We start from the raw sequence: 57515 nt of genomic DNA on the forward strand, positions 1-57515 counted from the left end.
AACTCTCACCCCTAATGAGTTCCGTTATCTAATGGCGTGGCTGAAGAATGTCATAAAACCTAAAATGCCTGCCGACATGCAGGCTAAAGTGGATAGCTACCTAGATGCGACTAATCCCTGGGAGGTGGAAAAGATGATAAGCAACCTGGAATTAGTGCTAGAAGAAATGCAGCAGGAGGCTTGGTTAAAGGGACTGGAGAAGGGTAAACTAGAAGGCAAACTAGAAGGTAAACTTGAAGGCGAACTTGAAGGCGAACTTAAAGCCAAACTGCAAGTAGCCAAAAACTTACTGCTTCTCAATGTTGACGTTGACACCATTGTCAAAGCTACGGGGCTTAGCTTAGAAGAAATAGAGAAGCTAAAGAAACAGCTAGAACACTGAAGCGCTGCTATTGGCTCTTTCGCGACAGCCTTATCTTCGAGCCGTCCTTTGGCCGGGACGGATAGGCTACCAATTGTTGCTCTTCAGTAAACCCTATGAAACGTTTTCCAGTTTCGGCGTGCTACCTTAAAGCTTCTGTTGTTACTTTCTAACAGTAAGCTACAACCCGCCCTCAATATACATCTAGCAGCAACTTGATAATTAAGCAGCCAGTATTATAAGAGTAAATTGACTAGCCCTAAAACATCCGTGTCAGCGGTAGTGGTATACTTCTTGATAAGATAATCTTTCTAAAAGTAAGGAGGAACTGTTCCATGTCCACGTTTTTAGTACGTTTAACCAGTAAAGGGCAAATGACTATTCCCCAAAGTGTCAGAGAAGCTTTGGGGTTAAAGGCAGGCGACTATTTAACCATTTTAGTAGAACAAGACGAGATACGTTTAAAAAAGGTTCAACCGGTAAAACCCTTAAGTAAAGAAGACCCTATATGGAAATTAGTTGGTGCCGGGAACAGTGGACTTAGAGATGTTGCTCTCAAACATGATCATTACCTAGCTAAAGGTAAAGTGGAAAAATGGAAAGAATAATGGTAGATACCAGTGCTATCTATGCCCTTATTGATCGTTCAGACACCGATGCTACTACTTTTGCAGTTATGGAGCGGCTAAAGCTGAAATGGTTGGCAGTGCTTTGAGGGTTGAGGTGGTTTATTCTGCTTTAGCCAAACATCATCCGGCAAATGGCCACGGCGGCCAACAGACTGGAGACATCGGCTATCAATCCTAAGGCCAAGGCATAGCGATAGCGCCGGATACCAACGGAACCGAAATACACCGTCAAGACATAAAAGGTAGTATCGGTACTACCCTGCATGACAGAGGCCAGGCGACCGATGAAGGAGTCTGGCCCGTACTCGCTTATTAGTTCGGCGGCCACACCCAAGGCACCACCACCGGATAAGGGTCTTAAGATGGCCAAGGGGAGGACCTCCCCCGGTATACCCACCAGTCGTAATACGGGATCTAAAGCGCGGGCTAGGAGATCCATGGCCCCCGAGGCCCGGAATACACCTATAGCCACCAGCATGCCCACCAAAAAGGGGATTATCTTTACGGCTACTTTGAACCCGTCTTCAGCCCCCGCTACAAAGGCCTCATAAACCCGCACGCCACGGAGGTAACCATAAGCGGGGATAAAGAAAAGGAGCAAGGGGATAGCCCAACGAGAAAGCTCAAGTATCAAGCTAGTCATAAGGAGAAGGCCTCCTTTATTGGAGGGCTAAGCGGGCTTTTTTTAGACTAAAGACCGCTATTTTAAGGCGGTCCTCCGAAAAAGCCGGTCAGCCAAGATAGCCGCAAGCATACTGATACTGGTGGACAGAATCGTGGGCCCTACGATAACAGTAGGATCCGTAGAATTGGCCGCCGCCCGGATACCTATAATGGTGGCCGGAAGCAGAGTAATACAGCCGGTATTTAAGCCTAGGAAGGTGCACATAGCAGGGGTGGCTTCTTCGGGGGAAGGGTTGAGCTTTTGGAGTTCCTGCATAGCTTTAAGGCCAAAGGGGGTAGCGGCATTTCCTAAGCCTAAGATATTAGCACTTAAGTTCATAAGGATAGCTCCTAAGGCAGGGTGATCAGGCGGGAGTTCCGGAAACAAACGGCGTGTCAAAGGTTTAAGGCCACAAGCTAAAAGCCTTACCAGGCCTGCCTCCTCGGCTATCTTTAAAAGCCCCAGCCAAAGGGCCATAAGCCCGACCAGCTCTAAGGCGAGATCCACTGCTGTACGAGCCGCCTCCAAAGAAGCTCCCGTGACTACTTCTATCTTCCCCTGGCTTCCAGCTACTATTATGCCAGCTAAGAGCATAGCTAACCATATAAAGTTTACCATCCCCGCCATCCTCCTTGGGTTACCTGTAGTAACCTTATGAAGGGCTGGGAAAATATAGAACTATGAACTTCAGCTCGGGAGCCTTGGTTGGGATGGAACACAATGACGGTACAGGTGAATGTACTAGAACTATGAACTTTAGTTTAAGCGGATCCAGGGGAAGTTAAAGACGCCCAAGAAACCCTGGAGGAAAGCGACCCACCAGGGTCTACGCGGTACATCCCGGGCCGCAATGAGATCTACTGTAATCTTCTGGTCGCTAACTTCTGCCTCTTTTAAGATAAAACTTAACTCCCCTAGCTTTTGTCCTTTTTTAAGGGGGGCCTTAAGCTCGGGCAAGAGAGTTATCTCCTTCTCCCATACCACTTGCCCCTCCCGGGGTACAGCAGCCACGGCCGGGCTAGCCGTGACCAAAGGTACTGTCCCTACTAAAGCCCCCTTAACTGGGGCCTGGGTTATAAGTTCTCCAGCAGGTACTAAAACCTGCCGGGTAAAGTGCTGAAAACCATAATCGAGGAGTGCCCTGGCTTCTTGGTACATATTAGGTGAGTGCATGACTACTGCTATGAGCTGCCGTCCCTCCCGGGTAGCTGAAGCTACCAGTACCTGTCCCGCCTCGCGGGTATAACCGGTTTTCACGCCATCTGCTCCAGGGTAAGCATAATAACCCCATAGGAGCTGGTTAGTGTTTACGAGCAACCTATCCCAGGGCTTCCCTGGCCAGGGGATCACCTTTTCCCGGGTAGCTACTATCTCCCTAAATTTAGGTATTTTTAAGGCATAGCGGGCAAGAAGAGCTAAATCATAAGCTGACGAATAATGCCCGGGGGCGTGCAAGCCATGTGGATTGACATAATGGGTGTCCCGCGCCCCTATCTCCCAAGCCTTTTGGTTCATAAGGGCCACAAAATTTTCCTCTGTACCTCCTATGTGCTCGGCAATAGCTACGGCGGCATCGTTGGCCGAGCGTAAAAGGAGGGCGTAGAGGAGATCTTCTAGGGTGAGGGTTTCTCCTTCTTCTAAGTAGATGGCCGCTTCCCCTACTTGGGCTGCCCTTTGGCTCGCCCGGACCAGATCCGTTAAATTACCGCGTTCTAAAGCTACAATGGCCGTGGTAATCTTGGTAGTACTGGCTTGAGGTAACTGCTTGTGGGGATTTTTACTCCAGAGCACCTGGCCAGTCAAGGCATCCATGAGGACAGCGCTCTTGGCCTCAAGTAGAGGTTCTTGGGATGAGCCTTCAGCCGGTGGTACAAAGGCCAAAAGGCAAAAAAGAAGCCATAAAAATAGCCCAACAGCCAGCCTCCGGGGATTAAAACAGAGAAGATACATCTTCTTTCACCCCAGGGTGCTATTATTCGCCGCTGGGCGAGAATTTTCCTTCTTTGACCTATATCCTATTGGGGCCGTAAAATAGTCATGGTTTCTTTGGCCATGGTTTCTCCCTTTTTACGCCCTATTATCTCCTGGAGGCGCTCCAGTACCTGAGGCGTTAGATCGATCAAACGATCTACCACCGTGTTAGCATCCACGGGCAGGAGGCGGATCTTATCTTTACCCACTACCAGGAATCCTACAGGCTGTACAGAAACCCCTGCGCCGCTGCCCCCACCGAAGGGTATACCCTGAGGCCCCCCACCTCCCCCGTCCCGGCGTTCCAGTTCATATTCTGAACCTCCGGCAGCGAAGCCAGCCGTTACCCGAGAAATGGGAAGTATCACCAGGCCATCAGGAGTCTCTATGGGATCGCCCACTACAGTGTTGACATTTACCATTTCCTTTATGCTCTCCATAGCTGTTTTCATAAGGCCCTCTATAGGATGGTCGCTCAAGTCTTTTTTGCCCCCTTCCCTAAGCTACTCCTACCTATGAGAGTCCTGATCCCGGCGGTAATAATATGACCGGGGGGAAAAATAAATATGCAGCGAAGCTCAGTGCTAAAGTGTAACCCACTAAAGTGGGGAAGGATTTTTATTTCTGGCCGGTTTAATTTGAGATGGGTTTGAGTACGCAAATTATGATAAAAAAGAGCAGCTATATTCCATAATAGTCCGGTGGTTAAAGCCGTTAAAGCAGGATCCCCTGTCCCCACCTCTACCACCCAGAAAAAGTAGGAACATTTGGTCTTAAGCAAGAGCTCCTTCCATAAACGTAAGGCCCAGGGCAAGACCCGGGAGACATCTGGAGGGGGGAGGCTGCCAGTTAAAGGGGCCTTATTATGGGGATAGGTACGCGGGGGAAAAGTTTGTTTATCGGCAGGAGTATAAAATTCTTGAGGGTGAAAAAGTATGGGTGGGGGGAAGGGAGCCCAGAGGTAAGTATAATACTTCCCACCGTAGCCAAGCCGGATCTCTAGGAGACTTTTTCCCGCCTTTTCGTACTGGTAGCTCACCTCTAACCGTAAGGGTAAAATTAAAAGAAAAATTAAACCACAGAAGATACTTAAAGCTAGGCTTAAGGCCAGCACTTTCCCCTCACCAGTTTTTATTGTTCCCCGGTGGAAGCCACTTCTTCCAAAGGCGGGAGTTCTTTTAAGCTTTCTAAGCCAAAATGTTCAAGAAAAAGAGGGGTAGTACCGTAAAGGATAGGCCGGCCAGGTGTATCTTTACGGCCTACCTCCTTTACCAGCCCCCGGCTTAAAAGGTTAGCCAATACACCATCCACCTTAACGCCGCGTAAGCGTTCAATTTCGGCTTTGGTTATGGGTTGGCGGTAGGCGATAATGGCCAAGGTTTCTAAAGCGGCCCGGGAGAGGGAGGGAAGTTCGGGCTTCAAGAGTTCCTCAATATAGGCTGCGTATTCCGGACGTGTACACATCTGGTAGCCACCAGCCACCTTGCGTATCTGCAGCCCGTGACCTTCCCGCTCATAAAGCTCCTGTAATTCCCGGACCAGTTCTTCCACTTCCCTTTCCGAAATCTTAAGGGTACGGGCCAAGGCAACAGGGCTTACTGGTCGGCCACCAACAAAAAGAAGGCACTCCAGGGCCGCCCTATTCTTTCGGCTAGAAGGCAGGGACAAAAAGATCACCCCTTCAGCCAAACTTCAATTTCCCCGAAGGCTTCCCTCTGATAAATGTGCACGCGTCCTCGTCGCGCAAGTTCCAGGAGAGCCAAAAAGGTAGTAGCTACTTCTAACCGGCTAGGATGGGAGGTAAAAAAGGAGGAAAAGGTCAATTTGCCTTTCACTTGATTTAAGCGCCGGAGAATGAGGCGTTGCTGGGTCAAAAGGGTTATCCGGGGTTGGTAAAGGGACCGTACCGCGGGATAAGTCTCTTTCGCCCGCTCAAACCGTAACAGAACGGATTTGATAGCCTGGTGGAGATCTAGCAAGGTAATACCAGCCAAGGGATCTATCCGGGCTAGGGCTGCCGTCACGGCAGAAGGATCAAGGGGTTTTGTGAAAATTAGAGCAGCACGCTCTCCCAGTTCAGCAAGCCTATGGGCAGCTTCCTGATAAGGGCGATATTCTTCCAGCTTGCGGGAAAGTTCCAGCCAAGTTGTCTCTTCCCCTTGAGCTTCCTCCTCCAGCTGGCCTTCTTCCGGGCGATGAAGGAGAAGGCGAGCTTTAAGGGCCAGGATCTCCGCTGCCAGGAGAAGGAATTCCTCCAGGTCTTCTATATCCTTTTCCCCTTCCCTAAGGCAAATCCAGGAAGCGGTTATCTCCGCCACAGATATAGCATAAAGGGGAATGTCTTCTTCCTTAAGGAGGATAAGGAGCAGGTCTAACGGCCCCTGAAATAAGTCGAGTTCTATATAATAGGGCATAAGACTTGCAACCCCTCTACTTAATCCCCATAGCAGCCCTTACCTCATCCATGGTCCGCTGGGCTATTGCCCTGGCCCGGGCAGAACCCTGGGCTAGGATATCCTCTAAAATCCCGGGGTTATGGAGGAATTTCTCTCGTCGTTCCCGTACAGGTTCCAAGTAGGCGTTGATCTTCTCCGCCAGGCGTGCTTTACAGGGTACACACCCGATAGTTCCTGCTCGGCAGCTTTTCCTGGTCTCCTCTAGCTCTTCGGGGTTGAAGATCTCGTGGTAAGTATGCACCACGCAAACCTCCGGGTGGCCCGGATCAGTCTTGTGGATCCGGGCAGGATCCGTAACCATCAGGCGTACCCTTTCCCGCACTTCTTCAGGAGTAGCTGAAAGGGGGATATCGTTCCGGTAGCTCTTGCTCATCTTCCGTCCATCTATACCTGGCAAAAGAGGTACCCGGGACAAAAGGGCCTGGGGTTCTGGGAAAAGCTGGGTTTTATAGAGGTAATTGAACCTCCTGGCTACCTCCCGGCAAAATTCTAGATGGGGTAACTGGTCTTCCCCTACAGGTACCGCATCAGCTTTATAGATCAAAATATCGGCTGCCTGGAGGAGTGGATACCCTAAAAATCCGTAGGTAGAGACATCTTTGCCTTCCTGGCCCAGCTGCTGCAGTTGGTCTTTATACGTCGGTACCCGCTCAAGCCAGGAAAGGGGTGTGAACATGGAGAAAAGGAGGTGTAATTCAGCGTGCTCCTTGATGTGGGACTGGATGAAAATGGTACTTAGGTTAGGATTAAGCCCTGCACTTAGCCAATCCACAAGCATATAGCGGATATTCGCCTTAAGTTCTTCAGTTTCTTCATAGGCTGTGGTTAAGGCATGCCAGTCAGCTATAAAATAAAAGCATTCGTATTCCTCTTGTAGCTTTACCCAGTTCTCTAAAACCATAAGATGCCCGATATGGAGCCTGCCTGTAGGTCGCATACCGCTTAAGATCCTGCTACGTCCCATAACTTTACTTTTACCTCCAAACCTAGGTTTTAGTAAACACTTAAAATGTCCCTTTACGTTAGGTAGCTTAAGCTTCGCACCTTATGTTAGCGCAGCCACTCCTCGTCGTCCTAGGGTAACTCCTTTTAGATTATGGTTAACCTACTAGCCTGTAGGATAAAATCTAGCACCAAGGAGACCAAAGGGCGCATAATGCGGCCGGTCACCCCAGTAGCGATAAGGAAAAGGAGTAAAAATGGGCCTATGGTTTCCAGTCTATATAGAAAACTTGCGCTTTCCCGAGAAACCAGCCCGGCTAGAATCCGGGATCCATCTAGGGGTGGGATAGGAAGTAAATTAAATACAGCCAAAACTACATTATATACTACCAGTAAATTAAAGAAAGCGAATAGAAAATCTCCCCGCCAACCCCAAGAGCCGCTTAGCCTCCAAGCCACCGCCCCCAGGTAAGCCAAAACTAAGTTCATCAAGGGACCAGCTAGGGCCACCAGCATCATCCCCTTACGCCGATCCATCTGGAAGTAAAAGGGGTTTACCTGAACCGGTTTGGCCCAGCCGAATCCGGCTACAATAAGGAGTAGGGTGCCCAGGAGGTCTAGATGAGCTAAGGGATTTAGGGTTAGCCTCCCTTGGTACTTGGGTGTAGGATCTCCCAGGAGATAAGCTACCTTGCCATGGGCGTATTCATGGAAGGCCAAAGCCAAAAGCAGGGCCGGGATGCCGGCCAAAAGTTTAGTGAAACTATCTAGATACAAGTTTATAAAAAGCCTCCTTTCTTAAACCGGCTCACTTTTCGAGCCTTTTAGGGACGACATCACACCGCAGCAGGTCTTCGTATGTCTCCCGACGCAGGATAAGATCCGCCTGGCCGTCCTTTACTAGTACCGCTGCCGGCCGTCCCAGCCGGTTATAATTACTGGCCATAGTATAGCCGTAAGCACCGGTACAGGGCATAAGCAATATGTCCCCGGGTTCCACAGGCGGTAAAGGAATATCCCATATTAACATATCCCCAGATTCACAACATTTCCCAGTAATGGACACTACTTCAGTAGCTGGGGCACTGGCTTTGTTAGCCAAGATAGCTTCGTAACGGGCACCATAAAGGGCAGGCCGGATGTTATCAGCCATACCACCATCTACAGCCACATATTTCCGCACCCCAGGTATGTTTTTAATGGAACCCACAGTGTAAGCTGTACTGCCCGCCGGCCCTATAATCGACCTCCCCGGTTCCACGATGACCTTAGGAAGCTTTAGCCCCCTCTTTTCCGCCTCGTCATAAACAGCCGCCATTATAACTTCGGCAAAGACTTCAATAGGCTGGGGATCGTCCTCTTCCACATAGGCGATGCCGAAGCCGCCTCCTAAATCTAGCTCTTCAGTAACGAGCCCCATAACTTTTAGTATTTCTTCCACAAAATCCATCATTACTTCTGCAGCATAACGATAGGGTTCGACTTGGAAAATCTGCGAACCTATATGACAATGGAGCCCTTTATATTCTATCCCAGGAAGCCCCTGGGCTTTTTTCACGGCTTCCAAAGCTTGGCCGCCAGGCAAAGTAAAACCGAACTTAGAGTCTATCTGGCCGGTACGAATGTATTCGTGGGTATGGGCCTCTATCCCCGGGGTGACTCGCAAAAGGATGGGTACCCTTTGCCCCCTCTCCACCGCCAGGCGGCTTAAGGTTTCCAGTTCCAGGAAGTTATCCACCACCACCCGGCCGACCCCAACCTCCAGGGCCAAAAGGAGCTCTTCCTTGCTTTTATTGTTACCGTGGAAGTAAATACGGGCAGGGGGAAACCCAGCCTTAAGGGCTGTATATAGTTCGCCACCGGATACGACATCTAGCCCCAACCCCTCCTGGGCTATTATGCGGCACATGGCGGTGGTTAAAAAAGCCTTACCCGCATAAATTACTTCTGCGTTTCCATACTTTTGGACAAAGGCTCGCGTAAACTTGCGACAGTTGGCCCGGATAAGATCCTCATCGAAAATGTACAAGGGAGTTCCAAACTCCCGGGCTAAATCTACCACATCGCAGCCCCCGATCTCGAGATGGCCCCGTTCATTGATGCGCATAGTGCCGCGCAACTGCATCCTCCAGTTCTCCTTTCCCAAGTATATCTACATTTTAACCCACCGGGGGACTTCTGTCCAGAAAGGAAGGTATATAGCGACCTCAAAACCGAACCATATGGGCACCTGTCCGAAAGCTACATTACATTAGGTTCTCTTTGGCAGGAAACTACCTTATATCGTCGAAATTTATGGGAACAGTATTGGTCGGAAGGAGGTTTCCGAGTGGGAGAACCCCATCTAGACTTAAGAATAGCCCCTTGTGAAGTAGAACCGGTTACCGAAGTATTAAAGGAAGGTAATATTTTCCTGGTCTCCCTACCTACAGGCGAGATTACCGGCCGGAGCCTAGGCTCCTTAGGCCTCTACCATGCCGATACTAGATACCTGGATTGCTTAGAGCTCTATCTTCAAGGGCTAAAACCAATTTATCTTTCTTCCGCCATCCGGGACAGCCACTTTGCTCAAATAGAGCTTACTAACCCGGAATTTACCTTACCTTCAGGACAGCTGGTGCCCCTTCAGACTATACATCTGCGGCTCCTTAGGCTTATAAAGGATGCTTTTTACCAGCGCTTACGCCTTATAAATTTTAATTCCTTCCCCTTAAGCCTTACTCTAGATATGATCTTCGGTGCCGACTACCGGGACATTTTCGAGGTCCGGGGAACAGTAAGGGAGCGCCGGGGTGAGCTCTTGAGCCCTGAAATCAAGCGTTGGGGGATTAAGCTGTCTTACCGGGGGCTCGATGGTCAAGTGCGCACTACAGCCATCTCCCTGGATCCAGCTCCTAACGAAATAAAAGCGGAACCCGGGCGGGCACGAGTACGTTATATCTTAAATCTTCCCCCCCAAAAGAAAATCTACCTCCATCTGCGCATTGACCTGGACAGCGAAATCATGGAGAACCCCGACCTTATAAGTACTGGTTTTTCAGCCGCCACCATCATGCTGGCCGGCCGTTATCATCAGTGGGAACGGGAATGTACCCAAGTTTATACGGATAATACTACCTTAAACAATATGCTACAAACTGCTGTAACGGACCTAGCGGCCCTCCAGACCGACTACCCGGGTGAGGGACGAATCTTAGACGCAGGGATCCCATGGTATGCGGCCCCCTTCGGCCGGGATTCCCTCATTACTTCCTGGCAAACCTTGATCCTTAACCCAAATATAGCCAAAAATACCCTTCGCTTTTTGGCCCGTTACCAGGGAAGGCGCCTCGACCGGTGGCGTGAAGAAAGGCCAGGCAAGATATTTCACGAGCTGCGGCGGGGAGAGATGACCAGGTGCGGTGAGGTTCCCCATAGCCCCTACTATGGCTCCATTGATTCCACCCTCTGGTTCATTATCCTTTTAGGAGCCACCTACCGGTGGACCCTGGATAAAGAACTGCTAGAGGAAATGACCGAGCCCTTACGCCGTTGCCTTTACTGGTGCACCTGGTATGGGGACTTAGATAGTGATGGATATTTAGAATACTTACGGGAATCCCCGGCCGGGCTTACCAACCAGGGGTGGAAGGACTCCTGGAATGCAGTGGTAGACCGTGAAGGAAACATCCCGCCCGGGCCTATCGCCTTGGTGGAAGTGCAAGCCTATTATTACCTAGCCCTACATGAGGCAGCCTTCCTCCTTAAGCAGGTAGGAGATGGTATAACAGCAGCTAGCCTCATCCGGCGGGCTACTAAATTAAGGGAGAAGTTTATCCGTGATTTTTGGGTAGAGGACGAAGGATATCTCATCTTTGCCCTGGATGGCCATAAAAAGCCCATTACCACTTTAGTCTCCAATGGAGGGCACTCTTTATTTACCGGAATTTTATCTCCCGAGCAGGCCCGGCGCGTGGCCCAGCGGCTTTTGGCCGAAGATTTCTACTCCGGTTGGGGCATCCGGACTATGAGCAAGAAGGAAAAGGCCTACAATCCCATGAGCTACCATAACGGGTCCGTATGGCCGCATGATAATGCCATTATAGCTTTTGGAATGAGGCGGTATAATTGCTTGAATGAGCTTAAAAAATTGGCCTCCGGGCTTTTCGAGGCCAGTTCCTTCTTTTCTTATAATCGCTGGCCAGAGCTCTTCTGCGGCTTTACCCGTAGAGGTTTAACTGGGCCTGTCCGCTACCCCATCGCCTGCGATCCCCAGGCCTGGGCCGTGGGTAGCCTTTTTTCTTTTTTACAAAGTTTACTAGGTTTAGATTGCCGGGATAACACCATATATATTAACCGGCCACTTCTCTTACCAGGAGCCAAAAAGCTAGAGGTGCGGAATCTGCTGGTAGGACAGAGCCGCATCGATCTGGCCTTTGAGGAGAAGGAAGGGCAAGTGTTCTGCCATGTCTTAAGAAAGGAGGGCAATGTGAGGGTCATTATCGAGGCTTGAAAGGCGGGTCCTGCCTTTCCTTGACTTTCATTGTGCTCCTGGATTATAATAAAAGTGTTAACTTATTCCATTAAGGGGGAGGAATAGGATATGCGTATTGCCATGGTACACTGGGCCTTCCCCCCCATAATCGGCGGGGTGGAGTCGCATCTGGCCCTCCTTTGCCCACGGTTGGTACAGCTAGGTCATACGGTTAGCTTGCTTACGGCCACCGCTCCCGGGGCCCCGGACCAGGAAACCTGGCGAGGAGTGGCTATCCGGCGCTCTCCTCTGCTAGACCTTAATTCCTTAAACCCTGAAATTATTGAAAGCAAGGCACAAGAGATCCGGCAACTGCTGGAAGGGTTCCTCTTGGATTTCCGGCCAGATGTAGTCCATGCCCATAATATGCATTACTTTAGTTATATCCACGCTAAAGCCCTCCAGGAGATCTGCCAGCGCCATGGTTGGCCTTTGATTCTCACCGCCCATAATGTATGGGAAGATGAATTGTGGCAGAAGATGAATACTTTAGCCCGCGGGTGGGATAGAATAATTGCAGTTAGCCACTACATACGCCAGGAGCTAATGGTAAACGGATATCCCCCGGACCGTATACATGTAGTGCACCATGGTATTGACACGCAAATATTCCATCCCCCCACTGCTTTAGAAGTACAAAAGACCCTACAAACCTACCCAAGTTTACGCGGCCGGCGCGTAATATTCCACCCAGCCCGTATGAGTAAGGCTAAAGGTTGCGATCTAAGCATCCGCGCCCTCGACCTCGTCCGTCGAGAAGTACCGGAAGTTTTATTGGTCTTGGCCGGAACGACGAATACAGTAGACTGGGGTCAGCAACAACCAGCCGAAGTAGCCTACATGTATGAGCTCATAGAGGAGCTGGGTCTTAAAGATCACGTTTTTATCCGTTTCTTCCCCTGGGCAGAGATGCCCGAAATTTATAGAGCAGCCGAAGTATGTCTTTACCCCTCTATATTCCAGGAACCCTTCGGTCTGGTTATGTTAGAAGCCATGGCTACCGCTAAACCCATCATTGTGAGCCGGGCGGGAGGTATGCCCGAGATCGTGCGGCCTGGGTTTAACGGTTTCCTGGTAAGCATAGGCAACTACCAGGAACTGGCGCGGTATATTGTTTTCCTCCTGCGTAATCCTAGCATTGCTGTAACCCTCGGACATAACGGCCGCCGCCAAGTGGAGCAGCACTTTACAGTGGATATTATGACTCGAGCCACCCTGGAGGTTTACCAGGAAGCATTGTCCTGCTTCAAGCAGGCTAGCAACTGGTAAAAATAGAGGGGGGCTTACGTTTATGCTTAAGGAACCGAAGATAGTCCTGGTGTCTAACCGGGGTTCGTATACCCTTAAAGAAGGTGAAGGTAATATTGAAGCCGTACCCGCTATAAGCGGGTTGGTTTCGGCTGTAGAGCCCGTCCTTAAAGAAAAAGGAGGGGTTTGGGTGGCCTGGGGCGGCCGGGAAGTAGCCGCCCCGGAGACCCCAGGAGTTAGACTCATGGTGCCGCTGGAGAAGCCAGCTTACCTCTTTTGTGAAGTACCCCTTACTGGAGATGAAATCCGGCGGTATTACCACGGATTTACTAATGGCGCCCTGTGGCCTTTATGCCATTATTTCTTAGAAAAATGCCGCTATAGCACCTCAGAATGGTCAGCCTACCGCCAAGTTAACTTAAAGTTTGCTTTAGCCGCCTTAGCTGAGGCTGGGCCGCAAGATATCGTGTGGGTAAATGATTACCACCTCGCCCTGGTACCAGCTATTATCCGGCGCCATAAGCCAGGGCTCAAACAAGCTTTCTTCTGGCATATCCCTTTTCCCCATTATGATCTCTTTGCTACCCTGCCTTGGGCCCGAGCCATACTCCGTGGCCTTCTAGGAAGCGATATAATCGGTTTCCACCTCCCAGATTACAGTTATAATTTTCTGCATGCCGTAAATAAATTGCTGGAGGTGCCCGTGGATTATAATACCTTCACTATAAGGTGGCAAGGACGTAAAATCGTTGCCCCAGCCTGGCCCATGGGCATCGACTACGAAGCCTTCCAGAAGCTGGCTTGCGACCCCAAAATCCGTCAGCAAGCAGAAGAGCTACGCCGCCAGATCGGCACAGAACGCATAGCCCTGGCGGTAGAAAGGCTGGATTACACTAAGGGGATCTTAGAACGGTTGTTAGCCTTCGAGCGCTTCCTGGAGGAAGCTCCTGAATGGCGGGGCCGGGTATCTCTCCTGCAGATCGCTGTACCCAGCCGCACCGCTGTACCAGCTTACCAACAGCTGCGTAGCCAGGTAGAGGAGGCGGTGGGGCGTATAAACGGCCGGTTTAGCGAGGGCCATTACCGCCCGGTGCATTATTTCTGGCGAGGAGTACCTCGCCAAGAGCTGGTGGCCTATTACTTAGCTGCTGATCTTATGATGGTGACTCCTTTAAGGGACGGGTTAAACCTGGTAGCCAAAGAATACGTCGCCAGCCGGGTGGATGGTACAGGGGTTCTGGTTTTAAGCCGTTTTGCAGGAGCAGCCCGGGATCTTAAAGAGGCGGTGATAATTAATCCCTACGATATTGAGGGAACAGTAATAGCCCTAAAGGCCGCTCTGGCCATGCCTGTATCCCAGCAAAAACAGCGTTTGAAAAAACTACAAGAGCAGGTTCGGCGCTTTGACGTGCGTTGGTGGCTAGGTAATTTCCAGCGGGCCCTCCAGGAACGCGAGGTAAAGGAAGAAGATGCAGTGCGTCGACATTTGCGCGTTAGCAACTTTAGTGCGCTCCCATCCACAAGTTTTGTTGATGCTTGATTACGATGGGACCCTGGTGCCCCTGGCTCCTAGGCCGGAAGAAGCCCGGCCATCTCCAAGGCTCCTTAAGCTTTTGAGCTGCTTAAGCCAAGATTTAAAGCGACATGTAGCCGTAGTAAGTGGGCGTAGGGTGGAGGAGCTGGCCGACCTCCTTCCCTTGCCTTACCTTTTTCTTGCCGGGTTGCACGGCCGCGAAGTCCTGCATCCTGCGCAAGACTCTCGGGGGTCCCGCTTAAGGCTTAAATTGGGTCCCCCGGGTCCTCCCCCTGGCGTATGGGAAGAGATCCAGGCCCATGCTGAAAGGTTGGCTACTCAGGTTTCCGGCTGCTGGGTAGAAGATAAAAAAGAAGCTATAGCCCTGCATTTCCGCGAGGCTGACCCTAAAAAAGCTGCGCAAATAGTGGCCACCTTTATCCGGTTTACGCAACCCCTGGTGGAAGCTCATCAGCTAGAGTACCTAAAGGGAAACAAAGTAATAGAAGTGCGTATCAAGGGAATCCATAAAGGTATAGCGGTAGAATATTTTTTAAAGCTTTTTCCCCACGCTTTCCCTATCTTTTTGGGTGACGATTTGACTGACGAGGATGCCTTTCGCATGTTGAAGGGGCGCGGTTTGTCCGTGCTTGTAGGAGAGCCGCGTCCTACCCTGGCTACCTATAATCTACCTACACCGGCCAAGGTAGAAGATTTCCTGGAAAGACTGATAAGGGGGTAGGGAAGATGCTTCCCATCCGTAAAGCGGTTATCCCGGCCGCTGGCTGGGGTACTCGTTTTCTACCAGCCACCAAAGCCCAGCCTAAGGAGATGCTGCCCATTGTTGATAAACCTGCTATCCAATATATCGTGGAGGAAGCGGTACGTTCGGGAGTCAACTCCCTTTTAATTATCACCGGTAAACATAAACGGGCTATTGAAGACCATTTTGACCAATCCTTGGAGCTATCTGCCCTCCTGCGGGAGAAAAATAATCTTGAGCTATTACAGGTAGTAGAGGAAGTAGCCAGTCTAGCCGATATCCATTATATCAGGCAAAAGGAACAACTGGGTCTGGGGCACGCGGTACATTGTGCCCGCCAATTCGTGGGGGAAGAGCCCTTCGCCGTGCTCCTAGGGGACGATATAATTGTAAACGATATCCCGTGCTTAAAGCAGATGATAGAAGCCTATAAGGAAGTAGGGCAAGCTATCGTGGCCGTTCAAGAAGTGCCTCTAGATGAGGTGAAGCGTTATGGCATAGTGGAACCGGCTGGAGCTACTGAAAATGGCCTCTTCCAGGTCAAGGGTCTGGTAGAAAAACCCGATCCCCAACATGCGCCCTCCAATCTGGCCGTTATTGGGCGTTATATACTTCTTCCCGAGATATTCCCCATCCTGGCTGACCTTCCTCCCGGTGCTGGAGGAGAGATCCAACTAACCGATGCCTTAAATATCCTAGCTCGCGAGGGCCGCGTGTACGCCTACCGCTTCGCTGGGCGTCGTTATGATGTGGGTGACAAACTAGGCTTCTTACAGGCTACCGTGGAATTTGCCTTAGAGCGGCCGGATTTAGCTGTTCCCTTCCGGAATTACTTGCTTAATCTTTTAGCTGCCCAGCTCGAAATACCAGAGGCGGCTGCCAGCCGAGATGGTTAACCCTAGCTTAAGCGATTCTTCATCCTCTTTATCTCGGATAAAGTTTTCCTTGTAACTAGGTACTCGAAAGATACCCAGTTAATCTTTATCTTGAACACGGTCTTGAAGTCTTGCTTCTCGGCTCGCCCGCTCTTCTAAGGTCTCCCTGTCCTGCCAGGGCCAAGGTTTATAAGCTGGGGCGGGTTGCCGATCCTCATCCAAGGGCTTAAGGGCAGGAGGGCGCAAGTTTTGCAAGGGCACCGGGGAGCGTAACAAAATAGATTTCAGCGAGCGCCAGTCCCAGGGGATAAGGGGCCAAAGGTAGGGTACGCCGAAGGATTTGGTGGTGGCCAAAAGTAAAAAAGTTCCAAGCAAGATAGCCACCAGGCCAGGTAATCCCCAAAAACCCACGGCCAGAAGGGCTACCACCCGCACCAGTGTGTTGGCCATGCCTAATTCATAACTGGGGGTAGCGAATATACCTATGGCGGCCACAGCCATATAAAGGATAATCTCAGGATTAAAAAGGCCTACCGCAATGGCCACTTCGCCTATAAGTATAGTGGCTATAAGACCCAAGGCAGTGGCTAGGGCTGTAGGTGTATGGATAGCGGCCATACGTAAAAGGTCTATACCCCCTTCGGCCAGGAGAAACTGCCACATAAGGGGAATGGCCGCTATTTTCTTCGGTCCTAACCACTCCAGGCCTGGAGGGATAAGGCCTCGGTTTAAGGCTAAAAGTAGCCATACAGGAGGAAGGAGGACGGAAACTACCACTCCTAGGAAGCGTATCCAGCGTAAAAAAGCCCCTACCAAGGGGACCTGCCTGTATTCCTCGGCATGCTGGAGGTGGTGGAAAAAAGTAGCAGGTATGATCATAACACTGGGGGAAGTGTCCACCATAACCAGCACGTGGCCTTCCAGCAGGTGTACAGCAGCCACGTCTGGCCTTTCTGTATAGCGTACCCGGGGGAAAGGATTCCACCAATTTCCTGGAGTAATAAGTTCTTCTACTGATTTTTCCGCCATGGGCAGGCCGTCTATCTTGATGGCCTTAATTCTTCTCTTTACCTCCTCCACCAGCCGGGGATGGGCTATATCCTTAATATAGACCACTGCAATATCGGTCTTAGAACGGCTACCGGCTTGCAGGATCTCGATCCTTAAACGGGGATCCCGAATCCGACGGCGAAGGAGGTTGGTGTTATAAAGTAGGGTTTCTACAAAGCCGTCCCGGGATCCCCTCACCACCCGTTCAAGATCAGGCTCTTCGGGATTGCGAGCCGGGTAACGCCGGGCGTCTATTATGATTACTTGTTCAAAGCCATCTACCACCAGGGCTAGTCCTCCAGCCAGGACCTTATCTACCACCTGGTGTAAATCCTCTAAGGTGTCGACTTCTATGTAATTAATGTATTGTTGTAGGGTTTTCTTAAAGGGAGAGGGAGCCAGATCCTCCCTCTCTAATTCTGAAAGGCGCCGGAGTATGTACAACATAATATCATCCTTGATGAAACCGTCAATGTAAAATAGGCTGGCCCGGCGGCCAGCAAATATAATATCCCGACGGATAACATCAAAGCTTTCTTTAACTCCTAGCTCCCTGTTCAGCCAATTTATATTAGCTTCCAGTTGTTTTGCTACTTTTACTTCTTCGCCAGTGACGGCCATAAAATTATCCTCCTTGATCAAGCAGGCGTATTTAACCTCGCGGGTTAAAAATAATGGCCATCAGGTATCCAAATAGTATGGCAGCCGTTAAGCCCACCGCCGTCATCTGTAGACCCCCAGAAAAAGCGCCTAAGAGACCCTTAGTTTTAACCGCGCCTAGAGCTCCCTGGGCTAGAAGATGGCCAAAACCACTTAAAGGGATGGTAGCCCCTGCCCCGCCGATTTGCACCAGGGGCTGGTACAATCCCAAGGCGCTTAAAACAGCTCCTCCGGTGACAAAACCGACTAGCACATGGGCGGGGGTGACTTTGTAGGGAGTTAAGTCCATGATAAGCTGGCCTATCAAGCAGATGACTCCGCCCACTAAGAAGGCTAGAATTACGCTCAATTTAGCTTCCCCTTTCTTCCTGGTTTCCTCTCTATTTTCCCATTTCTTACAAGAGAACTTGCCACAGTGATGGCTTGTTCTCTTTTACCTTTCACTATTTCTCTAATTCCTATATCTTCTCTATTACTACAGCATGCCCAATGCTGGGGATAGATTCTCCCTGATAAGTAGAGGTAGGGCTTAAAAGGGCGCCGGTCCCTATTCCCAATATGCGCTTGTATGTGCCGTCATTAAGTTTCCCCATAAGATGGCCGGCGAAGACTACCGCCGAGCAGGCGCACCCGCTTCCCCCGGCATAGGTACCCTGCCGTTCAGAATCATAAATTAAAAGGCCACAGTCGGTATATTTGTCCCCTAGATCGTAGCCGTTCTGCGCCGCAAGTTTTAAAGCTAACTCCCGGCCTACCCGACCTAGGTCGCCAGTTATGATTAAATCATAATCAGTAGGGCTCCGGCCCGTATCCTGGAAGTGGCGTACAAGCGTATCCACGGCCGCCGGAGCCATGGCCGATCCCATATCGTTGGGATCTTTCACGCCCATATCTAAAACCCGTCCTATGGTGGCATGGGTGATACGCGGCCCGTTACCCGCCGGTGCAAGTAATACCGCGCCGGCTCCAGTAACCGTCCACTGGGCAGTAGGAGGTCTCTGGACGCCCTGTTCCGTAGGATAGCGATATTGGCGCTCGGCGGTGTCGTAATGGCTACTACAAGCTGCCACTACATGGGTAGCAAACCCGCCATCGATAAGGATGCTAGCCAGGGCCATGCCCTCGTACATGGTAGAGCAGGCACCGTACAGGCCGAGGAAGGGGATACCTAAGTTACGGGCAGTATAATTTGCGGAAATGGTCTGATTTAAAAGGTCACCAGCCAAAAGGTAATCTATGTCCTGCCATTGTAATTGGGCCTTGGCGATCACCATCTTAACGGCCTCTTCCAGCATCTTACGCTCGGCCTTCTCCCAGCTTTCTTCACCGAAGTAAGTATCGGTTATAACCATATCAAAGGTATTCCCCAAAGGGCCCTCCCCTTCTTTAGGTCCTACCACCGAGGCCGTAGCCACTATTACTGGTGGATTCGCAAACTGGATTGTGTGCTTACCTACTCTTTTGGTAGTTGAACTCAATAATTTTTCACCTCCGCCTCCCAAAAATAAACCCTGGCTATATTATCCGCCAGGGTCTGCAAAATTTATACACAAATTTGGCCCGCTCTCTAGTACAACCTACTAAGGGTTTCCTCACTCATTCCAAAGGAATGTTCCTCAGCCGGAAATACTCCCTCTGCTACCTCGCGAGCATAAGTGTTAAGCGCATCCAGGATCTGGGGTGCTAAATCTGCATATTTCTTTACAAATTTAGGTGTAAATCGTTTAAACATGCCAAGCATGTCGTGAATAACCAGCACTTGTCCATCGCAGTGGGGACCTGCACCAATACCAATAGTCGGGATACTTATCTTTTCAGTAATGATTTTAGCCAGCGAAGAGGGTATACACTCTAACACTATTGCGAAGGCACCCGCAGCCTCCAAGGCCTGGGCTTCTTCGATCAGTCTTTTGGCGGCCTCTAAATCCTTCCCTTGTACCTTGAAACCTCCCAATTGAGTAGCCGTCTGGGGTGTAAGCCCAATATGAGCCATAACCGGAATGCCCGCCTTCACTAAAGCTTCCACCGTTTGCACCACATTTAGACCACCTTCTAATTTAACCGCATCCGCCCCGCCTTCTTTCAATATCCGATTAGCATTATGGATGGCACTTTCGATGCTTGCGTTATACGAACCAAAAGGCATATCCCCTACTATAAAGGTGTTACGTGCAGCCCTTACTACCGGTTTAATGTGATGTAACATTTCCTCCATGGTAACCGGTACAGTTCCCTCGTATCCCAGGACCACCATCCCTAGAGAATCCCCCACCAATATCATCTCTATATCGGTTTCGTCCACCAATGATGCCATCATGTAATCATAAGAGGTTACCATACGAATTTTTTTCCCTTCTCGCTTCATGTCCCACAGTTGGGGAATCGTGGGTTTTTTCTTCGGCATGTTTCATAAATACCTCCTCTAAGGGGATTTTTTAATGAGTATAAGTAGCTTCTAAAGCCTTTATTAAAAGCAGCAATGTTTCGTTATAAGGAGTAGGAATTCCCAGGGTTTCGCCCTCTTTTACAATTGCTCCATTTATGACGTCAATCTCTGTACGGCGCAACCGCTCAACATCTTGTCTCATGGAAGAAATGTTGTTACCAGTAGCATAAGCTACTTTTTTCACGTACTCCATTGGGTCTTCAACTACCAATTTAATACCCTTGGCTTCTACAATCCTTAAAGCTTCCGCCACTGCTTTCTCCATCAGAACTTGTGCCGGAGTAATATCCAGTAACTGTCCATTACGAACCTTCAAGAGGGCTGTTAAAGCGTTTATACCTACGTTCGCCAATAGCTTGGTCCATAATACCCCTACTACATTATCTGTAACCACAGGCTTTAAATCGGCCTTATCAAAAATACTGGCTATAACGCGTAAGCGTTCGGTAATACTACCATCGAGTTCGCCCAGATAAGTCTCCCCACTCCCCGCGTGACATATTTTACCCGGACCCATTACATTAGCCCCAAAAGAAGTCGAGCCTACCAAAACCTTGTCCCGCCCTACGATCCGTTCTATCTTTTCAGCGTTGCCGACACCATTTTGAAGGGTGAGAACCACCGTATGCTGGCCTATTACTGCCAGGCCGTGCTGTAGGGCTTCTTCAGTAGAGTATGATTTCACAAAAAGCAACACCAGGTCTGCTTCACCCGCTGCTCTAGGATTTGTTACCGCCCTAACCTTGATGGTCCGTTCTTCAGTAGGAGTTACGATAATTAAGCCCCTGCTATTGATCGCCTCGACGTGTTCTTGCCAAACATCTACTAACCAAACTTCCTGTCCCGCCTCGGCCAACAAGCCGCCGAACAGGCTGCCCATAGCGCCAGCACCTAGCACAACAATCTTCACTTTGCTCACCTCCTTATCTTCCTCGTCGTTACAAACATCTAATCGCTCAGTTATGCTTTATCGCAAGGATATCTGGATAAAACTAGTATCACCTGGGGCTTATGCATCTCAATAACCCCCCCAAGTTTACTGACGAACAAATAGCGACGGTAAAATAGTAGTCAAAGAAGGTATAAAGGTAATTAGGAAAAGGACAGTTATTCCTATCAGAAAAGGCACCCATATCTCTTTGCTAAGTTTCTCTAAAGATAAGCCAGCGATGCTGCAAACGGAAAACAATACCGCTCCAACTGGGGGGGTTATCAGGCCTAGTACAAGATTGAAAACCACTACCACGCCCAGTTGTATAGGGTCTATACCCACCTGTGCTGCAAGGGGTGCCAGTACGGGAGTTACAATGGTAAGAGCAGGAGCCGTTTCCAAAGGTATCCCGATTATTAACAAGGCTATATTTACTAGGAGGAGAATCATCAAGGGTGAACTAGTTGCCTGAGCCATAGCTTCAACTATCCTTTGGGGTATTTGTTCCACAGCTATAACCCAGGCAAAAGGCTCTGAAAGGCCTAAGAGAAGCATAACTACAGCAGCCTCCACCCCTGCTGTCAAAAGAAGGGTGGGTAACCTTCGAAGCTTTATGTTGCGGTAAAGGAGCAAATCTATAATCAGAGCATATACCACAGCAATACCGGCTGCTTCAGTGGGAGTAAAAATACCCCCCAGGATGCCACCCAGAACCAGAATGGGCATGAAGAGAGCAGGCAAAGCCTTCCACGCAGCCTTAACTACTTCAGCTACCGAGGGCTTCCCCTCCTGCGGATACTTCCGCTGTTTGGCTAAAATGGAGATATAAATCATGAGGCCCAATCCCAAGAGTAATCCTGGAACTACGCCCCCAAGAAAAAGTGCACTAATGGACACATTTGCTATAACCCCGTACATTATGAAGGGTACACTTGGAGGTATTATAGGCCCCATGCAGGATGCAGTAGCCGTCAATGCGGCCGCCACTTCCTCATCGTAGCCCGCTTCTTTCATGGCCGGTATCATAATAGAACCTATGGCTACGGCTGTAGCCACCGCCGTTCCGGAAATCGCCGAAAAGATAGCCGCCGCAAGGACGGTAGCCATTCCCAGTCCTCCGCTTATGTGTCCTAAAAGAGTTCGAGCGAAACGTATTAGGTCCTTGGTAATACCGCTTTCGTTCATAAGAACTCCTGCTAACATAAAAAGAGGTATGGCTACCAAAGGAAAAGAAGCCAGACCACCGTAGGTAGTCTGCACCAGTATGGTAAGGGAGAGATCGCCTTTAAGTAAAAGATAAACGAGCGCAGAGCCCCCTAAGGCTATAGCTATAGGTATGCCAAGGCACATAAGAAGGGCAAATATAGCCATGAAAGAGTAGACCATGTATACTCACTTCCTTACATCCGATTAGTCGTCTCCACCCCAGCATAAAAGAACTGCAACAGTTCCTCCAACGTTACTGCCCACATCATGAAGGCTCCTACAGGTATGGCGGCATAAGGAACGGTCATGGGAATACCCAGAGCTGGAGAGGTCTGGTGTACATTATAAAGGGCTTGGTCCGCACCATAGTAAACCATAATACCTAGGAACAAAAGCATAAAGATAAGCCCTACAAATCTGACTCCCCTAGATATGCGCAGGGGCAACCTTTCCAAGACAAAGGTTATCCCCACTTGATATCCCTTCTTAAGCCCTATAGCCGAACCCAATAATGATATCCATACCAAGGTAAAGGTAGTTAGCTCGGCTGACCAAGGGGGCATATCCCCAAGAACGTACCGCCCGAACACTTCGTAAGGGATTACCACTACCAGAATACCCATTCCTATAATGACTCCCCATTCCGCTAATTTAAGAAACAAGCGGTTGAGCGAAACCAATATGCCCATTCCCAGCTTTCTCCTCCCTTATTTACCTGCCACCTACTGGAAAAAGCCCGGCGCCTGGTCAACTTACAATCACCATTAACCATGCCACCGGGCCTTAGGAAAACTCTGCTACCCAGTTCTTTCTTATTTTACGTTCATGATACTTTCTATCTTGTCTTTACCAAACTGTTTAGCAAATTCTTCGAAGGCAGGTTGCATAGCCTTTTGCCACAAGGACTTATCCACGTTGCGTTCAATCTGCATACCTTTAGCTTCTAGCTCAGAAAGCATCTTCTGCTCGTTCTGCCTACCCAAATTGCGTTGCCACGGTGCTACCTCCTGAGCCGTCTTTATAAAGAGATCCTGATCTTCTTTAGAAAGGGTCTGCCACTTTTTCAGACTCATAATTATAGGCGCAGGAGAATACACATGTTGAGTCATGGTTAGGTACTTTTGCACTTCATACAATTTGGAGTTGAGAATTACAGGAACTGGATTCTCCTGCCCGTCCACTACCCTCTGCTGCAGGGCCCCATAAACCTCTGCCCAAGGCATCGGGACAGGATTAACCCCCAATGTCTTCCAGGCAGTGAGATGTACCGGATTCTCCATAGTCCGTATCTTTAAACCTTTAGCGTCTTCAGGGGTCTTAACAGGCCGTTTAGAATTGGTCAAGTTACGAAAACCGTTTTCCCAGAAGGCCAACCCCTTAAGATTGGCTTTTTCCAGATCATCGAGAAGTTGTTTACCTATAGGCCCATCTAATACTTTGTCCACATGTTGATAATCCCGAAAGAGGAAAGGAATATCCACCAGGAGCATTGACGGACTAAATCCCCCGATGGGACCTGTAGAACCTACATAAATATCTATTATTCCTTGCTGTAGAGCCTCCAATAGTTCCCGTTCACCTTTCCCTAGTTGGCCATCGGGATATACACTAATCTGGATGCGCCCGTTAGTCCGCTCTTTAATTAGGTCGGCAAACCTTTTAGCACCCTGGCTATACATGTGCTCCATAGGAGTCATAGTGGCAGCTTTAAGCTGAATTTTGGCTTCAGACTTTGCTGTGGTACCGCCCTGTTGCGGTGAGCTTTGTTTGGGTGCACCACTGCAGGCGACCACCAAAGCTACCAAGAAAATTGCGACCGCGATAACTACCAGCTTCCTCACCGAAGAGTTCCTCCTTTTTCCAGAGTTCATAAGAGGGGTTAGTGTATAAATTGGTGTATAAAATAATGTATAATAATTTCATGTCTATTCGTCATAGTACGCTTAAAATCCTGCAACAATCTAAATGAAACTTTTTTCACATAGACAAAAGCCCTTAAGCAGACAAGCTTAAGGGCTTTGCTTTTCGGAGCTCACTTTGTCGTCTTCACGAAGGGTTAACAAATTACCCCGCAAAATTAAGCAATTAAGCCGATAAGAACCGAGACAACCAGGCCATAAATTACCATCGGACCACCTGCCCCAGCTATTTTACCTATTCATCATATAGACCTAGGCCCGTAAGAAGGCCAGGCCTTGGCGATCACCATCTTAACGGCCTCTTCCAGCATCTTACGCTCGGCCTTCTCCCAGCTTCTGAACTCACCACCCCCCACCTCTAGCTTGTAAGATAAGCGATTAACCCGACAATTACTGAGGTTACTAGTCCATAGATAATAACCGGGCCGGCCACCATAAAAAGACGGGCTCCTACGCCAAAAACAAATCCTTCCCTCTTAAATTCCAGGGCTGGCGAAACAATAGAGTTGGCGAAACCAGTAATGGGAATGATAGAGCCTGCTCCAGCAAATTTACCTATCTGGTCGTAAACCCCTAAGCCCGTTAAAAAGGCTCCCAGAAAGACCATAACCATAGTTGTGGCGTTGGCTGCATCTTGTGGAGGTAAGCCCCCGCTTCTAAAGGCTAAAGTTATTATCTGCCCAATAGCGCAAATAACGCCTCCCACCCAGAAGGCGTTCAAAGCGTTTACCAACACCTTAGGTTTTGGCTTTACTTGGTCAACAAGCTTTTGATAGACCTGTTGTTCATATTCCTGGCGTTGTTGGCTTATCTGCTCGGCCAAGGTCAAAGGTTTTTTAGGTGGGCCAGGTTGTTTGGTCTGATCGGCCATTTGTTTTCACCCCAGGGTATATTATGGGCTGGAACCCATTGGGTTTATGCATCTAAAACAGCCTGCACTTCTTCTAGATCTTGCAGAAGGAAACCCCGAGTAAAGTTAGCCAGCCCCTGGAAGAAGGCTGTTTCAGCATTATTTTCCATATCTTTAGTAAAAGCGGGTACCCACATAAGGAGGTGCTCGCGTAAAAATTTTTGCTGTCCCTCAAGGTAGCGCTTCCATTCCCCTCTGGATAATCCTTCCAAGGCCTGAGCGCATAGCCAGGCCATAAATTCGAGTTCTAGACTTAAATGGTCGTCAGGCTCGCGATATAAGTTTTTGATGGTTACCCCAAAAGACTGGTAAAATTTGCGGACAGCTAAGGTTTCCTCGCCAAAGAGTAAACGATCAGGTGAACGATATACGGATTCCCAGGGTGGCGCCTTTACGGTTCCAGGGCCTATAAAAAGATGGATGTAGTCTTGCCGCAGTTTCGCCTCATACGCTTTAAGGTTTTCCCTTTGGGCTTTCAGTTCTTCTTCCATCATACGACATCCTTTACGGCTTTCTTCGTTCGCTTCGCCTTGGGCGAGGTGGGCTAGGGTATCCTCTTCTAATAAGGCCTGAAGAATATCTTGGGTGGGGCCTTCTCGGTAGAGACGGGCTAGGAGATGGTAAATTATTTGCCTTTCCTTAAACCATTCTTGCAGAAGATCTTGATCCACGTTCGTTACCCCCTTACTTCTTTAACTCTCCATTACCCCCTAGGTTTGGCGCCAGGTTAAAGCTTGGGTTAGGCCTTTGTAATGAGCAGCGCAGGCAAAGCTGGGCATAAATATTGGCTGAAAATTTCTCCCCACAGTTTATGCACTCCTTAACAGTAACCACCGCGAGTTCTTGCCTTTCCCTGGTAGTTATGGACTTTAAGCTAACTTTATCCCCCCAGGAGAGGCTACGGTGAAGACATACATCTAGACACAAACCACAAGATAAGCAAAGAGAGGGCTTAAAAAGGAGTCTCTCTTCCTCTAAGATGAGGGCACCGGCTGGGCATAAACGGCTACAAACGTTACAAAAATAGCATGGCCCCACTACCTTAAGCCCAGCTTGGGGCCAGTCTCTATTCTCTTGGGGCAAGCCTCCTTCCCTTTCCAGCCTGACCAGGGCTTGGTGTAAGATTTCCCGGCGGGTGGAAGGTATCCTTGCTCGCCCCTCGTTTTCTTCCCTTTCCCATCTCTTTATGTTCCGGAATAAAGCGGCAAACAATTCTCGCCTACCCATAGCCACCTCTAGGCCAACACTATGACCAGGTTTAACCCGCCCACGGGAAATCTCTGGGGTTAACTTTATCCTTCCGGGTGGAAGGGCTAAGGCCTCCAACATCATATGCAATACCGAAAAGTTATTCTCAAATATTTCCTGGCCCTTTTGTAGGGCACATCCCCTGCATCCTTCCTTAGGGAGTATAAGGGTTATCCTGCCTTCTACGGCCAGGGCTAGCAAAACCTCAGGGGGAAGAGCCCCTAGGCAAGGTACAAAGACCAGATTACCTGCCTTCTCCTGCCTGATCCGGTATGGTGAGCGGGGGCAAAAGAATACAACCTCCTCATAGATTTTCAATATTTCCCTCCCCCGGGCTAGGAAAAAAGCCGGGGTCCTCTCAGGATCTTTGAGAGCCCCAGTAGGGCAAACAGCAGCACAAAGACCGCAACGATTGCAATCGATAATTTCTGGCCCCTCTCCCGTGATCTCTATACCACCCAAAGGGCAACTTTCTGCACACCGCTGGCAAGAAGCGCGAGGTGAGAGGCTTTTAGTGCAAAGTTCCCTCCGTAAAACTACTTTCCCTACTAGGAAACTAGCTAATTCTCTTATATCCATGGGAGCCACCCCAGATCTTTTTCCTCGTTAGCAATTCCCCATGCGGCGGTTAATTCTATTACACCCATGGGAGCCACCCTTGTTACACCTCTATTATCCTCCTGCTTTAAGGGATGTCAATGGAAAATGATATGCTTCAATTTTCCTCCTTTTATCTGCTAAAATACAGATTAGCAAAAAAGCTCTTATTGCCGGAAGGCCTACTCATTACATAGGAGGGATAACCATTGAAATTAGCTGCACGGGCAACTGCCATCAGCCCTTCCCCCACCCTCTCCATCGATGCCCAGGCCAAAAAGATGAAAGCCCAGGGGATTAAAGTAATAAACTTCAGCGCGGGCGAACCTGATTTTGATACTCCCGAACATATAAAGAAAGCTGCTATACAGGCTTTAGAGGCGGGGTTCACCAAATATACCCCGGTTGCAGGGATAGATGAGTTACGCCAGGCCGTAGCTGCAAGGCTTGCCCAGGATCGCGGAGTGGAATATGAGCCAGGAGAAATCGTGGTATCCTGTGGGGCCAAACATTCCCTGTATAATGCCCTCCAGGTTTGTTGTGAAGAAGGAGATGAAGTAGTCCTGGTGGCCCCTTACTGGGTGAGCTACTATGAGCAGGTAAAGCTAGCTGGTGCCCGACCTATAATAGTGGAGACTAATGAAGCTACAGGATTTAAGCTGACCAAAGCTTCCCTGGAAGAGGTCTTGACCCCCCGTACCAAGCTGCTTATCCTTAATTCACCCTGCAATCCTACGGGGACAGTGTATGAGAAAAAAGAGTTAGAAGAACTTGCGGAAGTTATTTTACAACATAACCTCTGGGTCATTTCAGATGAAATCTATGCCGCCCTTATTTATGATGGTTTAAAGCATGTAAGTATTGCCTCTTTAAGCCGGGAAATAAAAGAACGCACCATTCTTATCGACGGTGTATCCAAGGCTTACGCTATGACAGGTTGGCGGATAGGCTATGCGGCTGCCCCTACAACTATAGCCCGGGCCATGGCCGACCTTCAGAGCCATTCCACTTCTAACCCCACTTCCATTGCCCAAAAAGCAGCAGTGGCAGCTCTTACCGGTACCCAGGAACCGGTGGAAAAAATGAGGCAAGAGTTTGAAGTACGGCGTAATCTAATGCTCCAAGGGTTGCAAGCTCTCCCTGGGATCACCTGTACCCGCCCCGGCGGAGCTTTTTATTTGTTCCCCAATATATCGGGCCTCTTAGGTAAAAAATTTAAAGGCCATCCGCTAAACTCTTCTACGGATATCGCCGCCGTCCTTCTGGAACACTTCCAGGTGGCTGTAGTGCCTGGTATCGCCTTTGGGAACGATAATTATTTGCGGCTATCGTATGCCACTTCCAGGGAACAAATTGAGGCTGGTCTTAGCCGCCTAGCTGAGTTTACTCGCCAGGTTTCATAACGTAGTTATCTTAATAAGCTTAAGTAACAATAGCCCTTACAGGATACTTTTAGAATTACCCATAGTGTAAAAAGCCCCGGGAAAAACATCCGGGGCTAACTTATATATCCGCAGGGTGATCGGTATAGGCGATTTTTACATTAGCTTTAAATTCGGTAATCTTTCCGTTCTTAACGTTAGCCGTTAGGTTTAAAACCTCCACTCCAGAAATGTTGGGGATTTCTTTGGAAGCCTCGGTTACAGCTGCCTGTACGGCATCCTTCCAATTGGAAGAAGAGCTACCCACCAGTTCTATTACCTTTACGTGCAAGAAATGTCCCCCTTTCTTTACTAAATTTTCCTTAACAAGATAACAGGTTCGTTTCCTTTCCCTAAACTCTATTGTGTCCTCTATTCCTTTAAATATGTTTCTCTCACATTTGCTTCTCTATAATTTCTGTTCTCTATATTTCCCATTTTATATATGTGTTTCATTGCGCCTTTGCCAAAGACTAGAGGATAGCCTTTACATAAAAGGTTCACTTTTCCTTTACCGCTTACATACCATAAAATAGCACAGAAATAGGATGTAGAGGAGGGAATCTTATGAACGAAGCTCAAGTTCAGGGCTTTAATTGGGAACTGGCCCGGGCATATATCCCTTGGCAAAGATACACTACCAGGTGGAGCCCGGAAGAAGGTTTAAAGAAAGGAACTATCTTTCCGGAACTTTATAGACCTTATCACCCTACAGGACGCTAAGTTAGAAGGGAGGCTCCTTCCATGGATTATGATCGGCGAAAACTCCTCGAACAAATTATGGCCCTGGAATTTACTGCCCTAGAATTTAATCTCTACCTAGATACCCATCCCCAGGATATGAAGGCTTTAGAGGAATATAATGAAGCTGCCCGGGAGCTAGCCCAGCTTAAACAGGAATATGAAAGCCGCTACGGGCCGCTGACCAACTATGGTTCTACCCCTAGTCCTGGCTCCTGGAGATGGGTGGAAGACCCCTGGCCGTGGGAGATCACTTTCTAATGTAGGCTACCTATTTAAAAGGGCCCATTTATGAGAGATTATGAAGGAGGAATAGTAAACAATGTGGATATACGAGAAAAAGCTCCAATATCCGGTTCGAGTGAGCAGACCCAACCCCCGACTGGCTAAAAATATTATAACCCAGTATGGTGGGCCGGATGGGGAATTAGGTGCCTCACTACGTTACCTTACCCAGCGTTATACCATGCCCATACCCCAGGCCAAGGCTGTTCTAACAGACATCGGCACCGAAGAGCTGGCTCACATGGAAATTATCGCTGCCCTGGTCTATAACTTAATCAAAGATGCTCCTTTACAAGAAATTAAACGCGCTGGATTGGACGGCTATTACGCCGACCATGACCGTGCCCTATACTTCGTCAATCCTGAGGGCGCACCGTGGACGGCCAGCTATATTCAGTCCAAAGGCGACCCCATTGCTGACCTTTATGAAAACCTTGCTGCCGAACAAAAAGCCCGTGCAACATACGAGCTGCTTATCAACCTTTCCGACGATCCTGATGTCACCGATGTGTTAAGGTTCCTGAGGGAAAGGGAAGTTGTACACTTCCAGCGCTTCGGGGAAACGTTAAATCTGTTGTACGAATACATGGAAAGAAAGAAATATTATTAAAGCCCGAAGCTAATGCTAGGTGAATAAGATTACCCTTAGGTGCCAAAGCCCCGCTCCGGGGCTTTTTTTGACCCCATCCGGTGTTTATGGAGGAATCCGCCTTCCTTACCTGAGCTACATCATAACCCCTTTCCTCAAGCCTAACCGCCAATTTACCGCCCGTACACATGTCAACCAGAAATCTCATTGGGCCGCCTCCACGCCCACCTAGCTTATAAGTCCTCATTGGTTCCTAAACACCTCGCATAAGCAAAGTGCGAATGAAACTGTTCCAATTTCGGAGATAGTGACGCTTAAGAAGTGATCCACCCCATGACAATTTCCTGTATCTTGGAGGTGTCTCGACTTCACGGGACAGGAGAGAAGACTGCAGCTTTTCTTTTCTGCATCCGGCTCTGCCATAGTGCCATGCCTTTTGTTATGGCCTTCCCATGCTAGCGCAGGAAGCCTTCATTGAGGGGCACATCCACGCCCTTGAATTCTTCGGCGGGGTGCCCAAACGGTTGATCTACGATAAGCTCCGTACGTCCGTCAAGGAGGAGTGGGGCCGGAATGTCAAGACAAGTTATGTGTTGGACTATTATCTTAGCGTTCTGGAACAGCGGCCCCGAGCCCTTTGGAACGCCAAACCCTTAAAGGAAGGCCCTCCACAGTGGTCCCGTGTAAAAAACGGAGCGCCCGGCTGGGGTCTGCCGGGCGGTATGAACTAGGCAAGGTTGCTAACTTCTTCTGCTACAAGATGTTCAATCTGGCGGATTAAGGATTTAACTTCGTCAAACCAGGGAGCAACATCGCCAGCCTCGAAGTTTACCAGGTCTGCATAATCGGCCTTCTGCCGGGCATCGAAAAGTCTGTTGTACAGATGCCCAGCCGAAGGACTGACCAGTCCAGTCTTGACCAGTTTCTGGTGGAAAAGAGAGCGAATACCGGAATGCTTGGCCGAGGAATATCCCTTGGCAAGCAGGATGGCGGAAGCCGCATAGAAACAGGCGTAATAGAGCCGGTTAACAGAAGTGCGGATATGGCCTTTTGAAAAAAGCAGTTCGGCTTCCTCTATCGCTTCTTTGGCGCGTTCCATCCGGTACAAGACCAGTTGTTTGAGTTCTTCCTTCACAGGATTATACCCTCTCGCCTTACGTTTTGGCTGAAGGGCATTGCCTGGTAAAGGGGAGAATTCCATTCCTCTTCGCTGTAGGCAGCTATAGATAAAACAGCCCCGGTTTCCAGTTCCAGCGGGTACAGCTTTTCGCGGATGGCGTCTTCAAGGCGCCAGCTCACAGGCTCTTTTGTGAGGATTAGCAGATCATAATCCGACTCTGGTCCGGCATCTCCTCGGGCTCGTGAGCCATAGAGGATTATAGTGGCACCGGGAATAACTTCTCTGATGAGTTCACGGCAACGCTCTAGTAATTGTTGTTCACTAGCCTTTAAGGGGCGTGGCAGGGTCATAAAGAAATCCCTTCTTCCTGGAGTGACCTATAGAAATGCGTCTCCTTGAATAGGGGCGCTGAATAGCGCTCAGCGGACATAATTACCCGCGATACTACAACATCATGCTTTAAATTTATCTCTACGGCTGCTTTGATTATGGCCTCTCTGGCAGCGCTGTCCTCCCTTTTAACGAGTAACGAGTATATCAATATCCGACTCTGGGGTAGCAGTGCCGCGGGCTACCAAGCCAAACAAGCAGATCCCAAGAAGGTTCTCTCCTTGCTCTCGCCTGAGAAGTTCACAGAACTCCTTAATTGCTCTCCTGGTCTTGTCTGGCATAATAGTCTCGGCCACGGTGATAGTTCCCCCTCGCTCCTATTATACACTACAGAGCGGTTGGTTACCAGTATTTTGAAAGCGCTGGGGGCCTAGTTCTGCAAACCTCTTCAGGAGACGTCCTGGGCAGGAATATTCGCTCGCAAGCAGAAATATTAAACTGGACCTACCCGCAAAATAGAGCCTCCCAATGATTTCTTTCCCGGCAGTGGAGTTATCAAAAGTTGAAGTCGGGCGGGCCGGATGGGGAATTAGGTGCCTCACTACGTTACCTTACCCAGCGTTATACCATGCCCATACCCCAGGCCAAGGCTGTTCTAACAGACATAGGCACGGAAGAACTGGCTCACATGGAAATTATCGCTACCCTGGTCTATAACTTAATCAAGGATGCCCCTCTAGAAGAAATTAAGCGCGCTGGTTGGATGGCTATTACGCCGACCATGACCGTGCCCTATACTTTGTAAACCCTGAAGGAGCCCCTTGGACAGCCGCCTATATCCAATCTAAAGGTGATCCCATCGCTGACCTTCACGAAAACATGGCCGCCGAGCAAAAAGCCCGCTCTACCTATGAGCTCCTTATAAACCTTTCCGATGATCCCGATGTGACCGATGTGCTAAGGTTCCTACGGGAAAGAGAAGTTGTCCACTTCCAGCGCTTCGGTGAAACGTTAAATCTGGTGTATGAGTACCTGGAGAGAAAGAAGTATTATTAAAGCCAAAAGCCCCGCTCCGGGGCTTTTTAAGTGTGTGGTGGACATCAGAACTGTTTTATTCTGCTATCAAGTTTCATATGGTGAAGCCTACGTTGCGAGCCAACTCCACCTTTTCAGGTCTGGTCACTCCGGAGATGCGCATGCAAAAAATAATTCTTCATGAGAAGCTTGATAAATCTATAATCTCACCTACCCGGGGGACGATAGCCCTAACTCCCTTCTGACGGAGCAGACGAGCTAGTTCGTCCCCTTTTTCGCGTGCTACATGGGTTATAATGACTGTTGGATCTCCCTTTATCTTCCCTAACATATCCTCAATATCTTTCCAATCTGGGTGGACTTTCCATATAAATCGAGCTACTCTAGCCTTAATCCCATCAACTGCGCCTTTAAGTACCTGCTCGCCTTTTGTCCCTTCATATAAGAAACCTGTAAAAATTATGGTGTTCTTTTCTGATATTCCCAAGCGATCTATTAGCTCCTTTGTGGCACCAGAGCTACCCATGGCGTCGGTAGCCAGTATTATAGCTTCTCCCTTCTGGGGTATTTCCGAAGTACGGTGAAATTCCTTGATTTTTTCGTCGTAACCAATATTTACTATTTGTGCCGGACATTTTATTCCGGATTTTTCTGGGTCACGCAGAAAACCTCTTAATCCCGCAAGAATTGGAGCCTCTACATATATTGGCACACTAACCTTTAGTGCGCTGTTTAATAACACCAAAATTTCTTGAGAGCGTCCAATGCGGGGAACGGGTAGAAGAACGCTCCCCCCCTTGCTAACCGTAGCTGTAATTGCTCCTAGAAGCTGCTCATAAATATTATCCTGCATTATAACAGCAGCCCCATATGCTCCATCCAAGACTACGGCATCAGCATGGCCGCTAAACTCAGGAGGAGAAAATAATAGGCTTGAGGTGCACCAATCGCCTGTGTATATTATTCGTTTCGTACCCCACATGATATCAAACCACGCCGAACCTGGTACGTGGCCACTGGGATTAAAGAAAATCTCGCAGTTTTTGATTGCTATTTTTTCCCCGAAACCAACAGGGTTTAAGAGTAAAGATAATATATGCTCCATTTCGTAGGGCTTCTTATGCCCCGCAGAATCAACTACCTGTAACCAAGCAGAACAACTTTGGGTAACCTCCGGTACAACTAAATGATGCGTATATATCGGCCTTTGAATTCCCAATTTTGTAAGAAGCGGTAGGGCTCCGCAGTGATCTTCGTGAGCATGACTCAAAAAAGTAGCGTCAATACGAGTTAACAGATTAACATCCCACTGAGGGTATTCCCCTGCCTTAAAAGCAGTAAATGTACGTTTAACGCCGCAATCTAGTAGTATAAAGCCATTTCCATCCCCCAACAAAAAGCAAGAACGTCCTTGCTCGGATACTCCTCCCCAGCAGTACAACTTTAACATCAACTGTCCTCCTGTTGCCGTGACGGTTTAAAAACAAACTCGCTTCGCTATTTAAATATTCTCTGCAATATTCTTTGGGCAACGTGCCGGCTTAAATAGAGCTAACGGAAAAACGTCTCTTATGCCCCCAACTTGGATGTAAAACCCATCAAATCCATTAGAACATTGAAGAAGGCCGAGCCAGTAATTCTGCCCAATCCACCACCGGCGCAACTTCTCTCCCCGAAGTGAGTTTGAAGGTCGCTTCGTACAGCAGGCCCCCATATGGCCGCAGGAACCGGATCGCCTGAATGATCACGTACGCTACATGGAGTGGAGTGATCGCCGGTTATGGCTACGTGAACCCCCGCCTGTAAACCGTCCAGCAAGCTCCCTACCAGCAAGTCTAATTTTTCTGCGACCTCTATCTTGAGGTCCCATCTTCCGTCGTGGCCCGCGAGGTCTCCGGCCTTTACATGAATTATCACTAAATCGAACCTCTTTATCAATTCTAGGGCTAACCTGGCTTTGACGACAGGATCAAAATTATAAGAACCAGTTATACCTTCACCTGAGAACACCTCAAGTCCCACCATTCTTCCTATGGCAAGCACCGTGTTTTCACCAGCTATAAGGGCTCCTTTAAGCCCTTTATAAAGCTCGGCGAGTAGCGGAATGGTGGTAACAATCCCTGCGCCGCGCGTTAGGACTGCATTGGCTGGAGGTAATCCGGCCGCCTCTCTGGCGAGATTGACGGGGTGTGCCCTCAATTTTTCTTTTGCTATATCAAGGAACTTCTGCAACAGTCTAGCGGTCTTAGCGGCTTCGGGGGTGTTGTCCAGCGGGTAAACTTTGCGCATTGGCCGTCCTTCACAAGCAGTACCGGGATCCGAATCAGAGACAGCCGGGCTAAGACCAGGCCCGCGGAGTACCAGTACAGCTCTATGTTCCGTACCGGCAGCAAAGAAGGCAACTGTATCTTCGCTCAAGTAAATCTTATTAAGGCTGGAGGCTAGTTCACTTGTTCCTTCTCTTATGCGGCCCGCCCTTCTGTCGACTACTAGACCCTTCTCATCGATGGTGGCAAAATTACACCTGAAAGCCACGTCGCCCGCCTCAAGCTGTAACCCAGCCCCCAAGGCCTCAATAGGACCACGACCCTTATAGTATTTAAAGGGGTCGTATCCTAAGGCACACAGCGTGCCTACATCCGTACCACAGGGGACCCCTGGGGCGTAGGGATCCACTAACCCAACAATACCACCACAAGCCAGCCGATCCAGGTTGGGAGTGTTGGCTGTTTCTAGTGGGGTCTTCCCCTTCAACTCCAAAATAGGACGGTCACCAAGACCGTCCGCAATTACTAACACACCTCTCGTCTTCATCGGCTACTTCTCCTTTTATGCTTTTTTATTGCTGCTCAAAGGACCAGATGCCTCCGGAAATATAGGAGGGCTCCGGCAATAAGCACACTCGCTAGCCACGAAACTCCCGTCTGGGCGGAAGTTAGTCCTTTAACATAACTCAACTCTACACCTACGGAGGACCCTGTCGGTATAGCTGCGGTATCTTTCTTGCCAGGTAGTTCCACAATTATGCCGCCTGAATTATTGTCTCGTACTACTCTGAAGTCTTTTTTAGGAGAGGTGACCGCGAACACTTCACAACCTGGGGGCAAGATAACACTGCAAGTGTATTTTCCTATACCATAGGGAGTGTTGTTTTTGAAGTTATAACTGAAATTCCTGAGATCGCCTCTGTTGGTTGGGCCACCTTCTACATTTGTTGTATCGCTTTTTGTCTCTTTAAAAAGTTCCGGGACGAGGTAGGCTATTTTTAGAGTTACTTCTTTACTTTCGCTACTACCTTTGACATTCCATTGGTACCATTTATTACCGCCATATTTTACTTCCTTGGGCTTTGGATCCTCTATTGCAGCACCTGTAACCTCAGTCTGCACCCACCTACCCTTTAGAGCAGGTTGGGGTAAAACTATAGCCCCTTCGGGTCCAGGCTTTCCTTTCCACATTACTTCTAGCTTCCCATCACCATTGTCAGAAGCCATTATCTTTTCTTCCAGCTCATTGTTGATTTGCTCGGCTTGTGCCGGCGATGGCCACCATGCCACTAAAATCAAGCCCAGGCAGATACCCAATACTGCTATCAATAGCCTTTTCATAGCACACCCTCTCCCCTATTGGCTTTTAATATAACCCGATCCATCTAAACCACGTCAAGGCGGCCAGGCACATAAGCGCGCATTTTACGAGCAACACGATTATCCCGTAGAAGAGCTGATTAGTAACGGTGAACTGGCCTGTCGAATAGAAAATCAAATTCGGCTTGCAGTTAGGCGGCAAGGTTATGCTATCAGCGATGGTGAAAGCTGCTGGTAGGGCCAAGGCCAGCGGATTGTAGCCTGTCACTTTAGCCAGTTGGATTATAGTTGGTATTAAAATCACGGTCCGAACTGTTTTAGAAGTAAAGACCATATGGCTGAAACTTGATATGAATATTACTACTGCGAATACCAGTATAAACGGTAGCTGAGACAAGTTGGCTACTCCAAAAATACGGTCTAGCGCCCAAGAAGCGACACCCGATTTCTCTAGGGCCATACCTGCCGCGTAGGCTCCACAGCTAAAAATCATAAGATCCCAAGGGATCTGGGTCTCTTTCCAGCTCAACAGACCCGTTAGATACATGAGGGTCGCAGCCAAGATGGCGACCATTACGAGCGAAATATTAAACCCGAACATTTTTACATGATAAGGTCCCGTTGCCCATAGGAATACTGTGAGTACAAATATGCCTAATGCCTTCCATTCTTCTCGATTCAAGCGGCCCATATTTTTTAGTTCTGCTCCCATTTCTTCTATTCCCTGACCCCTGGGGGTGCTGACCTCTGGCGGATAGAGCAAAAAACCGATAAAGTAACTAACTATCATAGTAATAAAGGCTATAGGCATAGATGCCAGCAACCACTGACCCCAACTTACGTTTACACCGCCAAGATCTTTAAGAAATCCTATGGCCATTATTTGCGGAGCGGTAGCCGTCAATATGCCAGTAGTGCTAATATTATTTGCCTGAAGTTCCTGAATCATAAGTAATCTACCAAAATTAGATCTGCCCGGGATAGCTCCATAAGCCTCGGCTAGTGCTAAAGCCAGAGGCAGCATGATAGCTGCCCGCGCTGTAGTGGAAGGGACAACGAAAGTAATTATGAAGTTGGCAATAATCATCACCAAAAGGGCCATCTTGGCTGTTTTACCAAATTTCGTTATCATGAACAATGCCAGCCTTTTGGCTAATCCCGTTTTCTCCATACCTGAGGTAATAATAAAGGCTGCTACCATAAGCCATATCACATCATAGCCGAAAACACCCAGGATAGAGTTTTCATCCCATGCTCCTGTAATCGCCAGCAAAACAATAGCCACCAGGGCTGTTACATATACCGGGATGGCTTCAGAAACCCAAAGTATCAGGGCCAAAAAGAATACTGCGGCGGCGACCTTGCCCTGCATCGTTACACCCATCGGCGTGGGCATAGTGTAAAATAAGGTAAAAACTATAATGGCGAGAGGCAGGCCTAAATAGGTGAGCCATTTTTCAAAAGGGCTCTTATTTCTTTGTGTCAATAAGTTCTTGGGGCCAATTCTTTCACTACTTGTCATACCTTTAGCCTTACCTCCTTTATGTTTCTACTTGATCGCAGCCTCGTTTTCTTCTAAAGCTACGTCAAGTCCTTTCAAGTAAAAGTTTATTAGAAGGAATTTAGACGTACAATACCGAATTATTTATCCAATCGATAAGGTTAACCTTATCGATTGGAAGGGGGCAGGGCCATGACATTAAGGCAGCTCCGTACTTTCTGCTGTGTAGTAGAAGAGGGGGCTTTTCGCAGGGCTGCGGAACGCTTGTTCATGACCCAACCAGCCGTAAGCCAACAGATAAACACCCTTGAACGATATTATGGAATTAAGTTATTCGTACGTAGGGGTAGAAAACTTTCCCTTACCCCGGAAGGTCGCTTCTTGTATGAGCTAGCAAAGCAGATTTTATCTACAATTGATGAAATTCCAGCAAGATTTGAGGAGATCCGCAGCGCCGGTATAAATACGATATCTATAGGGGCTTCCAGTTTGACAGGAACTTATATACTCCCCACCGCCGTAAACAAATACAGGCGATTGTACCCAGGTGACAAAATCTCCCTTGAAATCGGCTATGCTCAGGATATAATTCAAAAACTTCGTGAGCGCCAACTTGATTTTGGTTTTTTGGGGAAGAACCCAAGCTGGTCAGAAGACGGAGAACTAGAGTTTCTGCCGGTGGGAAAAGATAAATTAGTATTCGTCGTTTGGCCCGGGCATAAGTGGGCGGATAGAGATATGGTTATGCCGGGTGAATTGCAGGAGGAGACTTTTATTCATTCCAAGCAAGGTTCTGGTATGCGCGCGTTGGTTGAGGCTTATCTTCAAAAAGAGGGGGTAGCAAAGCCCAACTCAATAGTGGAAATGGGTAATATTGAAGCTATTAAAAAAGGGGTAGCAAACCGGCTAGGCGTAACAATTGTGAGTTATTTTGGTGTACGCGAGGAAATCCTAAGGAATGAATTAATAGCAGTACCTCTTTTGCGGTTAGATAAAGTGTCAAGAGATTTTGTTTTAGTACATCATAGAGATCGCAAGCTAAATAGTTCTGAGATTAAGTTTTATGAAATATTGAGGGAGGTTATAGCAAAATAGTTTTTTGTTTTACCCCAATGCCCAGTTCCCCTCGTTGGCCACTAGACACCTGGCATAAGCAAGACAGGCCCTGATGTCGTCCAGCTCCAGTTCAGGGTATTCCTCCAGGATCTCCTGGACCGTAGCCCCTTGCTCCAGTAGGCCTAATATGTTCTCCACTTTTATCCGCATTCCCCGAATGATGGGTTTCCCCTGGAAAATACCGGGGTTTACAGTAATACGTTGCAGCAGCTCCTTTGTCGTTTCTATTTCTGCACCTTCCCTGAATGGCAAGCTTGGTGTCTTTTACCTCCTATAACCCAGCCTCTCTTTTTATAGCTTACCGTAGCACCATCCGGATGTAGGTGGTGTAACCTAGCCCCTTCTTCCTGGCGGCTCTTTTAATGGCGGCCACGTCTTCTTTGGGTAAGCGTACCGATACGTGGACGAGCAATCTGGTGCATGAATACCTGGAGAGAAAAAATATTATTAAAGCCTTAAGCCCCGCTAAAGGGCTTTTTTAGCCCCCTTGTGAAAATTAAATCGTACTTTAATTAGATCCTCTCTACACCCTCTCTACACCATCCCCACTTCATCGCCGCTTTTTGGGCATATGTAAGATAAAGTAATATTAAACTAAAATATCGAAACACAACAAAGTAAATTCCTCAAAAAGACCTCGCTCTTTTTAGCGTTACGATTCACCAAGGTACGAACTGCCTTCAAATCCTGCTTTAATATCCAGCTCCCCCTCGCTATTCTGCAGCACTTGTTTAAGGATTATTTGTCCGATCCCATCCCAGCACTTGTAAGCCAGGACCTCTAAAGCCGCCCTCCTAGAGCAAGCGTTTCCCTTCCTAAGTACTTTCACCATTTCCGTTATTACCGCCTCAGTATTACACAACAACAAAGCACTTATTAGGGCTTCCCTGACCAGAGGTTCCTCCTCCGTCTCAAGAGCTTTAGCGAGAACAGCCGTTGCTTCGCCCGTTCCTACGCAGGCGAGCCTGCTGATGGCGTCTAACTTGCCTTTAGCGTCAAGAGAATTCTCTAGCATCTCAATAAGCTGTGCAATATCGTTGTTTATATCTCCCATCCCGCTTTACCCTCAACTTCCGATCTCAGAATGTTCTTTATCGTATAACGTAGTTTTCCCCTGCCCTAGCTCTACCGCAAGATTTCCGATTTCAAAATGTCATTTCGCGTGTGAGTTCGCCAGGTTCTCTCTTCTTAAGGAGGTTACACGCCCAATTTTTTCAACACTGCTAACAATTGTTCCGGACTAAAGGGCTTCACAATCCAACCACTAGCGCCAACTTTCCGCCCTTCTTCCTTTTTTTCCATAGAACTTTCAGTTGTTAACATAAGTATGGGTACAAACTTGAAGCCGGGCAACTTCCTTACACTCTGTATAAAAGTAACGCCGTCCATATTCGGCATATTGAGATCTGTAATGATGGCCTTAACTTTTAGGCCCTCCTTCAATTTATTTAGAGCTTCAGCTCCGTCACACGCTTCGTGGACGACATGCCCCGCTTGTTTTAGAGCTGTTTTTACAGCTAACCGCATAGTGGCAGAATCGTCTACAATTAGTACCTCTGCCATTATTAAGCCCCTCCTTTAGCAGCCAATATCTTAGAAGAGCTCCACGTTATCTCCAAGGCTTTCTTCATACTTCATTCCCAAGGCGGCGTAATGATTTTGTCGCTCTATGTGGGTGGTATATTTCTCCACCATGCCTACTATTGTTTTCTCTAATTTGCCTCTACTGAGAACATCGAACGCTCCCAAATCCACACGCAGTATATCCCCCAACTCCCGCAGCACCTCGAGGATATGTTGCAAACGTTGCCTAGCTATATCCTGAAACTGTCCGGCAACTATAGTACTGTCAATATCCTGGAAGAAACCCTCAATTTCAGAAAGCAAGTTAGAAATAAGGCCTTCTACTTCATGTGCCGCACTGTTAATATCTTGGCTGGCCTTCTTTATGGTGTTATCTATCTGTTGTTTCTCACCTTCAATTTCGTCTAAGTAATCTTGTAGCTCTAAAGATACCTCTTTGACAGAACCCGCAATGTCCTCCGCAATGCGCTTCACCCTCAAAGTAGCCTCATACGCCATATCCGCCAGCCGCCTCACTTCACGCGCAACGACTTCAAAACCTCTGCCGTGCTGTCCAGCATGAGCTGCCAGAATAGAGGCGTTTAGGGCCAAAATCTTGGTCTTGTAAGCTATGCTGCTTACTTCTTCGACAAAACCGTAAAGTTCTTTCTCGGCCTTTTCTGCTATACTCCGGCAATTATCTCGGCTGATAGTCAGCCTATTAACTACTTGCTGTAATGCGGTTTCAGCTTCATGGGAAAAAGACACTAATTCTCTTATGGTTCGCCCTACTATTCCTCCGTTATCCTCAGAGGCGGAACTGTAAATCTTTCGCCCTAACTCTTGGGCGTTGGTAAGGCTTTTGAAAACCCGTTCCTGCAGCTTATCTATGCTGTGTAGTATCGATGAGAACACCTTTTCGCTCTCCGATACTAGACTTCCAATTTGCAGTTCAATTATCTCTAGAAGCTGGGATAACCCCGGTGCTTCTGAATTCTGCGGGCTGGTTTCAGTTTCCGGGTGACTCGCCGGTTCCCTGGGCTGGACCGGGCCGGCTGGAGCCTCCTCTGAGACCGCTGTTTGTCCCTGTGAAAATCCTGCCTCGGGAGAACGGCTTAGGATACGGCCCAAGACCCATCCTAAAGGAATTCCGCATAGAAAAAAACCCAATTCGTGCCACGCCAATTTTCTACACCCCGTACGCTTTAACTATTTGTAGAAAAAAGCGCAAATCTGGGATCTCCTTGTGTCGGTGGCATTATAAAGTTTATATCCTGTTTTAAGCGGACCAGCATTAATAACACCTGTATACCGGCCAAATCAATCTCTTTAAGGCCGCTTAAGTTTACAGTTTTAATTTTATGCAGATTTTCCAATACTAGGTTCCAAGCATTCCTAGCATCTTCAATAGTCAAACTTTCGTCTATTACGAGATATCCATCCCTTAGTTCAATGTTCATAAGTATTCACCTCTCTAAGGCTGCGAGTGTTAAGTATCATAAGCACTCTGCCGTTGCCCCTTACCGCTGCCCCCAGGTAAAGGTTTAAACCAGCCAGCTCTCCGGTCAACTTTCTTACTACTAAGTCTTCTGTGGCCGAAATGCGGTCCGCCAAAAGACATACTCCCCCTCTTAACACGATAGCCTTTCTATCTTGGGGTCGATTTCTTGCACCCGCAACACCGAGTATCGACGCCAAATCCTGAATAATTAAGGTGCGGCCGCCCACCTTAGCGATTTTTCCCTGAGCAGAGAAACGGAGAACTTCGGTAGCCTCTACTATCCGTTCAAGGTCACCTACCGGGATGCCGATTTCTTCTCCCGACACTTCCACCACCAATACCTGGGTAGTTAAGAGATTAAGAGGCAATACTACCCTTACGGTTGTTCCTTTATCAGGGACGCTGTGCAGGTTAACATATCCACCAAGCTCCATTAAAGTATGCTGCACTGCGTCCATACCAACCCCGCGGCCCGATATTTCTGTTACGCTGTCCGCAGTACTGAAGCCGGGCATAAATATTAACTTCATGGCTTCCTGATCGCTCATTTTTTCGGCCTCCTCAAGGGAGACAAGACCTTTCTGTATAGCTTTGTATTTTACCTTGCCCACGTCAATTCCGCGGCCATCGTCTATCACATCTATAAACACCGCCGAAGCCTCTCGGGAAGCCTTTACGGTTAAACGTCCTGTACTTTCCTTTCCCTTTCTCCTCCGCTCCTCGGGCGTCTCTAATCCATGATCTAGGGCGTTGCGTATCAGGTGAAGGAGAGGTTCGTAAAGCCTCTCTACCGTTTCCCGGTCAACTTCGGTGTCCTCCCCTTGAAAAGTAAGCTCCACTTCTTTACCAAGCTTTATGGCTATATCCCGTACATAACGGGGGAACCTGGAAAAAAGCTGCCGTAATGGCGTCATTCTCAAACTGATTATAGTTTCCTGGAGTTCTCTAACCACAGCCGTCAAAGCCTGCTCTTGCTCCTTTAACGCATAAAGGAGCTCGCGATCCCGTACCATTTTTTGGAGCCTTCTAATCCAGTATTCCAGTCCATTCTTCTGCAAAATAAGTTCTGAAGCTAAATCCATAAGGCGGTCAATTTTGTGCTTATCTACGCGAATACTTTCGCCCTTTAAATTAAGTGACGAAGAAATAATGGTTGGAGCCTTGCCTGGACTAGTTGAAGCTGCGCAAGGTTCCTTAGATATGGCCCCGCTACCATATAGGTTAGATGGAAGCACACCTGTCTGTTCAATTTCGCTTGCTTCTCCCTGCAAATACTCCCATATATCCCGGGCGGCTTCCCGGGGAGCCATAAGTTCAGACATAGTCTTGTGGTCTGCACTCGCATACTCCAGTAGTAAAGCTTTGAGGTCTTCCAGAAGCTGGTTTATACCCTCTTTATCCACAAAAATCTGTCTAAACAAAGCCAGGAGGAGGACCGCCTCACAGAAAAGCGATTTGCTCATACATGGAAATCTATATATCTTTAAGGCCAGTGATATAAAGGTGTCAATCCGCTGTTTTAACCCCTCATCCGGTATCTTCCAGGGGGCTCCCTCAACAAAAGCTTTTAGTCTTTGCCTCTCTTCACTTGAGGGTAGTCGGGTTTCCACTAGGTCTGGGGAAAAAAGCTCAAAGATTGAGTCAATGTATCCCAGGTTTATCTCAGCATCATCGGCCAGAAATTCCAGTTCGAACAAAAGTGTTTCTATTCTATTAGGGGTTTGAAAGGCCAATATAAGAGGCAGATAACATTTTTCGGGATCAAACTCGTAAACAGAGGGTAACCTATCGCCCAGAACTGTAAGTGATATTACTCTTCCTCCTAGAGTTTCAATCCCTTGAAGAGCTAGCCTTAAAGGATCAAGACCTCTTTCAAAAATGCCAGTCCCACAGTTTATACCTAATACGTATATTCGCTGCTGCCCTTTTCCTCTACCCTGTTCTTTTACCCCCAATCTACCATTTTCCAACATATTCTTCAGTACAGCAAAGCGAAAGGACAGGGGCAAAAGGTATAAGCCCTCAAAGCTGTTTATTCTTTCACTTCGAGCTTCGTCTGGCTGGTTTCCCGCCGACAGGGCTCTTCCTGGAACGTTTGCCCTAACTTCCTCCAATAATCCCGTCCAGTGATCAAGCGGAGGTTCACAGCCATTTTTCGCCAAGTTTATAGCTACTTCTTTCAGGGCATCTGCACCTTTGAAAAAGAGTGTAATTAGGTCACGTGTTACATCGACCTCATTTTTTCTTAATGTTTCAAGAAGGTTTTCAAACTCGTGAGCTATGTTTTGAAAGGTCACTGTGCCCGCTATGCCAGAAGACCCTTTTAAAGTATGGAAAGCCCGGAAGAGCTCGTGGATAAGCTCTGTATCTCGGGGGCGTTTCTCCAACTCTAAGAGCTTCTGCTCTATCGCGTCAAGGAGTTCCTGTGCTTCTTCCAGAAAGGAGGCAAGCAGCGTCCTATCTATCTGCTCCACCAGCCAGTTCCACCTCCCGCTCTATTTCCGATAAACGAGGTGCCCACCTATGCGCTCCGGCCTGAAAACTGTAAAGCACTTGCCCACAAAATCTGCGTGACCGAAGAAAATATATCCTCCTGGCACAAGGGCTCTATATAAGTTATTTAACACTCTTTCCCTGCTTACATCGTCAAAGTATATAAGCACATTGCGGCAAAATACGACCTCGAAAGGAGCAAGATTTCCTGGTATGCCAGTCAAAAGGTTGGCCCAGGCAAAGGTAATCTTTTGTTTCAAAAAGGGCTTAACTTTATAAAACTCTCCGTCCGGCAAAAGGTAACGGCTCAAGTATTCCTTAGGTATTAAACGGATCGACCGGGTATCATACGTGCCCTCTTTGGCCTTTTCTAGCGCTAAAGTGTCAATGTCTATCCCCACTACCCTCCAGTCGAAGTCTTCCCCCTCGAGCATTTCGTTCAAGATTATCCCCAGGGTATACGCTTCTTCTCCGGTTGCACAGCCTGCTGAAAGCACCTTAATCGTTTTGCCTAAACCGATAGAGCCTTCCTGTAACATCCTTGGTAGTACCTTCTCAGCGAAAAGCTTAAGCTGTTCGTACTCGCGGAAGAAGTACGTTTCTTTTACTGTCAAGGCGTTAATAAACTTTTGTCTTTCAAGGGCATCAAACTGTAAAATACGTAAATACCTTTCTACCTCCTCAATTTCCAGAGCTTCCATGCGCTCTCTTATCCTGCGTTCTAGGTAATACTTCTTATTCAAATCGTAACGGAGTCCTGTGGTGCGGTATACTAGGTCTGTAACTTTCCTAAAGCTTTTATTGTCAAGGATAATAGTTTTCACCCCTCGTTTACCGCTTTAACTATCTCTCGTGCCACACGGTAGGAGGGAGTCACTATTGAGGCACCGCCCCTGACTATAGCTTCCCTGGGCATGCCCCATACGACTGCAGTCTCTTCAGCCTCAGCTATAGTGATACCTCCTGCGTCTTTTATCTTAACCATGGCGTTAGCACCATCGTCTCCCATGCCGGTGAGCAGTACGCCTACCAGCCGTTGCCCGCCCAGGACTTTTAAGGCGCTCTCCATAGCCACTTCCACGGAGGGTTTGTACAGCGCATCCCGAGGTTCATCGGTTAGTCTCACTCTTACTTCGTTCTTACCTAACCTGCGTTCTATTTTGAGATGGCTGTGCCCGGGTGCTACGAGTATCTTACCCGGAGTAACAGTTTCCCCATCCTGGGCTTCCGAAACTTCAAGCCGGCAGATGTTACCTAGCCTTTCGGCGAAGCCTCTGGTAAACCCTGCCGGCATATGCTGGACTACTATGATAGGGGCAGGAAGGTCGGCAGGGAGTTCGGGCAATATTTCCGTCAACGTTTTGGGGCCACCAGTAGATACTCCTATAATTACTAGTTTCTTAAAAGGAGCTGAGACACCCGAGGGGGCGGGCTTAAAATTTGGTCCCGCCTCCCTCCTTTTTATAACTCTCGTGGCAGCTTTCATATTGGACTTCGCTGCCGCCTTAACCTTTCGCCTGATCTCATCAGCTATCTTTCTTAAGTCAGTAGAAACTATACCGCTGGGTTTTGCTATTACCTCCACTGCTCCTAGCGCCAGTGCCTCATAAGTCAATAGTTCGCCTTTTTGGGTCAAAGAAGAGATGACTACTACCGGGACAGGATTTTCATTCATTATGTACTGGAGGGCCGTCAAGCCATCTAGTTTGGGCATCTCCACGTCCATAGTGACGACATCGGGTCGTAGAGCTAGGACAAGTTTTACCGCTTCTTCTCCATCCCGGGCTGTTCCTACTACTTCTATCTCAGGATCCCGGGCTAGAATCTCCTTCAAATATTTCCTTACAAAGGCCGAATCATCTGCTATCAATACTCTGATCCGATTCCCTACCACAATTTATTTATTGAGCCCCCTCTCTTACTTCTGTTGTTTGCGTTTCCGTAGCTTCACCGTTCATGCTCTGCAAAACCCGCACTTCAAAACGGCTCAAGAGTTTATGTAGATCAAGTACTAAAGCTACCGCTCCTTCTTGTCCCAGCTTGGCTATGCCGACCAGATACTCATGGTCCAGTCCCACTGAAGTTAAGGCGCCAGTAGACTCAATGTCGGCAAGCTGTATTCTCTTTACTTCTTTGACTGCATCAACAATAAAGCCGGTTAGGCTGTTTCCGATGTCTACCACAATAATCCTGTTCTGGTCTCCCCTGGCAAAACTACCCATTTCCAAGCGCTTGCGAAGGTCTATCACCGGAATAATCTTGCCCCTAATGTTTATTACCCCTTCTACAAAGGAAGGAGCCTGGGGTACGCGCGTTATTTCCGGCACATTAAGAATCTCGCGCACAGAGGTTATCTCGGTGATAAAGTCCTGCTCGCCAAGCCTAAAGAGGATATACTGACCCTCACTGTTTTTGTCTGCCAAGGTTTCTTCCCTGACCTCACGATCCGCGTGGCCTATCCCGGACTTCATTACTTCCAGTCCCATGAGGCAAGTAGGGTCCAGAATGTAGGTAAGGCGTTTTTTCTTACCTGTGTCTATTTTACAGATCCCCTTAACCTTTAGCCTTGCATCAACTTGAAGGTACTCCGGCATCTCTTCAATGGTATTTGCGTCAATACTTAGCACCTCAGAGACACTGTCTACCACAATCCCCAGAAGCCCCCGTTCACCATGTAAGACAATAACCCTGCTCCTGCTGCGGTCGGCTTCTTCCTCCTTTAACCCCATAAGTCTTGCCAAGTTTATCACCGGAAGCAATTGGTCCCTCAACACCATGATCCCCTCGGCGTATTGAGGGAAGGTAGGGACGCTGCTTAACACTTCAGGGTAGGCCACTATTTCCTGGACATAGGCAATGTCCAGGCCGTATTCTTCCTCCCCAACGCCAAAGGTAACAAACTGCCGCTCTACTGCGCCAGTTGCATGTTCGGACCGCTCTCCGTATTTTTTGTCCCCGTATTCTTGCAACCTGATTTCCTCTTTTCCTACATGGAAACTTAGGCCCTGGCCGAGAAGTTTGTGGGGGTCAAGGAGTATAATAACGCCGTTAGAAGAGCGCAGGAGCCCGGAGAAATATACTTGATTGGGGAGGTCCTGGGGGAGGGCTTCGATCTCCTCAGTGTCTACAGTAACTACCCCTGTTACCGCGTCAACCACATAACCAACCCGATAGTCACCCAGGGTTATTATTAAGACCCTGGTGTCTTCGTCATGTTCTTTATCAGGCAGGCCGAACTTCTTCCTACCGCTGACTACTGAGATAATAAGCCCGCGGAGATTGGCCAGACCCTCAACGTAATGGGGGGCCTGTGGAACCCTGGTTATGTGCGGAAGTCGTATGGTTTCCTGCACCGCTTGTACAGGTACCCCGTATTGTTCCCCAGCGAGGCGAAACAGTACATACTGGGCTGAAGGCATAAGTTTTCACCCTTTCCCGGCCACGGTTCCTTACAAGTTCTGAAGCTCGTTGGCCATGGCGGCAATCTCCTCAATTGCCCGCGTAAGTTCTTCCATGCCCTGGGCCTGCTGGCGAGCAGCACTGGCCGCCTGTTCGCAGGCGGAAGCAGCTTCCTGGGCGGCGCCAGCAATATTCTCTACCGCCTTCTTGGCCTCCTCGGCTGCTTTTGCAGCCTGTGCGGCATTATCGTCAATCTCCTTGGCACCCTGGACTATTGTCGCTATGTCTTGAGCCATTTTCTCAAGTTGCCCGACAACGGTCTTCGCATCTTCTACTTCGCGCTCGGCTTCGGATACTACAGTTTCTACTTCCCTCATGACGAGGGCGATACGGTCCTGGATGGAGCGTACCAGGTCTTTTATCTGGTCCGCATTGCGTGCGCTCTCCTGCGCTAAATTACGAATATCCGAGGCTACCACTGCAAAGCCTTTCCCGAATTCCCCGGAACGAGCTGCTTCCACAGCGCCGGTTACTGCCAGCATGTTTGTCTGAATACCAACAGTGACTATGCTGTCCACTATCTTGTCTATTTTCCTGGCTTCCTGTTCCAGGTCCCTCATAGCGGCTGCATTTTCCTGAGCTGTCTTCAAGGCTTGGTTTATACCATATATCAGACTCTCTACAAGTTCGCGGTTTTGCTTTAACAGTTCTTGCATAGCTTCTACCTGGCTAAGGCTTTTAACGGCAGCCTGTCTTATCCCTTCCATCTGCCGCGAAACCTGTATGGCCACTGCGAGCGATTTCTCGGCAGCCTGTGACTGTATTTGGGCCCCCTTGCTTATCTGCTCAATGGCGGTCATAATCTGTCTAGCTGCTGTATTAGCTTCTTCCAGTGCAGCAGAGATCTCCTCAGCGGACGCCGCTACGCTTTCCGAAGCTTTAGAGGCGTCCTGAGCGCTTTTGACTGCATCCGCCTGGGCTAAAAGGTCATTGACTGCGGCACCGATATCGCCCAGAGCCTTAACCTGTTGTTCTATGGAAGTGAGGGCTTCGGCTACTGCACTGCTCTGTTCTTCGGCCGCTTGGGCTATTTGGGAGGCTCCATTTTGAAACTCCTGGGTGGCCCGGGTTACTTCTTGGGAAAGGGTTAATACTGTCTCCGAACCTTCACGCACAGTAACCATATCCTGTGCTATCTTATCTAGCCCTGCCGATACCTCACGACCTTTATCGGCCTCTCCCCTAGCTACTTCTGCCGCCTTATTTATTGCGGCGGCTATCTCTTTTACCCGCGACTGGATGCCACTCACTACCCCGCGAATGTCCTCCGCGGCTTTCTCAGAGGTTTCGGCCAGAGTGCGTACTTCATCCGCTACTACTGCAAATCCCTTGCCGTAGTCGCCGGCCCGGGCAGCTTCAATGGCGGCATTCAGGGCCAGAAGGTTAGTCTGGTCTGCTATCCTAACTACCGTACGGACAATGCTTCCAATTTCCTCAGCTTGTTTCTCCAACTCCACCACTGACCGGGCGGACTCTTCATTCCGTGCTGCCGCGGCTATAACTCCGTCCACTAATTTTTGTATGCTTTGCGAAGTCTCGCCAGACAGTGCCTGCAAAGCAATTACTTTGTTCAATGATTCTTGAGCCCGGGTTACGCTTACCTGTGCATTCCGGTTGATTTGCTCGATACCCGTCAGGGACTCCTGGGTGGCACTAGAAGCTTCTTCCGCGCCTTTACCTATCTGTTCCATAGCAGCTTGAAGCTCGTTAATTGCTGAAGAAGCCTCCTCTACTCCTGCCGAGAGCTGCTCTGTGGCGCTTGCGATCCTTTCGGCCAGCTGCTGTCTCTTGGCAATGAGCCTTGCCTGGCGCCGTTGGGCCTCCAGCTTTTTGGCTGTCTCATTGAGTCGCTTGTTTTCCGCCTCTTTCGCGCTGGCCTCCTGTGAAACTTCCGGCAACGCAAGTTTTTTCTCCATGAATAGTTCCCCCTATCAGATAAGTTTTTAGATGTTAAGCAGTTACTGCTGCAGTGCCCACACCCTTTGAATTTTATGTGGCCCCTGCAGCCTTCGGTTTCTAGCCCACTTGGATAAAGTACTCAGACCACCGGATGAATACAGCCAAGGAAAATCTGATGCCAACCTTACCCTTTCCCCGTTCTGCTCAAAATCGACCGATATTGAGGCACACAAACGCCTACCGCAGATTCTGGAAAAACCGCGGATTGTATTGATCCACCCGTTACCTATGTGAAGATCGGTTAATTTCAGGAGCCGGTCGAGGGTAACTGAAGTAGGACAGCAAAGGCAAAAGGCAGGAAGAAATCCAACAAGCGGGCAAAGGAAGAAATCGTTTATATAAAAGGTGGGAAAAATAGGACGTGAGCACAAGGCAGGAATTATTGGAAGCTAATATCCTATAACTTCCATAAATGCCTTTAACTAATAAATATGGTACATATATCCCCCCCCCCCCCCAGAGGATATTCATGGTATTAATACCTCTATATTCCATTGTTTCCGGTCCCCATATCATTTAATCACTACACCCCCTGTAAACACAAAAAAAGGTGACCTGGCTACCCGGTCACCTCAATACCCCCTCACGGCAGCCTGGCAGCCATAATCCTTTACCTGGATCTTAGGCCCATGGCTTTGCGCCCCGCCCTTTCGAGCTGTTTGCCTTTATCGTGAAGGCACAAAACGCCTTACTCGTTTTCAACCGTATTATGCGTAGAACTTCCTCTGAGACCTAAAATTGGAAATACTCCTAATCTAATTTTGAACGCCTTCCTCCGCTGTTGCAACTTCGATTATCTAGGATATTTCACGCCTGTAAGGAGATTTTCGCATATTTCAGCTCCTGTTTTGCGCATCCTTAACCTGGTGCATTTTGTCGTTTTATGTCATTATTCTGCTATATGTACCTACGGTATATAAACGGACAAACAGCATGCAGCCCTAGTTGACCCAGGACCGGATTATTCTGGCCGCTCCCTGCGGAGCCGCTCCAGCATGTCCGCGTTCTCACCACTTCTAGCACCCAGGCAGAGCACCTTCAGGACCGTCCAGCCAGGTGGATCCGACCAAAGTTTCCACCAATGCCTCTTTTCCTGGAGAGCTCTTGCTCTAGCAGGCCTTAAGCTGTCAAATGGATCTTCTGTACCATCTCCACATCATCTTCGCTCCATTTCCGCTTTTTGAACTCCCCTTGACACGGGCTAGAAGGGAAACTATAATGCAAATAGAATATATATGCACCATGCATATAAGGAGTAAAGGTATATATGTGTCAATGTCATGAGCACGGTTCTCGCTTTCCCCTTATTCAGCCTTGCCTACTTTTACTTCTATATGAAAAACCAACCCATGGATATGAGCTCATAGAAAAGTTAATGGAATTAGGATTCGACCAATGTCTAGATGCTACCACTGTCTACCGTAATCTGCGCCGTATGGAGGAAGAAGGACTGGTTACTTCCCAATGGAATACACAAGGGCCTGGCCCGGCCAGGCGCCTATATCAACTAACTCCTGAAGGCGAAGATCTGCTTCATTCTTGGGCTTCCGCCATTCGCCGAAAGAAAGAAACCCTAGAAAAGTTCCTGAATAAGTACAACCAGCATTTCCCGCCGAAAGGAGGTGAAGTTTAAAAATGTGCTGTCATCCTAAAGAAAGCCGCCATCCTTCCAACTACTGCTGTTGTCGCCCTTTTCACTTTCATAGGCGCTATTACACCAAAGAAGAGGAAATAGCTCTCTTGGAAAAATACCTGGAGGATCTTAAGGCCGAACAAAGGGCTGTGGAAGAACAGATTAAGAAAATGAAGGAACAATAAAGACTCGGGAAAACAAAATTTCTTTAGAGGCGCCGGTCGACACCATGACTATGGCTGGCGCATCATTCTTTTCTGGAGGGACCTTTTACAAGTTATGTTTACCATTTTTACTTACATCCTAGCTTTTACCGCCTTAGTCTATTCCTTTGCTAAAGACAAACAAAAAACAATTATAGCCTTGCACAAAGCTTTAAGAGCATTTCTGGGCCTACTTCCGGACTTCGCTGCCATCCTCGCTTTAGTGGGGGTTCTACTAACCTTTATTTCCCCCCAGTTTGTGGTCAGGTTTGTGGGTGCGCAGACAGGCTTTTTAGGGATGCTTCTAAGTTCTTGGGTGGGCTCTATCACCCTTATTCCAGGTTTTATAGCCTTTCCTCTGGTAAAATCACTGCTGGATCGCGGAGCCGGCATTATGCAGATGGCTGTTTTTGTCTCCACTTTAATGATGGTGGGATTTGTAACTGCACCGCTGGAAATAAGATTTTTGGGTAAAAAAGAAACCATTCTCCGCAACGTTTTAAGCTATTTTTACTCCTTCATCGTAGCCTTGATCATCGGTTGGGTGGTGGGATCGTGAAAAAATTCCTATGGGCTTATCGCTTCTTCTTGCTTATCCTCCTTTTTGACTTAGCCGTTTTATATTTTAACTATGAAACAGGAAAAACCATCCTTGCTTATACTTATGCCAATTTTAAAGAGATGCTAGGAATAATACCTCCCATTTTTATCCTTCTGGGGCTGCTGGATACTTGGGTACCTAGGGAAACAGTAATGCGCTACATGGGTGAAAAGGCGGGCTGGTCAGGTCCCGCTTTAAGTATATTTCTTGGCGCTGCTGCCGCCGGTCCCCTGTACGGAGCCTTTCCGGTGGCTGAGGTTATGGCCAAAAAAGGAGTTAAATATTACAATATAATCGTTTTTTTATGTTCCTGGGCAACCTTAAAAATACCCATGTTTTTATTTGAAATGTCCGCTTTAGGTATAAAGTTTGCCTTAACCCGCTGGCTGGTCAACTTGCCCGCTATACTGCTTATAGCAGCTATCGTAGATCGCAGCCTTACCTCGGCTGAAAAAGAAGCTTTTTATCAAAAATACAACAGTTACCCCTCTTAAAGCCTAACCTTACTGGCAAAGGCCAGGCAGGTGGGCTTACCCCAAGAAGACTCCAACATTTCCCGGGTACCTGGATCGTTTACATTTTCATACAATAGGCCGTCTTAAAAAAGAGCCTAGCAATGGATGGTAGGAAATTTATTGACAATTTTTGCGGCCTCTGAACTATACGCCGCACCTGGTTCCGTGTGCAAAGGACTAAGATGCCCTATAACTCGGAGCCTATATCACGCATAAAATGGGATGAAAAGGAACCTAGGGGGATCCAGGTTGAAGGTAGTTAGAGGAAATCGATTGGCCAATCAAGTCTACAACGGCGACTTCCATCTGGCTCTAAAAATGCAGCCGGATTTCCCTGATGGATGGCTTAAAGTAGGCGGCGATAAAACTACTATCTGGGAATGGACAGGTTTTCCGCCTGGCCCCCGGGCGTTGGCTATCCGCCATCCTGGTGGACCCCCAGCAGGAATCGTGCAAACCGCAGAGGTGGCCATTCAAGCAGGGGAGTTTCAGCGCTGGCAAGTGCGCCTTACTCTGCAAGCCGAACCCCCGGGGGTGGCCTGTTACCTCCTGGTATACTTCACCATGGTTTCCGGCTATCCTACTGGCCAGCTTAAGTTTTCCATAAAACCAGGAGCTACCCCTGAAACGTTAAGCCTGGTGTTTGCTACCCCCGCAGGTACGGGCGCCATGCGCCTGGAAATAGGGGCAGTAGATGCTGGTATCCTGGTAATCCATAGGGTGGAGGCCTTCCGCCTCTATCCACCCCGAATTTTAAGCCTTGATGAAAAGGGCCGCGTCATAGTGCGACATGTAGAAACGATAGGAGAAATCCTAAAACCGGTCCGGGTCGCCTCTCCCATCCCGGTAAACGTTCAGGCCACGGTTACCGCCGATATCCGGAACCTCACCCCTGCCCGGGACGGGGTACGGGTATACGGAAGCAGTCCGGCCCCCTTATCCACTACAGCCGAGGGGCTGGCCAGAATCCAGGTAGCTGCACGCGCTTTCCAAGAAACAGTTGAAAACGTTACTGCGGGCCCTATCCCCTCCGCCAGCGCCGCCCAAGATGTCTCAAGCTTGCGCCTGTACTCTTTTGCCGTCTTTAACTCGGGCACCGGGTCGGCCCTGGTGCAAATCCAAGTCAGCCCCGAAGGAAGCCTCTGGGCTGCTGACATGCCAGAGCAGGAGGTCCCGGCAGGGCAACTAGTGGTCCTCGCCCCGCGCTTCTTCCTCCGCTACACCCGGCTGGCCTACCGGGCAGCTTCCCCCACGCCGCTAACCATCTGGTTTCAGGCGCAAAGCTAATTGGAGAAGAAAAGAAGTTCTCCTATTAATTGTTCTGCTAAAGTCTTAAAATGGGGGTTATCCCGGTAGATCTCGCTTAACTCCAGCAATCCTTTCACCCCATACTGGTAGACCAGTCCCCGTAAGTTGGCAGCCATGGCCTCTTCCTTGCCGGCCAAAGTAGGCCTCTGGGCCAAGGTAGCATGGTAAACCCTCACCTTAAGGTAGCACTTAGGTTTCCAGTTATATTTAAGGCCCATGTAATATCTGTACCCCAAAAGCAGGCTGTCATCCTCATACCCCTGTTTCCCTTTAAGAAAGCGCAGATCATATCCACCCACAGCCAGGAGCATTTCCGCCCTGTGCAGGACGGGATGGACAAACCCTTCTAATACTACCTCCCGGGTGAGGGTGGTGAGTAAATTATGCATATGCTCTATGTCGTGGGTGGGGATTTTAGGGACTACAGGCTTCCCTTTGCCTTCGGGATGGAGTTCTCCCCGGGAAGTTAGGATGCCTGGGCAAACCATAGGCTCCTCTGGATAGAGATTGAAAAAATCGATTAATCCTTCCACCCACCCTGGAGGGAAAATCATATCTACATGTATCTCAGATATATACCTGACACCGGGATACCTGCTCCAAATATAGTTGAAACAGGCCATCCTGCCCGCGGCAATACCGATATTGATCCCCTGACCCAGAAGGTGGACCTGGAGGTTATACCTTTTCAAATAGTCCTTGAGTTCACCATTGGACAGGACACCTTGATTGTATAATATCACTAGGGCCCCGGGGGAGCTCTGCTCCAGACTCCGTAAACATAGATCGGCTAAAAACAGATCTTTTTTTCCGGTGATTAAGAAAGGTAAAGTATGAGCTACAGTTTCCAAGATGGGGCACCCCCTCTGTCGAAAAGCAAAGGCTTAAGGTGCTCAAACTCCCTAGCCTTTCACCGACCCGTAGCTGTGAGGCTCTCCGTAAAGTTGCTACACTACCTTGCTCTAGGCTGTTCTGCTGCCAGAAGTTCTGTTAGCTTTCTGCCCTGCCAGTCCAACTTATAGCTGTGTTCCTCCTTTGAGGCTGCTATCACTATTTAACCTGAGAGTGGCTTCCGCATGACCGAAACCAGTAGATACCCCGGGAACAGTTTTTTCTCCTCTCCCGGCAAATCTTCATATAAAGTTCTTAAGAGATCCTTGAAGGGCCGGCTTCCTGGGATAAAATCCAGAAAATCCAGGGCCACGGGGAAGCCAGTAGAATACTCGTGTACAAGCTTAAGATCAGCCTCATGGCAGATAACGGCCAAAGAATCCACAGGATGCTCCGGGCCGTAAGGCCAGATACCGCTTTTCTCCGCAGCGTACTTCCCCAACCGGTAGGGTAAACACCGGGCGTAGGGATTGAAAGTTATAATGAGGCCTCCAGGCTTAGTAACCCGTTTCATTTCTTCTACCGCTTTAAGCTGATCAGGTACAGACAAGTGTTCCAGCACCCCTGCGTTCCACGTGATGTCCACTACTTCATCCGGAAGGGGTAGCTGCCGGATATCGGCTAGGACGAACTCCGCCTCCTGGCCGTGCTTTTCAAAAGCTCTTCGGGCATGTTGGAGGGCCGTAGGTGAGTAATCGACTAAAATAACTTGGGCTCCCTCGCTGGCCAGGCGCAAAGAAATACGTCCAGTGCCAGAGCCGGCTTCTAAGATCCTCTTACCAGCCAGACAGCCGCACTCCCGGAGGAGAGCCTGGTATATGGTCTCCGATAGGGGATCCCAAGATTCCTGTACCCCGGACGCCCAGATCCTTTCCCAGCGGGCTTTAGAATCCTCCGCCTCCTCTGGCTCCTCTACCCAAGGCTTTAAGTTAGGCCGGGGATCTAAGATAGAAAGGTATTGTTCCTTTATACCGTACTTACCTTCTGGATCTAACGCCATATAACGTTGGAACTTGGCCTGCCGATCGGCAGGGTTCATCCATCCCAGGTGTTTAACCCGCAAAGGGCTGGTGGCTCCTTTAAGCTCCGAAATGTTGACTGGGAAGCGCCCACAGTGCAAGGGGGTCTCTTTCCATACATAGGGGAAGTCTGGGATATAACGTACCATAAAGGGCCGATAGGTAAGATGAGCTCGCCAGTAGCTATCCTCCCGGTAATGCTTCTCATCCCACATATCATACAGCCGGAAATAATAAACTTCTATTTCCGGATCCGCGGCTAGTCTGGGCAGCTCATAAACCGCCTTGTCTTCAAAGATCTCGTCGGCATCCAAGATTAGTATCCAGTCCGGCTGGGTGCTGACGGCCAACTCCCAGAGTTGTTTCCGCAAGGCCACTTCATTGTGGAAGCCGGGCTGCGGGTTGGAAACTATGGTTAAAGGTAGGCCTTCCAGCACCTTTTTGCACACTTCTACGGTATCGTCGGTACTGGCGTCATCTAATATGACAGCGTTATGGATGTACTGGGCTGCCTGGCGGAGGACTCTTTCCAGGTATCTCCCTGCTTCATTGCGCACCAGCATGGCCAGGGTAATGCGGCTCCCCCTGGTGCTGTAGTTGGTGATTGGGCCATGTTGCTTTTCTTTATAGGCTTGCACACCGGCCAAATCGGATTCCCGATAGATATGATAGGCCGGGTAATGGGTGTCGGCGTAAAGCTCAAACCCCAAGGCGGCAGCCCGAATACAGAAATGGCGGTCTTCGCCCGGGAAGCTTAAGTTATATATTTCGCTAAAGGACACACCCTGCAGCAAGGCCCGGCGGCTGATAAGGGTACAGGCGCCCAGCCCGCCCACCCGGTAAACTCCTGGGGTACGGAGCATACGCAAAAAATCTTCCTGGCGCCTCTTTCGCTCCCCGGGACTCAAGATCTCTCCCCTCTGCATGGGATACAGCCGGTAAGCATCGCCTGCCCATACCTGGGGCAAAGGCTCTAGTTCTTTCCGCCACCTGGTCCAGAATACCTCGGAAACTATGTCCTTACCTAAGCTAACAAGGTGGGTAAGGGTTTTGGGATGGAGCACCAGATCGGAATCCACCAGAAACAGGTAATCGTAGCCTTCCTCCCGGGCCATTTCCAGGAAACGGTTCTTGTACCCGGCTACCTTCCAGATCAGATCTTCCCGCCAGTAATGGGTGTTCTCATCACAGTAGTAGGGACCCTTCCCTTCACCTCGTAATATCCGGACGTTATCCTTCCCCCGGGCGAATTCCTGCAGCAACAGGCTTTCCTCGTCGTTGTCATCGATAAAGACATAGGCTACCTCTAACCCCGTGGTCTCCAGCTCCTTAAGGGAGCCCAGGAATTCTTTTAGGATACATGGTTTCTGCCGCACAGGGCTAGCTATTAAGACCCGAAGTAACTTGTGGTCCTTCTTTTCCGCTAGCATCCTTCTCTTCCACCTTTCCTTTTTTCCCCCTGCTACTTTTGAAAGATATGCTAGAACAGGATGTTAGCGCCGATAACTTGGGGAAGAAGCTTTTAGGCTATTTTATGCACCGGTGGTCCTTTTGGCCCTGTTTGGGTAAGCAAAGCCTCGCCTTTATCAAGTACTCTTTAGTCTTCAGTTCCTTAAGCTCACCTAAGCTAAACTTTTTCCAGGCGATAATATTTGAAAACTCTGGCATGGTTGGATCCGGCAGACAACAGATCTCTTCCGGGATGAAGTGTAAAGAAGCGAGGAGTTCCTGGGTATCCCGTAA

The 57515-nt window shown here is 48.8% G+C and carries 60 protein-coding genes, 2 pseudogenes and 1 riboswitch (2 of these 63 only partly in view); of the genes and pseudogenes, 20 read left to right on the plus strand and 42 right to left on the minus strand.

The genetic code is table 11. From position 1 onward, the window contains the following. Positions 1–382: the 3' portion of an RpnC/YadD family protein gene (locus tag B9A14_RS11775; protein WP_231967728.1), read on the plus strand. 191 nt of this gene lie to the left of the window's left edge; 382 of the gene's 573 nt are visible here — the last part of the coding sequence; the start codon falls outside the window, past its left edge; the stop codon is at positions 380–382. A gap of 314 nt (positions 383–696) precedes the next feature. Further along, positions 697–969: an AbrB/MazE/SpoVT family DNA-binding domain-containing protein gene (locus B9A14_RS11780; protein ID WP_084665875.1), complete on the plus strand. Its 273-nt coding sequence runs from the start codon at positions 697–699 to the stop codon at positions 967–969. Positions 970–1099: 130 nt separating this feature from the next. On the opposite strand, the gene B9A14_RS11785 is transcribed toward B9A14_RS11780, so the two are convergent. From B9A14_RS11785 to lysA, 10 genes are all read right to left on the minus strand, one after another. Beyond that, positions 1100–1633, minus strand: a complete 534-nt coding sequence (locus tag B9A14_RS11785) for a spore maturation protein (protein WP_084665876.1) — start codon at positions 1631–1633, stop codon at positions 1100–1102. A gap of 57 nt (positions 1634–1690) precedes the next feature. Next, on the minus strand, positions 1691–2272 hold the full coding sequence (locus B9A14_RS11790; protein ID WP_084665877.1) for a nucleoside recognition domain-containing protein: 582 nt from the start codon (positions 2270–2272) through the stop codon (positions 1691–1693). Positions 2273–2410: 138 nt separating this feature from the next. Then, positions 2411–3604 (minus strand): D-alanyl-D-alanine carboxypeptidase family protein, encoded by a 1194-nt coding sequence (locus B9A14_RS11795; protein ID WP_084665878.1) that lies wholly within the window; start codon positions 3602–3604, stop codon positions 2411–2413. A gap of 65 nt (positions 3605–3669) precedes the next feature. After that, the gene (gene ytfJ, locus B9A14_RS11800) at positions 3670–4104 is read right to left on the minus strand and encodes a GerW family sporulation protein (protein ID WP_084665879.1); all 435 of its coding nucleotides are present in this window, start codon (positions 4102–4104) and stop codon (positions 3670–3672) included. Then, complete coding sequence (locus tag B9A14_RS11805) at positions 4101–4739, minus strand: DUF2953 domain-containing protein (RefSeq protein ID WP_172839145.1); 639 nt, start codon at positions 4737–4739, stop codon at positions 4101–4103. The genes ytfJ and B9A14_RS11805 overlap by 4 nt, the downstream gene beginning before the upstream one ends. A 17-nt stretch (positions 4740–4756) precedes the next feature. After that, positions 4757–5314, minus strand: coding sequence for an SMC-Scp complex subunit ScpB (scpB, locus tag B9A14_RS11810; RefSeq protein ID WP_231967729.1), 558 nt, complete (start codon positions 5312–5314; stop codon positions 4757–4759). After that, the gene (locus B9A14_RS11815) at positions 5299–6039 is read right to left on the minus strand and encodes a segregation and condensation protein A (protein WP_084665881.1); all 741 of its coding nucleotides are present in this window, start codon (positions 6037–6039) and stop codon (positions 5299–5301) included. Before B9A14_RS11815 ends, scpB begins: the two co-directional genes overlap by 16 nt. Before the next feature lie 16 nt (positions 6040–6055). After that, positions 6056–7045 (minus strand): tryptophan--tRNA ligase, encoded by a 990-nt coding sequence (gene trpS, locus B9A14_RS11820; RefSeq protein WP_084665882.1) that lies wholly within the window; start codon positions 7043–7045, stop codon positions 6056–6058. A gap of 125 nt (positions 7046–7170) precedes the next feature. Further along, positions 7171–7800: a site-2 protease family protein gene (locus tag B9A14_RS11825; RefSeq protein ID WP_084665883.1), complete on the minus strand. Its 630-nt coding sequence runs from the start codon at positions 7798–7800 to the stop codon at positions 7171–7173. Positions 7801–7831: 31 nt separating this feature from the next. After that, positions 7832–9148, minus strand: coding sequence for a diaminopimelate decarboxylase (lysA, locus tag B9A14_RS11830; protein ID WP_172839146.1), 1317 nt, complete (start codon positions 9146–9148; stop codon positions 7832–7834). A gap of 204 nt (positions 9149–9352) precedes the next feature. On the opposite strand from lysA, the gene B9A14_RS11835 reads away from it, so the two are divergent. The 5 genes from B9A14_RS11835 to galU all read left to right on the plus strand — a co-directional run bounded on the left by B9A14_RS11835 (position 9353) and on the right by galU (position 15956). Further along, complete coding sequence (locus B9A14_RS11835) at positions 9353–11515, plus strand: amylo-alpha-1,6-glucosidase (protein WP_084665884.1); 2163 nt, start codon at positions 9353–9355, stop codon at positions 11513–11515. Between the two features lie 90 nt (positions 11516–11605). Then, a complete protein-coding gene (locus tag B9A14_RS11840) occupies positions 11606–12805 on the plus strand; it encodes a glycosyltransferase family 4 protein (RefSeq protein WP_084665885.1) in 1200 nt (399 codons plus the stop codon). Positions 12806–12827: 22 nt separating this feature from the next. Beyond that, positions 12828–14324: an alpha,alpha-trehalose-phosphate synthase (UDP-forming) gene (locus B9A14_RS11845; protein ID WP_084665886.1), complete on the plus strand. Its 1497-nt coding sequence runs from the start codon at positions 12828–12830 to the stop codon at positions 14322–14324. Then, a complete protein-coding gene (otsB, locus tag B9A14_RS11850) occupies positions 14317–15039 on the plus strand; it encodes a trehalose-phosphatase (RefSeq protein WP_172839148.1) in 723 nt (240 codons plus the stop codon). Before B9A14_RS11845 ends, otsB begins: the two co-directional genes overlap by 8 nt. A gap of 5 nt (positions 15040–15044) precedes the next feature. Continuing rightward, positions 15045–15956: a UTP--glucose-1-phosphate uridylyltransferase GalU gene (gene galU, locus B9A14_RS11855; RefSeq protein ID WP_084665888.1), complete on the plus strand. Its 912-nt coding sequence runs from the start codon at positions 15045–15047 to the stop codon at positions 15954–15956. A gap of 78 nt (positions 15957–16034) precedes the next feature. Here the strand turns inward: galU and B9A14_RS11860 are convergent, their stop codons facing one another. From B9A14_RS11860 to B9A14_RS11910, 11 genes are all read right to left on the minus strand, one after another. Continuing rightward, positions 16035–17606: a spore germination protein gene (locus B9A14_RS11860; RefSeq protein ID WP_084665889.1), complete on the minus strand. Its 1572-nt coding sequence runs from the start codon at positions 17604–17606 to the stop codon at positions 16035–16037. A 31-nt stretch (positions 17607–17637) separates the two neighbouring features. After that, positions 17638–17934 carry a SpoVA/SpoVAEb family sporulation membrane protein gene (locus tag B9A14_RS11865; protein WP_422938476.1) on the minus strand — a complete coding sequence of 99 codons (297 nt, stop codon included), beginning with the start codon at positions 17932–17934 and terminating at the stop codon, positions 17638–17640. A 169-nt stretch (positions 17935–18103) separates the two neighbouring features. Next, positions 18104–19123 carry a stage V sporulation protein AD gene (gene spoVAD, locus B9A14_RS11870; protein WP_084665891.1) on the minus strand — a complete coding sequence of 340 codons (1020 nt, stop codon included), beginning with the start codon at positions 19121–19123 and terminating at the stop codon, positions 18104–18106. Positions 19124–19212: 89 nt separating this feature from the next. Next, positions 19213–20049 carry a 3-methyl-2-oxobutanoate hydroxymethyltransferase gene (gene panB, locus B9A14_RS11875; RefSeq protein ID WP_084665892.1) on the minus strand — a complete coding sequence of 279 codons (837 nt, stop codon included), beginning with the start codon at positions 20047–20049 and terminating at the stop codon, positions 19213–19215. Between the two features lie 31 nt (positions 20050–20080). Then, the gene (locus tag B9A14_RS11880) at positions 20081–21001 is read right to left on the minus strand and encodes a ketopantoate reductase family protein (protein ID WP_084665893.1); all 921 of its coding nucleotides are present in this window, start codon (positions 20999–21001) and stop codon (positions 20081–20083) included. Positions 21002–21127: 126 nt separating this feature from the next. After that, positions 21128–22408: a TRAP transporter large permease gene (locus B9A14_RS11885; RefSeq protein WP_084665894.1), complete on the minus strand. Its 1281-nt coding sequence runs from the start codon at positions 22406–22408 to the stop codon at positions 21128–21130. Positions 22409–22422: 14 nt separating this feature from the next. After that, the gene (locus B9A14_RS11890; RefSeq protein WP_084665895.1) at positions 22423–22917 is read right to left on the minus strand and encodes a TRAP transporter small permease; all 495 of its coding nucleotides are present in this window, start codon (positions 22915–22917) and stop codon (positions 22423–22425) included. Positions 22918–23040: 123 nt separating this feature from the next. Next, entirely contained in the window at positions 23041–24069 is a 1029-nt protein-coding gene (locus B9A14_RS11895) for a TRAP transporter substrate-binding protein (protein WP_172839149.1), read from the minus strand. Between the two features lie 436 nt (positions 24070–24505). Next, positions 24506–25018 (minus strand): stage V sporulation protein AC, encoded by a 513-nt coding sequence (spoVAC, locus tag B9A14_RS11900; RefSeq protein ID WP_084665897.1) that lies wholly within the window; start codon positions 25016–25018, stop codon positions 24506–24508. Positions 25019–25062: 44 nt separating this feature from the next. Then, on the minus strand, positions 25063–25728 hold the full coding sequence (locus B9A14_RS11905; protein ID WP_084665898.1) for a TorD/DmsD family molecular chaperone: 666 nt from the start codon (positions 25726–25728) through the stop codon (positions 25063–25065). A gap of 13 nt (positions 25729–25741) precedes the next feature. Continuing rightward, the gene (locus B9A14_RS11910) at positions 25742–26884 is read right to left on the minus strand and encodes a 4Fe-4S binding protein (protein ID WP_084665899.1); all 1143 of its coding nucleotides are present in this window, start codon (positions 26882–26884) and stop codon (positions 25742–25744) included. Positions 26885–27111: 227 nt separating this feature from the next. On the opposite strand from B9A14_RS11910, the gene B9A14_RS11915 reads away from it, so the two are divergent. Next, on the plus strand, positions 27112–28305 hold the full coding sequence (locus B9A14_RS11915) for a pyridoxal phosphate-dependent aminotransferase (RefSeq protein ID WP_084665900.1): 1194 nt from the start codon (positions 27112–27114) through the stop codon (positions 28303–28305). A gap of 100 nt (positions 28306–28405) precedes the next feature. Here the strand turns inward: B9A14_RS11915 and B9A14_RS11920 are convergent, their stop codons facing one another. Continuing rightward, positions 28406–28615, minus strand: a complete 210-nt coding sequence (locus tag B9A14_RS11920; protein WP_084665901.1) for a dodecin family protein — start codon at positions 28613–28615, stop codon at positions 28406–28408. A gap of 275 nt (positions 28616–28890) precedes the next feature. On the opposite strand from B9A14_RS11920, the gene B9A14_RS11925 reads away from it, so the two are divergent. The 4 genes from B9A14_RS11925 to B9A14_RS17280 all read left to right on the plus strand — a co-directional run bounded on the left by B9A14_RS11925 (position 28891) and on the right by B9A14_RS17280 (position 30669). Next, the gene (locus tag B9A14_RS11925) at positions 28891–29046 is read left to right on the plus strand and encodes a spore coat associated protein CotJA (RefSeq protein WP_084665902.1); all 156 of its coding nucleotides are present in this window, start codon (positions 28891–28893) and stop codon (positions 29044–29046) included. A gap of 21 nt (positions 29047–29067) precedes the next feature. Further along, positions 29068–29325 carry a spore coat protein CotJB gene (locus B9A14_RS11930; protein WP_084665903.1) on the plus strand — a complete coding sequence of 86 codons (258 nt, stop codon included), beginning with the start codon at positions 29068–29070 and terminating at the stop codon, positions 29323–29325. Positions 29326–29386: 61 nt separating this feature from the next. After that, complete coding sequence (locus B9A14_RS11935; RefSeq protein ID WP_084665904.1) at positions 29387–29959, plus strand: manganese catalase family protein; 573 nt, start codon at positions 29387–29389, stop codon at positions 29957–29959. Between the two features lie 431 nt (positions 29960–30390). Further along, positions 30391–30669: a hypothetical protein gene (locus tag B9A14_RS17280; protein ID WP_157109948.1), complete on the plus strand. Its 279-nt coding sequence runs from the start codon at positions 30391–30393 to the stop codon at positions 30667–30669. Here the strand turns inward: B9A14_RS17280 and B9A14_RS11940 are convergent. The 3 genes from B9A14_RS11940 to B9A14_RS17595 all read right to left on the minus strand — a co-directional run bounded on the left by B9A14_RS11940 (position 30666) and on the right by B9A14_RS17595 (position 31744). Continuing rightward, entirely contained in the window at positions 30666–31073 is a 408-nt protein-coding gene (locus tag B9A14_RS11940) for a HEPN domain-containing protein (protein WP_084665905.1), read from the minus strand. The two genes, B9A14_RS17280 and B9A14_RS11940, sit on opposite strands and share 4 nt — an antisense overlap. Continuing rightward, positions 31070–31408 carry a nucleotidyltransferase domain-containing protein gene (locus tag B9A14_RS11945; protein WP_084665906.1) on the minus strand — a complete coding sequence of 113 codons (339 nt, stop codon included), beginning with the start codon at positions 31406–31408 and terminating at the stop codon, positions 31070–31072. The genes B9A14_RS11940 and B9A14_RS11945 overlap by 4 nt, the downstream gene beginning before the upstream one ends. A 168-nt stretch (positions 31409–31576) precedes the next feature. Continuing rightward, on the minus strand, positions 31577–31744 hold the full coding sequence (locus B9A14_RS17595; protein ID WP_197686510.1) for a nucleotidyltransferase domain-containing protein: 168 nt from the start codon (positions 31742–31744) through the stop codon (positions 31577–31579). Positions 31745–32016: 272 nt separating this feature from the next. Here B9A14_RS17595 and B9A14_RS18105 point away from each other — a divergent pair. Then, a pseudogene (locus B9A14_RS18105) lies at positions 32017–32444 on the plus strand (manganese catalase family protein). 157 nt (positions 32445–32601) lie between these two features. Here B9A14_RS18105 and B9A14_RS11960 read toward each other — a convergent pair. The 4 genes from B9A14_RS11960 to B9A14_RS11975 form a co-directional block, all read right to left on the minus strand. Then, positions 32602–33873: an MBL fold metallo-hydrolase gene (locus B9A14_RS11960; RefSeq protein WP_084665907.1), complete on the minus strand. Its 1272-nt coding sequence runs from the start codon at positions 33871–33873 to the stop codon at positions 32602–32604. 119 nt (positions 33874–33992) lie between these two features. Next, on the minus strand, positions 33993–35237 hold the full coding sequence (apgM, locus tag B9A14_RS11965; protein WP_084665908.1) for a 2,3-bisphosphoglycerate-independent phosphoglycerate mutase: 1245 nt from the start codon (positions 35235–35237) through the stop codon (positions 33993–33995). Between the two features lie 35 nt (positions 35238–35272). After that, positions 35273–36031, minus strand: a complete 759-nt coding sequence (locus B9A14_RS11970; RefSeq protein WP_084665909.1) for a hypothetical protein — start codon at positions 36029–36031, stop codon at positions 35273–35275. A 25-nt stretch (positions 36032–36056) separates the two neighbouring features. Further along, the gene (locus B9A14_RS11975; protein WP_084665910.1) at positions 36057–37532 is read right to left on the minus strand and encodes an SLC13 family permease; all 1476 of its coding nucleotides are present in this window, start codon (positions 37530–37532) and stop codon (positions 36057–36059) included. 171 nt (positions 37533–37703) lie between these two features. Between B9A14_RS11975 and B9A14_RS18310 the strand changes: the two are divergent. Continuing rightward, a pseudogene (locus tag B9A14_RS18310) lies at positions 37704–37877 on the plus strand (LysR family transcriptional regulator); the annotation flags it as partial. A 15-nt stretch (positions 37878–37892) separates the two neighbouring features. Continuing rightward, entirely contained in the window at positions 37893–38606 is a 714-nt protein-coding gene (locus tag B9A14_RS11980) for a LysR substrate-binding domain-containing protein (RefSeq protein ID WP_231967732.1), read from the plus strand. A 9-nt stretch (positions 38607–38615) separates the two neighbouring features. Here the strand turns inward: B9A14_RS11980 and B9A14_RS11985 are convergent, their stop codons facing one another. The 10 genes from B9A14_RS11985 to B9A14_RS12030 all read right to left on the minus strand — a co-directional run bounded on the left by B9A14_RS11985 (position 38616) and on the right by B9A14_RS12030 (position 49559). Next, positions 38616–38879, minus strand: coding sequence for a DUF433 domain-containing protein (locus B9A14_RS11985; RefSeq protein ID WP_231967733.1), 264 nt, complete (start codon positions 38877–38879; stop codon positions 38616–38618). A gap of 400 nt (positions 38880–39279) precedes the next feature. After that, positions 39280–39681 (minus strand): HEAT repeat domain-containing protein, encoded by a 402-nt coding sequence (locus B9A14_RS11990; protein WP_084665912.1) that lies wholly within the window; start codon positions 39679–39681, stop codon positions 39280–39282. 143 nt (positions 39682–39824) lie between these two features. Next, entirely contained in the window at positions 39825–40193 is a 369-nt protein-coding gene (locus B9A14_RS11995) for a response regulator (RefSeq protein WP_172839215.1), read from the minus strand. A 27-nt stretch (positions 40194–40220) separates the two neighbouring features. Continuing rightward, a complete protein-coding gene (locus B9A14_RS12000) occupies positions 40221–41321 on the minus strand; it encodes a methyl-accepting chemotaxis protein (RefSeq protein WP_172839150.1) in 1101 nt (366 codons plus the stop codon). A 74-nt stretch (positions 41322–41395) separates the two neighbouring features. After that, positions 41396–41650 carry an STAS domain-containing protein gene (locus B9A14_RS12005; RefSeq protein ID WP_084665915.1) on the minus strand — a complete coding sequence of 85 codons (255 nt, stop codon included), beginning with the start codon at positions 41648–41650 and terminating at the stop codon, positions 41396–41398. Further along, positions 41640–44165 carry a chemotaxis protein CheA gene (locus B9A14_RS12010; protein ID WP_084665916.1) on the minus strand — a complete coding sequence of 842 codons (2526 nt, stop codon included), beginning with the start codon at positions 44163–44165 and terminating at the stop codon, positions 41640–41642. Before B9A14_RS12010 ends, B9A14_RS12005 begins: the two co-directional genes overlap by 11 nt. Before the next feature lie 21 nt (positions 44166–44186). After that, positions 44187–45008, minus strand: coding sequence for a CheR family methyltransferase (locus B9A14_RS12015; protein ID WP_084665917.1), 822 nt, complete (start codon positions 45006–45008; stop codon positions 44187–44189). After that, a complete protein-coding gene (locus B9A14_RS12020) occupies positions 45005–46078 on the minus strand; it encodes a protein-glutamate methylesterase/protein-glutamine glutaminase (protein ID WP_084665918.1) in 1074 nt (357 codons plus the stop codon). Before B9A14_RS12020 ends, B9A14_RS12015 begins: the two co-directional genes overlap by 4 nt. A 7-nt stretch (positions 46079–46085) precedes the next feature. After that, positions 46086–47603 (minus strand): chemotaxis protein CheW, encoded by a 1518-nt coding sequence (locus B9A14_RS12025; protein ID WP_084665919.1) that lies wholly within the window; start codon positions 47601–47603, stop codon positions 46086–46088. 30 nt (positions 47604–47633) lie between these two features. Beyond that, positions 47634–49559: a methyl-accepting chemotaxis protein gene (locus tag B9A14_RS12030; RefSeq protein WP_084665920.1), complete on the minus strand. Its 1926-nt coding sequence runs from the start codon at positions 49557–49559 to the stop codon at positions 47634–47636. Between the two features lie 627 nt (positions 49560–50186). Further along, a riboswitch (cyclic di-GMP riboswitch) is annotated at positions 50187–50276 on the minus strand. A gap of 593 nt (positions 50277–50869) precedes the next feature. On the opposite strand from B9A14_RS12030, the gene B9A14_RS12040 reads away from it, so the two are divergent. From B9A14_RS12040 to B9A14_RS12060, 5 genes are all read left to right on the plus strand, one after another. Further along, positions 50870–51235 (plus strand): helix-turn-helix transcriptional regulator, encoded by a 366-nt coding sequence (locus B9A14_RS12040; protein ID WP_084665922.1) that lies wholly within the window; start codon positions 50870–50872, stop codon positions 51233–51235. A gap of 2 nt (positions 51236–51237) precedes the next feature. After that, positions 51238–51420 (plus strand): DUF5320 domain-containing protein, encoded by a 183-nt coding sequence (locus B9A14_RS12045; protein WP_084665923.1) that lies wholly within the window; start codon positions 51238–51240, stop codon positions 51418–51420. Positions 51421–51514: 94 nt separating this feature from the next. Next, entirely contained in the window at positions 51515–51997 is a 483-nt protein-coding gene (locus tag B9A14_RS12050; protein WP_084665924.1) for a permease, read from the plus strand. Continuing rightward, positions 51994–52533 (plus strand): permease, encoded by a 540-nt coding sequence (locus B9A14_RS12055; protein WP_084665925.1) that lies wholly within the window; start codon positions 51994–51996, stop codon positions 52531–52533. Before B9A14_RS12050 ends, B9A14_RS12055 begins: the two co-directional genes overlap by 4 nt. A gap of 270 nt (positions 52534–52803) precedes the next feature. After that, positions 52804–53841, plus strand: coding sequence for a DUF6385 domain-containing protein (locus tag B9A14_RS12060; RefSeq protein WP_084665926.1), 1038 nt, complete (start codon positions 52804–52806; stop codon positions 53839–53841). Here the strand turns inward: B9A14_RS12060 and B9A14_RS12065 are convergent. The 3 genes from B9A14_RS12065 to B9A14_RS12075 all read right to left on the minus strand — a co-directional run. Next, complete coding sequence (locus tag B9A14_RS12065; protein WP_084665927.1) at positions 53838–54713, minus strand: glycosyltransferase family 2 protein; 876 nt, start codon at positions 54711–54713, stop codon at positions 53838–53840. The two genes, B9A14_RS12060 and B9A14_RS12065, sit on opposite strands and share 4 nt — an antisense overlap. A gap of 203 nt (positions 54714–54916) precedes the next feature. After that, positions 54917–57202: a methyltransferase domain-containing protein gene (locus B9A14_RS12070; RefSeq protein ID WP_197686511.1), complete on the minus strand. Its 2286-nt coding sequence runs from the start codon at positions 57200–57202 to the stop codon at positions 54917–54919. Between the two features lie 97 nt (positions 57203–57299). Then, positions 57300–57515: the 3' end of a class I SAM-dependent methyltransferase gene (locus tag B9A14_RS12075; RefSeq protein WP_084665928.1), read on the minus strand. 1122 nt of this gene lie beyond the right edge of the window; the window shows 216 of its 1338 coding nt (coding positions 1123–1338); its start codon lies beyond the right edge, outside the window — the gene reads right to left on this strand; its stop codon occupies positions 57300–57302.

It is taken from the genome of Thermanaeromonas toyohensis ToBE, assembly GCF_900176005.1.
GTDB lineage: Bacteria > Bacillota > DSM-521 > Neomoorellales > Neomoorellaceae > Thermanaeromonas > Thermanaeromonas toyohensis.

Bases quoted from the DNA above. Each gene is read 5' to 3' on its own strand.
- B9A14_RS11780 (WP_084665875.1), top strand. From the start codon at position 697: ATGTCCACGTTTTTAGTACGTTTAACCAGTAAAGGGCAAATGACTATT.
- B9A14_RS11785 (WP_084665876.1), bottom strand. From the start codon at position 1,633: ATGACTAGCTTGATACTTGAGCTTTCTCGTTGGGCTATCCCCTTGCTC.
- B9A14_RS11790 (WP_084665877.1), bottom strand. From the start codon at position 2,272: ATGGTAAACTTTATATGGTTAGCTATGCTCTTAGCTGGCATAATAGTA.
- B9A14_RS11795 (WP_084665878.1), bottom strand. From the start codon at position 3,604: ATGTATCTTCTCTGTTTTAATCCCCGGAGGCTGGCTGTTGGGCTATTT.
- B9A14_RS11815 (WP_084665881.1), bottom strand. From the start codon at position 6,039: ATGCCCTATTATATAGAACTCGACTTATTTCAGGGGCCGTTAGACCTG.
- trpS (WP_084665882.1), bottom strand. From the start codon at position 7,045: ATGGGACGTAGCAGGATCTTAAGCGGTATGCGACCTACAGGCAGGCTC.
- lysA (WP_172839146.1), bottom strand. From the start codon at position 9,148: ATGCAGTTGCGCGGCACTATGCGCATCAATGAACGGGGCCATCTCGAG.
- B9A14_RS11840 (WP_084665885.1), top strand. From the start codon at position 11,606: ATGCGTATTGCCATGGTACACTGGGCCTTCCCCCCCATAATCGGCGGG.
- B9A14_RS11845 (WP_084665886.1), top strand. From the start codon at position 12,828: ATGCTTAAGGAACCGAAGATAGTCCTGGTGTCTAACCGGGGTTCGTAT.
- otsB (WP_172839148.1), top strand. From the start codon at position 14,317: ATGCTTGATTACGATGGGACCCTGGTGCCCCTGGCTCCTAGGCCGGAA.
- galU (WP_084665888.1), top strand. From the start codon at position 15,045: ATGCTTCCCATCCGTAAAGCGGTTATCCCGGCCGCTGGCTGGGGTACT.
- B9A14_RS11860 (WP_084665889.1), bottom strand. From the start codon at position 17,606: ATGGCCGTCACTGGCGAAGAAGTAAAAGTAGCAAAACAACTGGAAGCT.
- B9A14_RS11865 (WP_422938476.1), bottom strand. From the start codon at position 17,934: ATGGACTTAACTCCCTACAAAGTCACCCCCGCCCATGTGCTAGTCGGT.
- panB (WP_084665892.1), bottom strand. From the start codon at position 20,049: ATGCCGAAGAAAAAACCCACGATTCCCCAACTGTGGGACATGAAGCGA.
- B9A14_RS11885 (WP_084665894.1), bottom strand. From the start codon at position 22,408: ATGGTCTACTCTTTCATGGCTATATTTGCCCTTCTTATGTGCCTTGGC.
- B9A14_RS11890 (WP_084665895.1), bottom strand. From the start codon at position 22,917: ATGGGCATATTGGTTTCGCTCAACCGCTTGTTTCTTAAATTAGCGGAA.
- spoVAC (WP_084665897.1), bottom strand. From the start codon at position 25,018: ATGGCCGATCAGACCAAACAACCTGGCCCACCTAAAAAACCTTTGACC.
- B9A14_RS11910 (WP_084665899.1), bottom strand. From the start codon at position 26,884: ATGGATATAAGAGAATTAGCTAGTTTCCTAGTAGGGAAAGTAGTTTTA.
- B9A14_RS11925 (WP_084665902.1), top strand. From the start codon at position 28,891: ATGAACGAAGCTCAAGTTCAGGGCTTTAATTGGGAACTGGCCCGGGCA.
- B9A14_RS11930 (WP_084665903.1), top strand. From the start codon at position 29,068: ATGGATTATGATCGGCGAAAACTCCTCGAACAAATTATGGCCCTGGAA.
- B9A14_RS11935 (WP_084665904.1), top strand. From the start codon at position 29,387: ATGTGGATATACGAGAAAAAGCTCCAATATCCGGTTCGAGTGAGCAGA.
- B9A14_RS17280 (WP_157109948.1), top strand. From the start codon at position 30,391: ATGCTAGCGCAGGAAGCCTTCATTGAGGGGCACATCCACGCCCTTGAA.
- B9A14_RS11945 (WP_084665906.1), bottom strand. From the start codon at position 31,408: ATGACCCTGCCACGCCCCTTAAAGGCTAGTGAACAACAATTACTAGAG.
- B9A14_RS11960 (WP_084665907.1), bottom strand. From the start codon at position 33,873: ATGTTAAAGTTGTACTGCTGGGGAGGAGTATCCGAGCAAGGACGTTCT.
- apgM (WP_084665908.1), bottom strand. From the start codon at position 35,237: ATGAAGACGAGAGGTGTGTTAGTAATTGCGGACGGTCTTGGTGACCGT.
- B9A14_RS11970 (WP_084665909.1), bottom strand. From the start codon at position 36,031: ATGAAAAGGCTATTGATAGCAGTATTGGGTATCTGCCTGGGCTTGATT.
- B9A14_RS11975 (WP_084665910.1), bottom strand. From the start codon at position 37,532: ATGACAAGTAGTGAAAGAATTGGCCCCAAGAACTTATTGACACAAAGA.
- B9A14_RS11990 (WP_084665912.1), bottom strand. From the start codon at position 39,681: ATGGGAGATATAAACAACGATATTGCACAGCTTATTGAGATGCTAGAG.
- B9A14_RS12005 (WP_084665915.1), bottom strand. From the start codon at position 41,650: ATGAACATTGAACTAAGGGATGGATATCTCGTAATAGACGAAAGTTTG.
- B9A14_RS12025 (WP_084665919.1), bottom strand. From the start codon at position 47,603: ATGCCTTCAGCCCAGTATGTACTGTTTCGCCTCGCTGGGGAACAATAC.
- B9A14_RS12030 (WP_084665920.1), bottom strand. From the start codon at position 49,559: ATGGAGAAAAAACTTGCGTTGCCGGAAGTTTCACAGGAGGCCAGCGCG.
- B9A14_RS12040 (WP_084665922.1), top strand. From the start codon at position 50,870: ATGTGTCAATGTCATGAGCACGGTTCTCGCTTTCCCCTTATTCAGCCT.
- B9A14_RS12045 (WP_084665923.1), top strand. From the start codon at position 51,238: ATGTGCTGTCATCCTAAAGAAAGCCGCCATCCTTCCAACTACTGCTGT.
- B9A14_RS12050 (WP_084665924.1), top strand. From the start codon at position 51,515: ATGTTTACCATTTTTACTTACATCCTAGCTTTTACCGCCTTAGTCTAT.
- B9A14_RS12070 (WP_197686511.1), bottom strand. From the start codon at position 57,202: ATGCTAGCGGAAAAGAAGGACCACAAGTTACTTCGGGTCTTAATAGCT.